At 54.8% G+C, this 56,833-nt stretch carries 54 protein-coding genes, 1 tRNA gene and 1 pseudogene (2 of these 56 only partly in view); 31 read left to right on the top strand and 25 right to left on the bottom strand.

Features of this window, described 5'->3' with window-relative positions:
• From V1603_RS11250 to V1603_RS11235, 4 genes are all read left to right on the top strand, one after another.
• Window positions 1–156: the 3' end of an MBOAT family O-acyltransferase gene (locus V1603_RS11250; protein ID WP_116340852.1), read on the top strand. Its footprint begins 963 nt before the window's first position; only the last 156 of its 1,119 coding nucleotides appear in the window; its start codon lies beyond the left edge, outside the window; its stop codon occupies window positions 154–156.
• Window positions 153–1,586 carry an AMP-binding protein gene (locus tag V1603_RS11245; protein WP_166710666.1) on the top strand — a complete coding sequence of 478 codons (1,434 nt, stop codon included), beginning with the start codon at window positions 153–155 and terminating at the stop codon, window positions 1,584–1,586. The genes V1603_RS11250 and V1603_RS11245 overlap by 4 nt, the downstream gene beginning before the upstream one ends.
• A 17-nt stretch (window positions 1,587–1,603) precedes the next feature.
• Window positions 1,604–1,822 (top strand): acyl carrier protein, encoded by a 219-nt coding sequence (locus V1603_RS11240; RefSeq protein ID WP_116340856.1) that lies wholly within the window; start codon window positions 1,604–1,606, stop codon window positions 1,820–1,822.
• A 224-nt stretch (window positions 1,823–2,046) separates the two neighbouring features.
• The gene (locus V1603_RS11235) at window positions 2,047–2,883 is read left to right on the top strand and encodes an alpha/beta fold hydrolase (RefSeq protein ID WP_116340858.1); all 837 of its coding nucleotides are present in this window, start codon (window positions 2,047–2,049) and stop codon (window positions 2,881–2,883) included.
• 66 nt (window positions 2,884–2,949) lie between these two features.
• Here the strand turns inward: V1603_RS11235 and V1603_RS11230 are convergent.
• A tRNA-Ser gene (locus V1603_RS11230) sits at window positions 2,950–3,037 on the bottom strand.
• Window positions 3,038–3,181: 144 nt separating this feature from the next.
• Entirely contained in the window at window positions 3,182–4,810 is a 1,629-nt protein-coding gene (locus tag V1603_RS11225; RefSeq protein WP_395313931.1) for an ABC transporter substrate-binding protein, read from the bottom strand.
• A gap of 269 nt (window positions 4,811–5,079) precedes the next feature.
• On the opposite strand from V1603_RS11225, the gene yccA reads away from it, so the two are divergent.
• Window positions 5,080–5,739: an FtsH protease modulator YccA gene (yccA, locus tag V1603_RS11220; RefSeq protein ID WP_013097244.1), complete on the top strand. Its 660-nt coding sequence runs from the start codon at window positions 5,080–5,082 to the stop codon at window positions 5,737–5,739.
• Between the two features lie 56 nt (window positions 5,740–5,795).
• On the opposite strand, the gene V1603_RS11215 is transcribed toward yccA, so the two are convergent.
• Together V1603_RS11215 and V1603_RS11210 are read right to left on the bottom strand one after the other, a co-directional pair.
• Window positions 5,796–6,272: a hypothetical protein gene (locus V1603_RS11215; protein ID WP_302220831.1), complete on the bottom strand. Its 477-nt coding sequence runs from the start codon at window positions 6,270–6,272 to the stop codon at window positions 5,796–5,798.
• A complete protein-coding gene (locus V1603_RS11210; protein WP_302220832.1) occupies window positions 6,269–7,030 on the bottom strand; it encodes a winged helix-turn-helix domain-containing protein in 762 nt (253 codons plus the stop codon). The genes V1603_RS11215 and V1603_RS11210 overlap by 4 nt, the downstream gene beginning before the upstream one ends.
• 307 nt (window positions 7,031–7,337) lie before the next feature.
• Here V1603_RS11210 and V1603_RS11205 point away from each other — a divergent pair, with 307 nt between their 5' ends.
• The 6 genes from V1603_RS11205 to tusE all read left to right on the top strand — a co-directional run bounded on the left by V1603_RS11205 (window position 7,338) and on the right by tusE (window position 13,573).
• Window positions 7,338–8,081 carry a fimbrial protein gene (locus V1603_RS11205; protein WP_395313930.1) on the top strand — a complete coding sequence of 248 codons (744 nt, stop codon included), beginning with the start codon at window positions 7,338–7,340 and terminating at the stop codon, window positions 8,079–8,081.
• A 75-nt stretch (window positions 8,082–8,156) separates the two neighbouring features.
• Complete coding sequence (locus tag V1603_RS11200; protein WP_116340867.1) at window positions 8,157–8,663, top strand: CS1 type fimbrial major subunit; 507 nt, start codon at window positions 8,157–8,159, stop codon at window positions 8,661–8,663.
• Window positions 8,664–8,735: 72 nt separating this feature from the next.
• On the top strand, window positions 8,736–11,453 hold the full coding sequence (locus tag V1603_RS11195; protein WP_316380069.1) for a TcfC E-set like domain-containing protein: 2,718 nt from the start codon (window positions 8,736–8,738) through the stop codon (window positions 11,451–11,453).
• A 1-nt stretch (window position 11,454) separates the two neighbouring features.
• Window positions 11,455–12,612, top strand: a complete 1,158-nt coding sequence (locus tag V1603_RS11190; RefSeq protein ID WP_395313929.1) for a CfaE/CblD family pilus tip adhesin — start codon at window positions 11,455–11,457, stop codon at window positions 12,610–12,612.
• Between the two features lie 10 nt (window positions 12,613–12,622).
• Complete coding sequence (locus tag V1603_RS11185; RefSeq protein ID WP_395313928.1) at window positions 12,623–13,174, top strand: LuxR C-terminal-related transcriptional regulator; 552 nt, start codon at window positions 12,623–12,625, stop codon at window positions 13,172–13,174.
• A gap of 69 nt (window positions 13,175–13,243) precedes the next feature.
• A complete protein-coding gene (tusE, locus tag V1603_RS11180) occupies window positions 13,244–13,573 on the top strand; it encodes a sulfurtransferase TusE (RefSeq protein ID WP_028012611.1) in 330 nt (109 codons plus the stop codon).
• Here tusE and yccX read toward each other — a convergent pair.
• The 3 genes from yccX to V1603_RS11165 are packed head-to-tail and all read right to left on the bottom strand — an operon-like array spanning window position 13,570 to window position 15,219.
• The gene (gene yccX, locus V1603_RS11175; RefSeq protein WP_163328641.1) at window positions 13,570–13,851 is read right to left on the bottom strand and encodes an acylphosphatase; all 282 of its coding nucleotides are present in this window, start codon (window positions 13,849–13,851) and stop codon (window positions 13,570–13,572) included. The genes tusE and yccX overlap by 4 nt on opposite strands.
• Before the next feature lie 11 nt (window positions 13,852–13,862).
• The gene (locus V1603_RS11170) at window positions 13,863–14,651 is read right to left on the bottom strand and encodes an AraC family transcriptional regulator (RefSeq protein WP_163328639.1); all 789 of its coding nucleotides are present in this window, start codon (window positions 14,649–14,651) and stop codon (window positions 13,863–13,865) included.
• A 10-nt stretch (window positions 14,652–14,661) separates the two neighbouring features.
• On the bottom strand, window positions 14,662–15,219 hold the full coding sequence (locus V1603_RS11165; protein WP_395313927.1) for a kinase inhibitor: 558 nt from the start codon (window positions 15,217–15,219) through the stop codon (window positions 14,662–14,664).
• 99 nt (window positions 15,220–15,318) lie between these two features.
• Between V1603_RS11165 and V1603_RS11160 the strand changes: the two genes are divergently transcribed.
• Window positions 15,319–15,717: a recombinase family protein gene (locus V1603_RS11160; RefSeq protein ID WP_395313976.1), complete on the top strand. Its 399-nt coding sequence runs from the start codon at window positions 15,319–15,321 to the stop codon at window positions 15,715–15,717.
• 129 nt (window positions 15,718–15,846) lie between these two features.
• Here V1603_RS11160 and V1603_RS11155 read toward each other — a convergent pair whose 3' ends face one another.
• The 4 genes from V1603_RS11155 to V1603_RS11140 form a co-directional block, all read right to left on the bottom strand.
• Window positions 15,847–18,051: a peptidase domain-containing ABC transporter gene (locus V1603_RS11155; protein WP_395313926.1), complete on the bottom strand. Its 2,205-nt coding sequence runs from the start codon at window positions 18,049–18,051 to the stop codon at window positions 15,847–15,849.
• The gene (locus V1603_RS11150) at window positions 18,051–19,304 is read right to left on the bottom strand and encodes an HlyD family efflux transporter periplasmic adaptor subunit (RefSeq protein ID WP_316380065.1); all 1,254 of its coding nucleotides are present in this window, start codon (window positions 19,302–19,304) and stop codon (window positions 18,051–18,053) included. Before V1603_RS11150 ends, V1603_RS11155 begins: the two co-directional genes overlap by 1 nt.
• Before the next feature lie 2 nt (window positions 19,305–19,306).
• The gene (locus V1603_RS11145) at window positions 19,307–19,957 is read right to left on the bottom strand and encodes a lysostaphin resistance A-like protein (protein ID WP_395313925.1); all 651 of its coding nucleotides are present in this window, start codon (window positions 19,955–19,957) and stop codon (window positions 19,307–19,309) included.
• 233 nt (window positions 19,958–20,190) lie between these two features.
• Window positions 20,191–20,580, bottom strand: coding sequence for a hypothetical protein (locus V1603_RS11140; protein ID WP_240326285.1), 390 nt, complete (start codon window positions 20,578–20,580; stop codon window positions 20,191–20,193).
• 145 nt (window positions 20,581–20,725) lie between these two features.
• Here V1603_RS11140 and V1603_RS11135 point away from each other — a divergent pair.
• Window positions 20,726–21,846, top strand: a pseudogene (locus V1603_RS11135) (IS3 family transposase).
• A gap of 9 nt (window positions 21,847–21,855) precedes the next feature.
• On the opposite strand, the gene V1603_RS11130 reads toward V1603_RS11135, so the two are convergent.
• Window positions 21,856–22,167, bottom strand: coding sequence for a recombinase family protein (locus tag V1603_RS11130; protein WP_240326286.1), 312 nt, complete (start codon window positions 22,165–22,167; stop codon window positions 21,856–21,858).
• An 11-nt stretch (window positions 22,168–22,178) separates the two neighbouring features.
• Here V1603_RS11130 and rlmI point away from each other — a divergent pair, with 11 nt between their 5' ends.
• Together rlmI and hspQ are read left to right on the top strand one after the other, a co-directional pair.
• Entirely contained in the window at window positions 22,179–23,408 is a 1,230-nt protein-coding gene (rlmI, locus tag V1603_RS11125; RefSeq protein WP_116340890.1) for a 23S rRNA (cytosine(1962)-C(5))-methyltransferase RlmI, read from the top strand.
• Between the two features lie 60 nt (window positions 23,409–23,468).
• On the top strand, window positions 23,469–23,786 hold the full coding sequence (gene hspQ, locus V1603_RS11120) for a heat shock protein HspQ (protein WP_008499919.1): 318 nt from the start codon (window positions 23,469–23,471) through the stop codon (window positions 23,784–23,786).
• A 36-nt stretch (window positions 23,787–23,822) separates the two neighbouring features.
• Here the strand turns inward: hspQ and V1603_RS11115 are convergent, their stop codons facing one another.
• Window positions 23,823–24,236 (bottom strand): CoA-binding protein, encoded by a 414-nt coding sequence (locus tag V1603_RS11115; protein WP_028012609.1) that lies wholly within the window; start codon window positions 24,234–24,236, stop codon window positions 23,823–23,825.
• Window positions 24,237–24,409: 173 nt separating this feature from the next.
• On the opposite strand from V1603_RS11115, the gene V1603_RS11110 reads away from it, so the two are divergent.
• Together V1603_RS11110 and mgsA are read left to right on the top strand one after the other, a co-directional pair.
• Window positions 24,410–25,072 carry a DUF2057 family protein gene (locus V1603_RS11110; protein WP_116340894.1) on the top strand — a complete coding sequence of 221 codons (663 nt, stop codon included), beginning with the start codon at window positions 24,410–24,412 and terminating at the stop codon, window positions 25,070–25,072.
• 80 nt (window positions 25,073–25,152) lie between these two features.
• Window positions 25,153–25,611 carry a methylglyoxal synthase gene (mgsA, locus tag V1603_RS11105; RefSeq protein ID WP_116340896.1) on the top strand — a complete coding sequence of 153 codons (459 nt, stop codon included), beginning with the start codon at window positions 25,153–25,155 and terminating at the stop codon, window positions 25,609–25,611.
• Between the two features lie 57 nt (window positions 25,612–25,668).
• Here the strand turns inward: mgsA and helD are convergent, their stop codons facing one another.
• Window positions 25,669–27,723 (bottom strand): DNA helicase IV, encoded by a 2,055-nt coding sequence (gene helD, locus V1603_RS11100; RefSeq protein WP_395313924.1) that lies wholly within the window; start codon window positions 27,721–27,723, stop codon window positions 25,669–25,671.
• A gap of 123 nt (window positions 27,724–27,846) precedes the next feature.
• Here helD and V1603_RS11095 point away from each other — a divergent pair, with 123 nt between their 5' ends.
• Both V1603_RS11095 and yccS read left to right on the top strand, forming a co-directional pair.
• Window positions 27,847–28,293, top strand: coding sequence for a YccF domain-containing protein (locus V1603_RS11095; RefSeq protein WP_302220859.1), 447 nt, complete (start codon window positions 27,847–27,849; stop codon window positions 28,291–28,293).
• 19 nt (window positions 28,294–28,312) lie between these two features.
• Window positions 28,313–30,475 (top strand): YccS family putative transporter, encoded by a 2,163-nt coding sequence (gene yccS, locus V1603_RS11090; RefSeq protein ID WP_395313923.1) that lies wholly within the window; start codon window positions 28,313–28,315, stop codon window positions 30,473–30,475.
• On the opposite strand, the gene V1603_RS11085 is transcribed toward yccS, so the two are convergent.
• Entirely contained in the window at window positions 30,432–31,058 is a 627-nt protein-coding gene (locus V1603_RS11085; protein WP_163328629.1) for a TfoX/Sxy family DNA transformation protein, read from the bottom strand. The genes yccS and V1603_RS11085 overlap by 44 nt on opposite strands.
• A gap of 217 nt (window positions 31,059–31,275) precedes the next feature.
• Here V1603_RS11085 and sulA point away from each other — a divergent pair, with 217 nt between their 5' ends.
• Together sulA and ompA are read left to right on the top strand one after the other, a co-directional pair.
• Window positions 31,276–31,785 (top strand): SOS-induced cell division inhibitor SulA, encoded by a 510-nt coding sequence (gene sulA, locus V1603_RS11080; RefSeq protein ID WP_116340904.1) that lies wholly within the window; start codon window positions 31,276–31,278, stop codon window positions 31,783–31,785.
• A 354-nt stretch (window positions 31,786–32,139) separates the two neighbouring features.
• Complete coding sequence (gene ompA / locus V1603_RS11075) at window positions 32,140–33,195, top strand: porin OmpA (protein ID WP_108780329.1); 1,056 nt, start codon at window positions 32,140–32,142, stop codon at window positions 33,193–33,195.
• A gap of 63 nt (window positions 33,196–33,258) precedes the next feature.
• Here ompA and matP read toward each other — a convergent pair whose 3' ends face one another.
• Complete coding sequence (gene matP / locus V1603_RS11070; protein WP_023332611.1) at window positions 33,259–33,711, bottom strand: macrodomain Ter protein MatP; 453 nt, start codon at window positions 33,709–33,711, stop codon at window positions 33,259–33,261.
• 186 nt (window positions 33,712–33,897) lie between these two features.
• On the opposite strand from matP, the gene V1603_RS11065 reads away from it, so the two are divergent.
• Entirely contained in the window at window positions 33,898–35,658 is a 1,761-nt protein-coding gene (locus V1603_RS11065; RefSeq protein ID WP_395313922.1) for an AAA family ATPase, read from the top strand.
• A gap of 68 nt (window positions 35,659–35,726) precedes the next feature.
• Window positions 35,727–36,245 (top strand): bifunctional 3-hydroxydecanoyl-ACP dehydratase/trans-2-decenoyl-ACP isomerase, encoded by a 519-nt coding sequence (gene fabA, locus V1603_RS11060; RefSeq protein ID WP_000227926.1) that lies wholly within the window; start codon window positions 35,727–35,729, stop codon window positions 36,243–36,245.
• 73 nt (window positions 36,246–36,318) lie between these two features.
• Here the strand turns inward: fabA and rmf are convergent, their stop codons facing one another.
• The 6 genes from rmf to rlmKL form a co-directional block, all read right to left on the bottom strand.
• Window positions 36,319–36,486 (bottom strand): ribosome modulation factor, encoded by a 168-nt coding sequence (rmf, locus tag V1603_RS11055; protein WP_013097261.1) that lies wholly within the window; start codon window positions 36,484–36,486, stop codon window positions 36,319–36,321.
• A gap of 256 nt (window positions 36,487–36,742) precedes the next feature.
• Window positions 36,743–37,309 carry a membrane integrity-associated transporter subunit PqiC gene (gene pqiC / locus V1603_RS11050; protein ID WP_116340906.1) on the bottom strand — a complete coding sequence of 189 codons (567 nt, stop codon included), beginning with the start codon at window positions 37,307–37,309 and terminating at the stop codon, window positions 36,743–36,745.
• Window positions 37,306–38,946, bottom strand: coding sequence for an intermembrane transport protein PqiB (gene pqiB / locus V1603_RS11045; protein WP_116340907.1), 1,641 nt, complete (start codon window positions 38,944–38,946; stop codon window positions 37,306–37,308). The genes pqiC and pqiB overlap by 4 nt, the downstream gene beginning before the upstream one ends.
• Window positions 38,947–38,950: 4 nt before the next feature.
• The gene (pqiA, locus tag V1603_RS11040) at window positions 38,951–40,204 is read right to left on the bottom strand and encodes a membrane integrity-associated transporter subunit PqiA (protein ID WP_395313921.1); all 1,254 of its coding nucleotides are present in this window, start codon (window positions 40,202–40,204) and stop codon (window positions 38,951–38,953) included.
• A 13-nt stretch (window positions 40,205–40,217) separates the two neighbouring features.
• Window positions 40,218–42,125, bottom strand: coding sequence for an ABC transporter ATP-binding protein (locus V1603_RS11035; protein ID WP_116340910.1), 1,908 nt, complete (start codon window positions 42,123–42,125; stop codon window positions 40,218–40,220).
• Between the two features lie 12 nt (window positions 42,126–42,137).
• Entirely contained in the window at window positions 42,138–44,246 is a 2,109-nt protein-coding gene (rlmKL, locus tag V1603_RS11030) for a bifunctional 23S rRNA (guanine(2069)-N(7))-methyltransferase RlmK/23S rRNA (guanine(2445)-N(2))-methyltransferase RlmL (protein WP_028012595.1), read from the bottom strand.
• Between the two features lie 98 nt (window positions 44,247–44,344).
• On the opposite strand from rlmKL, the gene V1603_RS11025 reads away from it, so the two are divergent.
• On the top strand, window positions 44,345–45,454 hold the full coding sequence (locus V1603_RS11025; protein ID WP_395313920.1) for a YcbX family protein: 1,110 nt from the start codon (window positions 44,345–44,347) through the stop codon (window positions 45,452–45,454).
• On the opposite strand, the gene zapC is transcribed toward V1603_RS11025, so the two are convergent.
• Both zapC and pyrD read right to left on the bottom strand, forming a co-directional pair.
• Window positions 45,451–45,993: a cell division protein ZapC gene (gene zapC / locus V1603_RS11020; protein WP_163328621.1), complete on the bottom strand. Its 543-nt coding sequence runs from the start codon at window positions 45,991–45,993 to the stop codon at window positions 45,451–45,453. The two genes, V1603_RS11025 and zapC, sit on opposite strands and share 4 nt — an antisense overlap.
• Window positions 45,994–46,158: 165 nt before the next feature.
• Window positions 46,159–47,169: a quinone-dependent dihydroorotate dehydrogenase gene (gene pyrD, locus V1603_RS11015; RefSeq protein ID WP_032638810.1), complete on the bottom strand. Its 1,011-nt coding sequence runs from the start codon at window positions 47,167–47,169 to the stop codon at window positions 46,159–46,161.
• 248 nt (window positions 47,170–47,417) lie between these two features.
• Here pyrD and ssuE point away from each other — a divergent pair, with 248 nt between their 5' ends.
• Genes ssuE through ssuB form a run of 5 tightly spaced genes read left to right on the top strand, consistent with a single transcriptional unit; the run spans window position 47,418 to window position 51,661 of the window.
• Window positions 47,418–47,993, top strand: coding sequence for an NADPH-dependent FMN reductase (gene ssuE / locus V1603_RS11010; protein ID WP_116340916.1), 576 nt, complete (start codon window positions 47,418–47,420; stop codon window positions 47,991–47,993).
• Window positions 47,986–48,948 (top strand): sulfonate ABC transporter substrate-binding protein, encoded by a 963-nt coding sequence (locus V1603_RS11005; RefSeq protein ID WP_163328619.1) that lies wholly within the window; start codon window positions 47,986–47,988, stop codon window positions 48,946–48,948. The genes ssuE and V1603_RS11005 overlap by 8 nt, the downstream gene beginning before the upstream one ends.
• Window positions 48,945–50,090 (top strand): FMNH2-dependent alkanesulfonate monooxygenase, encoded by a 1,146-nt coding sequence (gene ssuD / locus V1603_RS11000; RefSeq protein WP_395313919.1) that lies wholly within the window; start codon window positions 48,945–48,947, stop codon window positions 50,088–50,090. The genes V1603_RS11005 and ssuD overlap by 4 nt, the downstream gene beginning before the upstream one ends.
• Window positions 50,091–50,099: 9 nt before the next feature.
• The gene (gene ssuC, locus V1603_RS10995) at window positions 50,100–50,891 is read left to right on the top strand and encodes an aliphatic sulfonate ABC transporter permease SsuC (RefSeq protein WP_395313918.1); all 792 of its coding nucleotides are present in this window, start codon (window positions 50,100–50,102) and stop codon (window positions 50,889–50,891) included.
• Window positions 50,888–51,661, top strand: coding sequence for an aliphatic sulfonates ABC transporter ATP-binding protein (gene ssuB / locus V1603_RS10990; RefSeq protein WP_395313917.1), 774 nt, complete (start codon window positions 50,888–50,890; stop codon window positions 51,659–51,661). Before ssuC ends, ssuB begins: the two co-directional genes overlap by 4 nt.
• 88 nt (window positions 51,662–51,749) lie before the next feature.
• Here the strand turns inward: ssuB and pepN are convergent, their stop codons facing one another.
• The gene (gene pepN / locus V1603_RS10985) at window positions 51,750–54,362 is read right to left on the bottom strand and encodes an aminopeptidase N (protein WP_395313916.1); all 2,613 of its coding nucleotides are present in this window, start codon (window positions 54,360–54,362) and stop codon (window positions 51,750–51,752) included.
• 254 nt (window positions 54,363–54,616) lie between these two features.
• Between pepN and pncB the strand changes: the two genes are divergently transcribed.
• Both pncB and asnS read left to right on the top strand, forming a co-directional pair.
• Window positions 54,617–55,819, top strand: a complete 1,203-nt coding sequence (pncB, locus tag V1603_RS10980; protein ID WP_163328611.1) for a nicotinate phosphoribosyltransferase — start codon at window positions 54,617–54,619, stop codon at window positions 55,817–55,819.
• A 165-nt stretch (window positions 55,820–55,984) separates the two neighbouring features.
• On the top strand, window positions 55,985–56,833 hold the 5' portion of the coding sequence (asnS, locus tag V1603_RS10975) for an asparagine--tRNA ligase (protein ID WP_048960458.1). 552 nt of this gene lie beyond the right edge of the window; only the first 849 of its 1,401 coding nucleotides appear in the window; its start codon is at window positions 55,985–55,987; its stop codon lies off the right edge, out of view.

Raw genomic sequence — 56,833 nt, 5'->3', positions numbered from 1 at the left:
TCCGTCGCGCACAACATGCTGTTGTGGTCAGCCAAACGCAGCCCGGCGTTACAACGTGGCTTGCAGTATCCGGCCGTTGCGTTTTTAGGGCGAATTCTGACGCTGGGAAGCGCCGCGGGCTCCCTTTACATCTTTAGTGGAATGTCACCTCTATGAAAAATCACACCGATCTGCAGGAACTGCAGGATTTCTTGCGTGCGGCATTATACGATCCCGCCTCCCCGCAGCAGCTGGCCATCAGCGGCAGCGACGAGGCCTTAAGCTGGCTGCAGCTTTCCGCTGCCGTGACGGACTGGGCACAGCGCTATGAGCGTTGCCAGCCTGTTGCCGGTACGCCGGTCGTATTGTACGGACATCAGCAGGCCGAGTTCGCCGTGGCGATTTATAGCTGCCTGCTGCACAACATTCCGTACATTCCGGTGGACTGCATTTACCCGCAGGAGCGCCTGCGGGAGATCTGCCATCTGGCCAGCGCCCCTTACTATTACGACGTGGCGACGCGGCAGTTCCTCGCCACCGGCGAGGCGGGCAAGGTGCTGGAGGAGCAGGATCTGGCCTATATCATGTTTACCTCAGGCAGCACCGGCAAACCGAAAGGCGTGCAGATTGGTCGTGAAAGCGTATGGCACTTCATGAAGTGGGTCAGTCAGGACTTTTCGCTGCCGGAAAAACCGGTGCTGATGAACCACGCGGTGTTCAGCTTTGACCTCTCCCTGATCCCTTTACTGGCGAATCTGGCGATGGGGGGCCACATCGTGCTGAACGCTAAAGAGGATATCCAGAAAGAGAACTGGCTGGCGCGGCTGAAAAGCAACGCGGTTTCCGCCTGGGTTTCCACCCCCTCTTTTGCCTACCAGCAGCTGCTTTCCCCGCACTTTAACAGCGAGTATTTACCTGCACTCAGCGTCTTTATCTTTATTGGCGAAGTGCTCAATAAAGTGCTGGTTAAACAGCTGCGCCGCCGCTTCCCGCTGGCCAGAATCATCAACTCCTATGGCCCAACGGAAGCGACCATCGCAACGACCGTGGTTGAAATCACGGATGAGATCCTGAATAGCGACAGCGCCGTGCTGCCGGTGGGAGTCATGATGCCTGACAGCCGAATGGAAATTTCCGCCGAGGGCGAGCTGATTATCTGGGGCAAAAACGTCATGCGCGGCTACCTCGGCCTGCCGCAGGAGAACGCGGCAAAACTGCTGCATCGGGAAAATGACGCGTTCCGCGGCTACCGGACCGGCGATCTGGGCTATGAAGACGGGCTTATCTACTGCCAGGGCCGCAACGACAGCCAGGTCAAGCTGAATGGCTACCGCATTGAGATCAACGAGATCGAAAACCGCCTGCTAGCCATGTCCGGCATTAACGAAGCGGTGGTGATGCCGCTGATGAAACCCTGCGGCAGCGTGCTGCGCATCGCCGCGTTCTGCGTGACGGATATGGCACCGGATGCGATCAAAACCTCGCTGTCGAAGGTGGTTCCCCACTATATGGTGCCTTCACAAATTATCGTAAAAGACGCTTTGCCGCTGAATCCTAACGGCAAAATTGACCGCAAGCTGCTGGACGCTTACGCCCGCACACATTAATTATCCCAGGAAAAATGATGGAACAAGATATTCTCGCCCTGTTTGAAAAAGTGTTATCCCGCAAGGTGGGCTTTCACGATGAACTGATTGAATCCGACATTCTCGACTCCATTCTGGCGGTCGACATGGTGCTGGAGGTGCAGGACGTTTACGGCTGTACGATCCCGCCGACCGACGTGGCGACGGTGCTGAAAACCCCGGCAGATCTTGCCCGCTATATTGAAGAGAACCGTTAACGCCCGCTCCTCTGATGGCTCCGGGGATCTCACCGGGGCCCATCATTCGCTCTCCCCTTCTGGATATCTTTCACAGGAATGAAACCCACCGCTTTTACTATTTCTCCTACACTTTAGGGGTACTGTCGGTACGGGAAAAAAACAAGCCAACATCATCAGGACAATAATGGTTCGCTATGCGTTCAGCCAGCGATCGTTGTGTCTTTCACAGAGGAGTCTGCGGTATGGCATTCGTAACAACGAAAGACGGCGTCAACATTTACTACAAAGACTGGGGTCCGAAAGAGGCTCAGCCCATTGTTTTCCATCACGGCTGGCCGCTGAGTGCCGATGACTGGGATAACCAGATGCTCTTCTTCCTTGCAGAAGGCTATCGCGTTATCGCTATCGATCGTCGTGGTCACGGCCGTTCTGATCAGGTCAGTGAAGGGCACGATATGGATCATTATGCGGCCGACGCGTCAGCCGTGGTTGAAAGCCTGGACCTGCACAATGCCGTGCACGTCGGCCACTCGACCGGCGGTGGTCAGGTTGCCCGCTATGTTGCGAAGTACGGCCAACCGCAGGGGCGCGTCGCCAAAGCGGTGCTCGTCAGTTCCGTTCCTCCTCTGATGGTCAAAACGGACACTAACCCCGGCGGGACGCCCGTTGAGGTTTTCGACGGCTTCCGTAAAGCGCTGGCGGCTAATCGCGCCCAGTTTTACCTCGACGTCGCCAGCGGTCCTTTTTACGGTTTTAACCGGGAGGGAGCCGAGGTTTCACAGGGTACGATTCAGAACTGGTGGCGTCAGGGGATGATCGGAAGCGCCAAAGCCCACTATGAGGGGATCAAGGCGTTTTCAGAAACCGATCAGACAGAGGATTTGAAAACCATTACGGTTCCCGTTCTGGTGATGCAGGGCGACGACGATCAGGTTGTGCCTTATAAGAATGCCGCCCTTCTGCAGGATAAGCTGCTGGCGAACAGCGTGCTGAAAATCTATCCGGGCTTCCCGCACGGGATGCATACCACGCACGCGGATACCATCAACGCGGATATTCTGGCCTTTATTCGTTCCTAGACGTCAGGTTTACAGATAAGCGCAAAAGAAAAACCCCAGCTTAACGAGTAAGCTGGGGTTTATATCTGGCGGAAGCGCAGAGATTCGAACTCTGGAACCCTTTCGGGTCGCCGGTTTTCAAGACCGGTGCCTTCAACCGCTCGGCCACACTTCCTGAGTGAGGCGAACTATAAACACCTCACCGCATGCTGTAAAGAGCGGCTGCACTCGTTCGCTGTAAAAATAGCCAAAACGTGTTTAATCGGTTGAACTGACAACATATCGGCGATTTTATCAGCATAAAATCCAGCCCTCTCGCTTAGTGCTTTTTGATGTACATATCTTTTGTGAAGTAGTACCCCAGCTTATCCGGCGTAAAGCCACCGACCCACGGTTTGACCAGGTGCGTACGGACGTAGTGATAAACCGGAATGGCCGGCACATCACGGCTCAACAGGTCTTCCGCCTGCTGGTAGAACTTACCCCGCTCTGCCGGCGTTTTGGCTTTTGCGGCGTTGATCAAGGCTTGATCGTAGTCCGGGTTGCTGTACTGGCTGGTATTTTCACTGTCGCCGGTACGGAAGTTGTTCAGGAAGGTCGCCGCGTCGTCATAGTCGGCAATCCAGGCGTAACGTACCGCGTCAAAGTTGTGGGTGTGCATGGTATCCAGCATGGTTTTCCACTCCTGATTTTGCAGCTTCGCGTCTACGCCGAGGTTTTTCTTCCACATAGAGCTGGCCGCAATCGCGATGCGCTGGTGCGATTCAGAGGTGTTATAGAGCAGGTTGAATCTCAGAGGATGGCTTTCGTTATACCCGGCCTCGTTGAGCAGTTTTTTCGCCTCAGCAATGCGCTTGTCCAGCGGCCAGCTGGCGTAATCCGGATTCTGCAGCTTGACCCCGCCAATGTCCGGCTGGCTAATCAGCCACGCCGGGCGCTGTCCCTGCCCTAACACTTTTCCGGCAATGATGTCTTTATCCAGCGCCATATTTAGCGCCTTACGCACCCGCGCGTCGTTGAACGGCGGCCGGGTGGTGTTGAATTCGTAGTAATAGGTCGCCAACTGCGGGGAGACATCCAGTTGGCTGCCCAGGTTTTTCTTGAGCTGGGCAAACTGGTTAATCGGCACCGTGTACACAATATCAATTTCGCCCGCTTTGTAGCGGTTCACATCGGAGGCCTCCGAGGTGATGGGCAGGTAGGTCACCTTGTTGATGACGGTATGCGCGTTATCCCAGTAGCGCGGGTTACGCTCCGCCACAATGCGTTCGTTGACCACCCACTGAGACAGTTTATACGCGCCGCTGCTGACGAAATGCTCCGGTTTAGTCCACTTTTCGCCGAAACGGCCAATCAGCACTTTATCCACTGGCACCAGCGACGGGTGCGCCAGCATCGCCAGAAACGCCGCGTTGGGCTGGGTGAGCGTCACTTCCAGCGTGGTGTCGTTAATTGCTTTTACGCCCAGCGTGTCGGGGGATTTTTTCCCCTGAGCGATATCGGCCGCGTTGGCGATATGCATGTTGCCCGGATAGCTGGCATAGGGAGAAGCCGTTTTAGGGTCGATCAGACGCTGCCAGCTCCAGACCACATCCTCTGCGGTAATCGCCGTGCCGTCGCTCCAGGTGATGCCCGGACGCAAGTGGAACGTCCAGACGGTGTTGTCCTTGTTCTCCCATTTTTCTGCCAGCCGTGGTTGAATTTCCCCTGACGGGGAAACACTCACCAGACCTTCGAATAAATCGCTGATAATATTAAATTCGACATCGCTTTCGACTTTATGCGGGTCGAGCGAGGCCGGTTCGCTACCGTTGTTTCTGACCAATTCCTGTTTTTCGGCCAGCGCGGTTCCTGCCGGCACATTCGCCGCCCAGGTCGCCGTGCTGGCGCACAGGATCCCTGCGGTGAGTAAAGAGAGCGTAAAGCGCGTGCGTGTTTGTGGTTTCATTTCCTTCGCCTTATTGTCTGTTTTGTGACGATCCGGAAATAACTCTTAGCGGCCTTATGGTAATAAAGCAATATTTTTCAGTAACCTATAAGAGGTTGATCTGATTAATCTCGACAAACCGTTGTTCATACTGATGAAACGTATTTCTGCAGAAGAAATAACCAGCTCCGGCGCTAACCTGCTGAGTAAAGATGGGTAAAACCACTTTGAGACTGACGCGCCGTTTCCTATTCTTTCCGTTAATTACATCTGTCATAAGAGAGTGACTCATGGATCGTATAATTACTTCCTCACGCGACCGCACATCGCTACTCAGTACCCACAAGGTGCTGCGCAACACCTACTTCATGCTCAGCCTGACGCTGGCGTTTTCGGCGATTACCGCTACCGCCAGCACCGTGCTGATGCTGCCGTCTCCGGGGCTGATTCTGACCCTGGTGGGCATGTATGGCCTGATGTTCCTGACCTACAAAACCGCTGACAAACCGGTCGGTATTCTGTCCGCATTCGCCTTCACCGGCTTCCTGGGCTACATCCTGGGGCCGATCCTGAACGCGTACCTGTCTGCCGGCATGGGTGACGTGATTGGCATGGCGCTGGGCGGCACCGCGCTGGTGTTCTTCTGCTGCTCGGCCTACGTGCTGACCACGCGTAAGGACATGTCCTTCCTCGGCGGTATGCTGATGGCGGGTATCGTGGTGGTGCTGATTGGCATGGTGGCAAACATCTTCCTGCAGCTGCCTGCCCTGCATCTGGCAATCAGCGCGGTGTTTATCCTGCTGTCATCCGGCGCGATCCTGTACGAAACCAGCAACATCATTCACGGCGGTGAGACCAACTACATCCGCGCGACCGTGAGCCTGTATGTGTCGCTGTACAATATCTTCGTCAGCCTGCTGAGCATTCTGGGCTTCGCCAGCCGGGATTAAGCTGACCTGCTGAAACAAAAAGGAGAATGCCTCAGGCATTCTCCTTTTTTTATGCCCTAGTCACCGCGGCAAATATAGGTGGGATAGAGCCGGTCCTGTATCAGCCACACGGCGGGTTCGAGCTCGGAGATCGTGAGGTAATAGCGGGCTGTCGGCCTCGCAAAGCCTCCCCACTTTTCGTCCGGGGTATTGTCATTATGCCGACGCCAGGTTTTGGTGTAGCTCAACACGATAACGTTATCATCATCCCGTCGTGACCAGGTAAAATCCACATCCCTGTCAACGATCATGCCCCGGCCTTCAGCCATGGCAGCCCCTTTGTACGTTGTAAAGCCGGTACCGTCCCGATGAAAATAGAACTGAGCCACGGTATTGACCCGGACCTCATTCGCTTTTCCCTCGTTGCGCGTAAAGTTAAATTCCGTACTGCAGGCCAGCGCATCACGCTTATACAGGCCGCCCGAATAGATAAACAGCGCCAGCGCGCCGCCGACAAGCACACCGCCCGCGGCGAACATAAGTTTAGTTTTCATTTTTCTGCCCCGCTTTTATAGCGAATGGTTTTGCACAGGCTGGTTTTATTGACCGGGCATGCACCAATAAACACTTCATCCGCAGCTGCAAGGTTAAAGCGGGCGCTGAAATAATAGATATTGTACGCTTCGCCCGCGCACGCCACGTTATTCGCCTCCAGTAGCGCCGCCAGTTTCGAGAGCACCAGTAGCCGGCCATGATCGTTAATAAGCCAGATGCTGCAGCCCGCTATTTTTTGCGCGACGGGCTTTGGCGTCATCGGTAGAGCAATCTTCTGCTGCTGGCTAAACAGCAGGCCTAACCCCAGTGATGATGCTAACAATACCGCCGCCGCGGCGCCCCATTTCAGAGAAATACGCTGACGTTTTGCCTCTGGCGGCACCACAACAGAGTGCGGTTGCGGTTCAGCAGGGTGAACGGTTTGCGCAGGCTGGCAAATCACATCGGCAACAAAACGGAATCCATACCGGGGTATCGTCACAATAAAATTGTGATGTTCACCGAGGGACTGGAAGCCTTTCCGTAATTCACTGACCGCTTTGTTGAGGTTATTTCCAGACGGCGTAAAGCCATACTCCTCCCAGACGCGCGTAATTAATTCTTCCCGACTCAGATCGTGCCCTTTATGACGAATAAACTCCTGCAAAAGGCGAACGGCTGGCGCCGAGAGCGTTAATACAGACTCCGGTTGACCAACAAGACTAATTGCATGTGCTTCAGGATCAAATAACAACGAATTATTGCATATAAAAAACATATTTCACTCTCAGCTATTACCGCAGGCTTTTTTATCCCTGTGACATCGGCAAGAAAATCACTTCCTGAGCAGGTTGTTTTTTCATCAACAGGAATTTTCTCCCCATCCTGGGTAGCGGCATTTTCTTTTAACTATACAACTTTAAGCCCATCAAAGCAGGATAAATCACTGTATATCAGCGGTTAACTAATACAAATTTTCACAACCTGCTGTTCTGGTTAAAGTTTCTCTGCCCTGAAGCGATACGAAAGCAGACGGTGTCCTGGTGTTAAAAACCGTACAAGAACTCAGAGCAGGCAGGCTGAATGTGAAACAGAAACAAAAAGTGAATATGACAACCGCGTTTTATGTCGCCGCGCTGTCGCTGTCATTTTTCTCAGAAATGACAATGGCCAATATGAGCGTCTATCCAATGGAACTTAACGTGGATAGCACCGGCGCAGCGCAAATAAAAGTGGCATCGAAAACGGATGATATTCAGTTCATCCGGGTGAGGCAAAAGAAAATTCTTAACCCCGGAACGGCCCAGGAAAAAGAGATTGACGTTGCTTCGTGGAAGGAAGGCGGCGTCGTGGTGACGCCCGATAAATTTGCCCTGGCGGCAGGCGCAATGCGCGTGGTGCGCCTTGTTTCACTGACGCCGCCGGAAAAAGAGACCACCTGGCGAGTCTATTTTGAAGGGGTAAAACAGCCGGACAGCATTATTCCGGGCCAACCCGAAAGCACGGCAGCGACGGCAAGGCTAGGGGTCAATGTTATCTGGGGGGCGCTGGTACATCTGGCCCCTGCCACGGAGCGCGTTTCGCTGCATATCGATCCCGCACGGGGGACCGTCACTAATGCCGGCACCCTGCGCGTACCGCTCAGGGAGATAGGTATTTGTCAGTCAGACGACACCTGTAAATGGATTAAAGAAGACGCCACTATTTACCCGGATACCGAGCGGAAATTAAAAACGCTTAATCAGGTAAACGGAAAGAAATACAAATTCCGCTACTTCAACTGGGTGAAAAAAACCGCTGAAGAAGCTGACTTACCCGTCGTGCAATAACACGACGTCACTGTAAAAACCCTTGTGGTTTGTTTAAAGAGCCAGGGTGCTCATTTGTAAAATATGGAGATATCAATGCGTAAATTTATTAAACCTCTGATGATCGTTGCCGCGATGACCACATCTGCCAGCGCGCTGGCGATCCAGAAAGATATTACCGTCAACGCCAGCGTTGATTCACAGCTGGATATGACCCAGGCCGATAACACGCCGCTGCCAGCCAGCATCGACATGCAGTACCTGCCGGGTCGTGGCCTGGAAAGCTACCGCCTGAACACCAAGGTATGGTCCAACTCCGCTACCAGTAACGTCAAAGTACGCCTCGTTAGCGCAGCTAAGCTCACCAACACAGATGGGGATCAGATTGTACCGATGACGGTTCTTCTCGGTGATAAAACCCTCTCCACCACCGATGCCGAATTTACCGGAACCGAACTGTTCCCGGGCAGCGTCGAAAACGGTTCTGCGGTTCTGCCTCTGACCATTTCCCAGACTACCAAAGGCATTCTGAAAACCGGCCAGTACAGCGGCGTTGTGAGCCTGATGCTGACTCAGGCGACCACCACGGAAGGCGGTGCGTAACACCACAGCACCTAAGGAATAACGTCAGAGGGCGCCCGCCCTCTGACGTCAGGATGATGTCGAGGCTCGTTCATGGCGTTTCACAGAAATACCCTCCTTTTTGTTGCTTTATTACCCGCATCTGTCCACCTCGCCTGCGCTGAGATGGCCGTCCCGGCCGGATTCGAGGACCTGGCAAAAACGCAGCGCATGTGGACAGAAGTGAGCTTATACGGCGAGTCGCTTGGCCTTTTTGAAACCGATATCAATCTTGAAACGGTCAGTTTTGTCGCGCCTGAAACCGTGGTCGCGGCCATCAAACGTCAGTTTAACGACGATCCTGCCCTTATCGGCTCCGTTTCCGCGGCGCTGGCCGTTCCGCTTGCCCGTAACGGCAACCTGGCCTGCAGCAGCAACGGCTCCGCGACGGGATGTGATTATCTCGAAACCCGCCGTGCGGCCATCATCTATGACGAAAACAATGCCCGTATAAACCTGTTTTTTGATAAGCGCTTTTTGCCAAAGCCCTCGGTGGAAAACCAGTGGTATCAGCCCACGCAGGAGACCGAGAATGCGTTGATTCATCAGCAAAATATCAATTTTGTTGCCGACAGGGATTATCAGTCCGCCACCATTCAGGGCAACGGGGCACTGGCGCTGACCCGGGACGGCTATCTTAACCTCGACTGGACCTGGCTGGGACAACGCTCGCGTCACCAGCAGCAGCAGGAAATAACCGTTAACAATGTCTGGTTCCGCCAGGATTTATGGCGTGAATATTATGCACAGATAGGCGAGATGGATACGCGCGATCTGTTCAGCAACGCCGGGGGAAATATTAACCTCAGCCAACTGCCGCTGGGCAAAATTCGTGGCCTGCGCGCGGGCTCGACCCGGGCCTGGATCAACCCGGTTCAGCAATCGAAGGGCACGCCCGTTACGGTGCTGCTTTCGCACGATGCGCGCATCGACGCGCGCCGCGGCAAGGAGCTTCTGGCCAGCTTTTACCTCAATGCCGGGGCGCAAACCCTGGATACCCGCGCGTTTCCTGATGGAAGCTATACCGTGACGCTGTCAGTTTACGAAAATAACCGTCTGACGCGTACCGAGCAGGTTCCGTTTACCCGTACGGGCATTACGCCATTCGACCGCGTCGAGTGGTTTATGCAGACAGGAGAAACGGCCAATAACGATCCTAATGACGTACGCAGCCCGGTCGCGCAGGCGGGCGTACGCCTGCCCGTAACCCCGACGCTGGCGCTGACCAGCGGCGCAACCGTCCTGAAAAGACAACATTTTCTGGAAAATGCCCTCGACTGGAGCCGCGGCTTTAACGCGGGTCCGATCGACGGGGTGTTAAGCACGCGCTTTAGCCACCTCTACGGCAGCAGGGGTCAGCGCGGCAATATTCAGCAAATCAGCTATAACGACGGGTTTTCGCTGAGCTTCTACCGCAACGCGTTATCCGCTGAAAATTGTAATACCCGCAGCGCAGGTTTTGACGCCGTCAACGGCTGTTATCGTAGCCTCTCGGTCATGTTCTCCGTGCCTGTTGGCACGTGGTACGCCAACCTGGGGTATTCGGATAACCGCAACGAAGGGCGCTACGTTACGCGCCGGGAACTGCCTGACCATGACGATCGTCACGACGCTGGCCTGCCGTGGGAGCCGGTGTATGTGACCCACTCCCGCACGCAGGCCTGGCAGGGCGGGCTGAGTAATACCTTTAGCGCGCGCGGTCTGAACATCAACAGCAGCATTAACCTGTTTATGCGCAACGACCACTCTCGCGACGGGAAAGACAAAGGCGGCTATCTGAGCGTTAGCCTCTCACTTGCGCATAAGCGTCAGGGCGATGCGTCAGGCTATACCTCGCTTGGGGCAACCTGGCAGCACCAGCAGAATCAGAAAAACCAGCTGAGCTACAACGTGGCGCATAACTGGTATGCCGACGCGCGCGGCGAGAATGAATACGGCCTGAGCGCGTCGGGGATCAACAGCGATTCGCTCAACGCCTCGGCGTATACGCGCCAGGGCGGACGTTTTGGTAACGCCAGCCTGACGGTGAGCGACGCGTGGGATCGCCAGGATCGGCGCCATACGTTAAGCAGCAGCGGCAACTACAGCTCCACCCTCGCCCTGTCGCGCTCCGGGCTGTGGCTTGGCCGCTGGGGCGACGGACGCCCGGCTTCTGCCGTTGCGGTAAACGTGGCTACGCCTGAGGACTCCCGGGATTCACGCGTCGCCGTCTCGCTGGATAACGGCGGCAGCGCGGATATCCCGGCCAACAGCCGCGCCCTTTTTGCGGTGCCTGGTTATCAGCCAACAACGCTGACGGTTAATGAGTCGCTGAACGTCTCATCAGGTGCCAGCAGTGAAATCACGCAGGGTTCCGGGAGCCGAACGCTCTTTATGGTGCCGGGCAAAATGCTTCGCCGGGACGTGCAAACCACCACCCGCTACACCTGGCTCGGCCAGCTCACTGACGAACATCATTCACCGTTCGTTGGCGGCGTGCCGCTTAACGTGAACGGCTGGAACGATCTCGGCAATGGCGGTTTCAGCGCCCAGAGCGACGCCCTGCTCCGCAACCTTTATCTGGTGCGTCAGCAGCAGTTTTATCAGTGTGAGCTGAGCGTAAAAAGCATGCGCGACGTGGTGCGTTACGTCGGGTCGATCCCGTGTCGGGAACTCACCTTCTCCGCCCTGCCGGATTCGGTCCAGCACCAGGCGCAACTGATGCTCGCCGGACGTAACGTGCCGACGGGGCCTACGGCCATGAATGCAGAGCACCTCACCAAAGGGAAATGATGTGAACAACTACCTCTTTATTTTGCTTTTTTTGACCTTGTGGAGCTGCCAGACGCTGGCGGGAGTCCCTGCCGGAAGAAACTCCAGCGTAGGGATTAGCTACGATCGCGCGGTGCCGCCTGCGCGTTTTGATATCTGGGTCCATGAACCGAGCGGTTACGACACTATCGACCCGCAAAAGTGGGGACGCAACACCTTGACCTGCGAGTCCCGCACCGACCCGACGTACGGGGCGTGTATGACAGCACCGGTCTGGTTTCCCGCGAACCCGGCCGCCCCCTACGCCATTACGCTGCGTTTTACCAACGCGTCGACAAATAAGACTGCAGATGTGAAGGTCTATGGTGAAAAACATATGTTTTTCAATAATATAACTTTCACCTTTGCCAGCTTTGTCACCGGCGGAACCGACATTCTCTCGGCCTGGAAGCGGGAGCCCTATTTTGATTTTTACATCGTTAAAGGCGAACTGGACAAGCTCGCCCAGCCGGGTATCTGGACCGCAACGCTGAAGCAGAACCTGCGCGAATGGGGAAGCGCCGAGTGCGGGGGCAACTTTAACGATGCCAACGTCGGATGCCCAGGCTACCTCACCATTGCCCGCTGGCAGGCGACGATACGTATTGAGGTGGTCGATCCGGGTAACCAGCAGATTTATCTGCCGGCGTTCCCCCACTCAACCCCGATGGTTAACCTCAATCTGACCCATTTTCCGGGGCGGCCCGGCGGCAGCGAAATCCAGGGCGAGAGCGCGCTGGATATGTGCCTGTATGACGGCAAAAACAGTGCCAGCACGCGCGTCTATCTGCGCTTTGAGGATGACGGTTTAGCGGCAACGGGCCGTACTGAGGGGGCGTTTTCCGTCAGACGACGCGGTGGAAGCCAGACCGAAGCGCGGGATCGGCTCGATTATCAGGTTACGGTGATCAACCCGGTAACGGGCGCAGCAGAAACCGCGGCGAATGGCAAGACGCTGGTCTGGCAGGGCACTAATGACCCGCAATATCTGCGTCAGGTTGTACTGCCGGGTGGACGGGAGAGCGTACTTTGTGTCCCCTCCCCCATCGTTCTGAAAACGCCCGCGTTTGCTGCCAGCAGTAAAAATGCCGGGGATTACACCGGCACGCTGCGCGTTATCTATACGCCCAGTACCTTATAAAGAGGCCATCGTGAGTTACGCCATTCTCGACAATAATCGTTTTTATGCAGAAGGGTTGCGCTATGCCCTTCTGCGTCGTAACGCTCAGACGCAGGTTGAGAGCGGTACTGTAAAGTGGTGCCGTTCGCTGCTGGCCTGCGACACCCTTGTTGTTCGCTGCCGCTTTTCCGTCTCGGGGGCGCATCTGGCGCTGGTCGACATTCTGCTGCAGCTGGAGGCCAGGCGCTGGGAAGGAACGGTGTATCTGGTGTGCAATGAAAAAGGCTGGGCGCTGGCTACCCATCTGCGGAAGCGGTTTGCCACGCTGACCTTATATATCATTGACGACCGGATTGCCGTTGCGGATGCGGCATATCTGCTTGCCAGAGAGCCCCGCCGGGTGCGGACCCTGAATTGTTGCCTGACGGGCATGGAGTTCAACGTTCTCGACAGGCTGGTGAACGGACAATCGGTAAGGCATGTCGCGCATATGACACAGATGAGTGAAAAACAGGTCTCGACGTATAAATGCAACGCGCTGAAAAAGCTTAATGCCAACAATCTGCTCCAGCTTCTTCTGTAGGTCGAGGTTTCTCACTCCGCCCCTTATTTGCTAGACTAGGGGCGGTTTTTACTTTATCGACAGAGCACTATGTTCATTTTTGCAGGCCAGGAAATTGAGACCGATAGCGAAGGCTATCTGAAAGACACGACGCTATGGAGCGAGCCGCTGGCGGAGAAAATCGCCGAAAACGAAGGCATCGCCCTCTCCCCCGAACACTGGGAAGTGGTGCGTTTCGTGCGTGAATTCTATCTCGAATTCAACACCTCTCCGGCGATCCGCATGCTGGTCAAAGCCATGGCCAATAAGTTCGGTGAAGAGAAAGGCAACAGCCGCTATCTGTATCGTCTGTTCCCGAAAGGTCCAGCAAAACAGGCCACTAAAATTGCCGGCCTGCCAAAACCGGTGAAGTGCATTTAGTAGCGTATACCGAAGTTAACGTATTCCCGCCCGGGTTGATGCGGTTCCGTTAGCACCTTATCAACCCGGGCGCTGCGCGGCCCGCCCGCTTTCAGCCACGCCATCAGTTTTTCAACCTGCTCCGCGTCGCCGCAGGCGACCACCTCAACGCTGCCGTCGTCCATATTTCGCGCGTATCCCGTAAGCCCAAGCTGAACGGCCTCGCGCTGGGTGCTGTAGCGGAACCCGACGCCCTGAACGACGCCGTGAACCCAGGCAATGGTGCAGACTTTTGACATTTTTCTTCTCCTTAACGTAGCGTTTTCGGCAAACAACCATAGTGCTGCCGGAAACGGGCGGTGAAACGAGAGCTGGAAAGATACCCACATTGTAATGCGATTTCGCCAATCGGTAATCGGGTTGACTGTAGCTGCGACAAAGCAACGGCCATCCTCACCTCCTCGACAATCTGGCGAAAACTCTGCGACTCCTCGCGTAACCGCCTGCGCAGCGTCGGTACGCTTAATGCGAGACGGCTGGCGACGTCCTGCGCGGTCCAGGCTCTGGCGGGCGACAGCATAATGAACTGCCGCACCTGCTCGGTCAGGTTACTGCTCCGCTCAACAAGCAGCGGACCTGCCACGCCGTCATGCAGCAATGCCAGCAACAAACCGAAGGCCTGATGTTTTTGCAACGCCTCCGGTAACTCCTGACGCACGGCGTGCAGCAGGTTATCCCACATAAACGCCAGCCCTTCGCTCAGCGGAGCACAAAGCGAATGCAGCGTCGTGCGCGGCCAGGATTTCAGGTAATGTGCCTTAAACTCGGCGACGATCTCCGGGGACAACATCAGCAAATCCGAGTGAAACAGACCGTTTACAGGCTGATTGATAATCTCCATCGCCGTATTGGCCGGGATAATAATCAGCTCATCCCGGGTTGCCACCAGTCGGTTGTCGTCCTGCACAATCACCTTGCTGCCATGCGTGATATGACAAATGGCCGGAAAAAAGAGCTTAACCTGGTGCAGGCGATGCATTTTGCTGGCGGTCACTTCACCCGCCGTCAGGTGTTTATGTCGAAAATGGAACTCCTGCACCGGTTCATCCTTATCTGCTGTAGGTTGCGGTTAACTGCGCCTTTGCCAGAACGTGACTATTAAGCATAAAGCCGACCAGCGCACCGCTGGCATTTTTGTCGACAGGCAGTTTATCCACGTCCAGCGCCCAGACGGTAATCTGATAACGGTGAGGCTTATCTCCTGCGGGCGGACATGCGCCGCCGAATCCAGAATAACCGAAATCATTACGCCCCTGCACCGCACCGGCAGGTAATTTCTCGCCATTAGGGTTTCCGGCCCCAGCGGGCAGCGTCGTTGTCTTCGCGGGAATATTGGCTACGGTCCAGTGCCACCAGCCGCTGCCGGTGGGGGCATCCGGGTCATATACCGTAACGGCAAAACTTTGCGTACCGACGGGCGGACTTTTCCACGCCAGCTGCGGAGACTGATTACCGCCGTGGCAGCCGAATCCCTCGAATACCTGCGACTGCGCTAAATGGCGCTTGCCGGAAATATCCTGACTGGTGATGCTGAAAGGCGTTGCGGCTAAAACCTGAAAACTGATTGCCGCCAGAGCGGCTATTGCGATCACACTTCGCTTTTTCATGGGTGCTCCCTCTGCTGTACCGGAAGCCCCACTGTAATGCCGGCCGCAATATCGTAATGTGCTTAAGCGATTTGATTTTGTGCCGAAACGCTCAACGGCATCCGCAGAGGATTGCGCCTGGCTGAATGTGCTACTCTACGCGCCATTTCCCTGAAATCGACAGAACAGCAAATAATGGATTTGCCAACAAGCTGGCAGATGGTTGAAATGTACGGTAACGACGTTACCAGCGGCATTCTTCGGGCCGTCAATGCTATGATGATCGATATCCTTACGACAATGGCACGACAAGATTATGAAACCCGCCGTAAACGCCAGGCACAGGGGATCGAAAGAGCAAAACAGGCAGGCTTGTATACGGGAAAAGAAAAAGATATGGAAGCCCGTGATACAGTGCGTGAAATGCTGGCGCAGAATGTTAAACCAGCCCACATCATGAAAGCTGCAGATATCAGCCGTGCAACGTTCTACCGCATCAAGAAGGAGTTAGTAAACTAATTATATTTGAATTAGATCGGAAGAATGCTCTCGGATATGACCGCCCGCCCTGAGCAAGGTGCAGATATTGCATACTTTCTTTTGGTCATGCGAGTGTAAATATCCCGCTGAATATAGCATATTCCATAGTCAGGTCTCCTTAACCACATTATCATCATTGGCTTCATAAACTATATAATCGTTATCACCTGTGTACTGGCATTTTTGTTCTTCCAAATATCCATCTGCGAGATACAGAACCCGGTCGGCAGAGGCAATGGTTTCCGGGCGATGGGCAACCAGCAGGACAGGTAGCCCCAACTGGCGTAGTGTCTGGCTTATCTGTATTTCACTCTCAACATCAAGGTGGCTGGTCGCTTCGTCCAGTAACAAAAACCCCGGTTGTTTATACAACGCTCTTGCCAGCAAAATACGTTGCTTTTGCCCTCCGGAGAGTACACCACCGGTTTCACCGATTAATGTCTGATATCCCATCGGCATTGCCATGATATCAGTGTCAATTAGCGCCAGACGGGCACACTGGATCATTCTTTCCTGATTGCGGTCTTCGCTGAAGAAAATGATGTTATCTGCAATGGATCCTCTGAAAAGGTGATCATCCTGCAATACGGTACCAATCCGCCGTCGTACCTGAAAATAATCGGGGTGCGTTTGCGGTATGCCAAATGTTCTGATTGTCCCTTCATCAGGAATATGAATTCCCAAGATAAGTTTTACCAGCGTCGATTTTCCGCACCCAGATTTACCCGTAATGGCCACTACTTCACCTGGCTGAAGCACCAGTGAAATTCCGCGAAGTATCGGTTTGTTCCCGCCCTTGTGGCTGAATACGATGTGCTCGATAGATAACGGGGGATGAGCTTTCGGAGTCCCACTGACTACGGAGGTAATGACAGAAGTACTGACATCTTCATGAACGGACCGTTGCTGATGCCCTTCTGTTTGGGTTAGCACAATGTCAGCCAGACGCTCATTATAAACATCAAGCATTCGCCAGGAAAAAAACTTGTCAGTAAGGCTGCTAATACTCGAAGAAAAACGCATCTGATAAGACAAATAGGCAACCAACATACCGACAGTAAAAGTGCCATTCATCACCTCGCCAGCACCCTTCCACAAAATAACCGCCGATACCACACTGCCGGTCAAGGTGTGCGCAATGTCATAGCACATCAGCAGACGACTCTGGCGCAACTGCGTATTTCTCCGGGTGACGTTGAGATTCAGCCAGGCGGCTTCCCGAAATGCGGTCACACCGTTTATTCTCAGGCTTAGGATCCCGTTAAGGGTTTCAAGAAAATATCCTGATTCCCTGGCACCAGCATCCCAAGCGTCTTCTGCAGACTGTCGAAGAGACGGATACCAGAGCACTCTCAGCACGCCGTAGATGACGGCTGCCAGTACCGCTATCAGCGTCATTTCAGGACTGTATAACAACATCATACAGAGTGCAGTCACCACAAGCAGCACATCCAGAATGCCTTCAAGTACCTGCGTGGTCAGCGCCTGCTGGATGGTATCTACCGCATCAAAACGCGCGTTAATACTCCCCTTACTGCGTGCATCGTACCAGGAGAGAGGGAGACGGACCAGATGATGGAACACCCGGGCAGTCCACTGCATATTAAAATTAACAGACAGGGTGAGACTGGCCCACTGACGGGCCAGCGACAGCAGCATCTGGGTAAGTGACAGCAACAACAGGGCGATGATAATAACGGTCAACAGGCTTCGATCGGCGGCAACCAGGACCTCATCAATCACCAACTGGTTGAGAAGAGGACTTCCTAATGTCAGTATCTCCAGTGCCAGGGCAAAAACGATGATGCGTGACATTGCCGGCAGCAGGCCGGGTGTTTTTCCTGTCAGCTGGCGCAGACGAATTTTCTTTCTTTCATCCCTGGCGGTGAAATCGCTGGCTGGCATCAGCTCCAGCGCGACGCCGGTGAAGTGCTTCCCTGCGTCCGTCAGGGAAATTGTCACCTTCCCCTTATCGGGATCATGTATAACCAGCCTGCTACCGCGAACCTTATGAAGTACAACGAAATGATTCATGTTCCAGTGGAGAATACAGGGTAAAGAAAGAGACTTCAGGTCTTCCGGCTCCAGCCTGACGGCGCGGGAAGACAAATGGATACCGGCTGCACATTCAATCAGTCTCTGCAGGGTCATTCCCTGAGTACTGATACTGAAGCGTTCACGGAGCGTGGGTAGATCCGTCTGCAGACCGTGCCAGCTGGCCATCATTGCCAGACACGCCAGGCCACACTCCGCTGACTCTGTCTGGCGGATGAGGGGAAGCCGTCTTTTCCCTGTCCAGTTCAGTGATCCCATTACAGTTTTCCTTTCAGGCTCCAGAGCGGTTCTGTAAGCCACTCCCACAAATGACGCGTATCCAAGCTGACGTCCCCCTCAAGGGTCATACCGGGTCGAAGAGGTTCTTTTTTTCCATAAGCCAGAATAAAAGTATTCTCAGGTTCGACAATGACACGGTAGTGCCCTTCATTCTCCTTCCAGGTGACAGGGGATACGGAGATTAAATCTGACGGCGTCAGCGTTGTACGGCTTATCTCTCGAATAGTCCCGTACTGAACACCAAACTTCTGATAGGGGAAAGCGGCGAATCGGAGGGCAACACGTTGCCCCGGTTGGACGAAGCCAGCGTTCTGACTGGTGGCATAGAGTTCTATCTGCAGACGAGCATTGTCGGGGACAAGCGTCATGACAGGTTCAGATGCCCTGACCGACTGTCCCTGTCTGATCAGAACGGCGGCAACGGTTCCGGATACTGGAGCGTTCAGCGTAAAATGCTCCTGTCCGGCCAGTTCATCCTGCTGTTGTCTTATACCCTGCAACTGCCTGTCCAGTTCAGCTTTCCGGCTTTCGCCCTGTACGATGAGATGGGTAAGATCATCTTCAGCAGACTCCATTGCTGTGTGTAGTTGCAGAAGCCCCTGACGTTGATCCTCAACGTTTTGCTGTGCCGTGGAGACGTCAATCTGTTTCTGCTGGTATTCGATATCAGAAACGTAATGCGTGCCGGCAAGTTTTTTATAGCGTTCCATGACGGACACAGCCAGCGCAACCTGATGCTCGGCAAGCGACAAACGCTGCTCTGCACTGTTAATCTGAGGTTTCAGGGAGACAATTCGCTGTTGTATGGCTTGCTGCTGCTGACTGTTGTCACGCAATTCCAGAGCCTGTTGAGAAGACAGCATGGCATATTGAGTTCTCAAGGATATGCTCATGGCAGCCAGCGTACCTGTGCCCTGTTCGTTATAATGCTCGCCGCTGATATGGTAAACGGACTCACCTGCAATGACGTGCTGACCTTCTGAAACAGTCTGTCGCGTGACGTACCCTGCATATTGAGGTGTTATTTTCACCAGTCCGGATGAAGGCATAACGATGCCTGTAAGATGTGCCTTGCGAGTATAGCTACCAAAATAAACGAATAATGCGACGCTCAGAACCAAGAATATTGTAGTAACGGCGCATACTGACATGCCGAATGAAGCGGGTAAGACAATATCTCCGTACCCGGTATCATTATGATGATTTAATGCTTCCTCCCTGAATATACTCATAGTTATAAAACGTTCTGAATATTTAACAATATAACAAACCCATTCATGCCTGAGTGTATCAATATAGGATAGAAAAGAGATTTGCTTTTTATTTTAACCGCGAACAATAACATCGAAACAACAAACAGAATGATCTGATCCAGTATATCATAATACTGTCCATGCATTAAACAAAAAAACAAAGATGTTATTACACACGGAATAACCAGATTCTTCCGGTAAATTGAGCATGCAACTTCGAAGGCACATCCTCTGTAGATAATTTCTTCGTAATAGGGTACTACTATTGTCATCACTAAAACTGTGATCCAGTTTATCTGTGATGGTTCGTAATGGTATAAATAGTCTCTGTAGCAATAAACAGCAAGTTGTATAAAAATAATTATAAGAAATGTTGCAGCTGAAAATTTAACTGAGGCTGGGCTTGCAATTACTTTTATTCGACACCCAGGGATATTTTTCAGGCAAAACAAATAAACGAAAGTAGAAATTAGAATCTCTGTAATGAAAACAATAGTAAAAGCTGTGTCCAGCCCGACATAACGCAGCGTAAAGGCTGGGGATAGAGTTACAATGGTTGATATAATAACCACTACAAGAAAAACGATAGCGCTTTGTTTACTATATATAAACTGGCTCGTACGCTCATTCATTACAAGGGCGTCACTTTATGAAAGTTTTTATTTTTGCTAAAATCATATCAGTAAATTTAGCAGTGGAAAACAAGGTGATCAATGTAATTACTAACTTTGAAAACTCCTCAGGAAAGGAAAACCAAGATAGGTCAATAATGGAGGAGCCACTTAATAGCGCAAAACCCAGTAATAAACTTAAGATAAAAGACATTATTTTAATAACCATTGTAGCATCCTCCGTTGATACTTACTTATCGGCTACAGGTACCACCAAAGTTACCTCCTGAACAATTACTGGAACCAGCTTTGTTTCCCCCTCCGTTACCATTTCCACCACCGGAGAGACACTGGCCAACAACTGCTCCACCAATAGTTCCTCTGGCCATTCCAACAAGGCCACCTTTGATTGCACCACCTACCATCCCACTGAAGACAGCATCACCACATTTAGCTGTGCTTGGGTCACTGTAAATATGTGTCGGTGCATTCCGTCCCAGAGTGTTACGTGCTCCAGTTTGAGATTGTTTGTTGTAGTTGTGTTCATGGTCGCCAGAGTTTCCACCACCACTGACCAGTTCTATTTCACTTAAAGTTAATTCTCTGATATTTGACATAAAAATCCCTCTTTTCCATTTTAACATAAAGTGCTATTTCACTATCACACGACAGAAATGTATGGATAAAGTGAATTTATGTAAATAAATGTAAATGCAGCTAACCTACTCCCCGTTGATTAATATACCCCGATGTTAGTAATTTCTTCATAAGCCACATGAGGACATCCCCATGAAGAAGCGTGTTTCCGACGAACAGATCATCAGTATTCTTCGCGAAGCGGAAGCCGGAGTTTCTGCCTGTGAGCTCTGCCGTAAGCACGCCCTTTCCGACGCCACTTTCTACACCTGGCGCAAAAAGTTTGGTGGCATGGAAGTTCCTGAGGTGAAGCGGCTCAAATCTCTTGAAGAGGAGAACGCCCGCCTCAGGAAGCTACTCGCCGAAGCCATGCTGGATAAGGAGGCGCTTCAGGTGGCTCTGGGTCGAAAGTACTGACGCCAAGCCAGAAGCGGGAAGTCGTTGAGTTTATGTGTGATGCGACCGGTCTGTCGCAACGTCGTGCCTGCAGGCTTACAGGTTTGTCCCTTTCGACCTGCCGCTATGAGGCTCAGCGTCCGGCAGTTGATGCGCATTTATCAGGGCGCAACACTGAGCTGGCACTGGAGCGCAGGCGTTTTGGCTACCGCCGAATCTGGCAGCGGTTGCGTCGGGAGGGCCTTCACGTCAATCACAAGCGGGTATACCGTATTTACCACCTTAATGGACTGAGCGTAAAAGGCAGACGACGCCGTAAAGGGCTGGCAACCGAACGGTTTTCGCTTCTGCGCCCGGATGCGCCGAACCTAACTTGGTCGATGGATTTTGTTATGGACGCACTGGCTAACGGTCGGAGGATCAAGTGCCTGACCTGTGTAGATGATTTCACGAAGGAGTGTCTGACGATCACCGCTGCTTTCGGTATTTCAGGCGTTCAGGTCACGCGTATTCTTGACAGCATCGCGCTGTTTAGGGGCTATCCGGCGACAATAAGAACCGATCAGGGCCCGGAATTTACCTGCCGCGAGCTCGATCAATAGGCCTTTGAGCATGGTGTGGAACTACGGCTTATCCAGCCAGGTAAGCCAACGCAGAACGGATTTATTGGGAGTTTTAACGGACGCTTTCGCGATGAGTGTCTGAATGAACACGGGTTCAGCGATATTCTTCATTCCCTGAAAACGATTAATGACTGGCGGCAGGATTATAACGAGTGCCGTCCCCATTCATCGCTGGATTACCAGACACCAGCTGAATTCGCAACGGACTGGCGAAACAGGAAATATGAAGAAAAACCAACCGATATTACTAACTGAAGGTTGTATCTAAACCTGGGGGTAGATCAGTTGTGCTTTCAGAATTGTATTGCGACTTATCCGATCTAAACTTTCGACTGTAAGCCATGAATCGTTAGCGACTTCCCCCTCTTTAACTGCCTCGATAAATGCGCCTAAACTGCCCTTTTCAAGATGCTTAGATTTAAACGCAGACAATCCGGCATCGATGATTTCAACAAGCTCTAAACCGTTTTCATGTGCTACCCTACGCGCCGTTTCCAACTGTCGTTGCAATGATGAACCTTTTGCCTGTTTATCACTTGACCAACGTATATAACTATACAGTTTGCGTTTTTCCATGGGAGTACCTAATGAATACATCAGAAGAAAGCCAAAAAACAGATTTTACAAGGTTTTCCCGTTTAGTGTTAACCAAAGGGCGCGAGAAATCATTACTGCGCCGTCATCCCTGGGTCTTTTCCGGCGCGGTTGCCCGTATGGAAGGCAAAGCCAGCCTCGGTGAAACCATTGATATCGTTGACCACCAGGGGAAATGGTTAGCGCGAGGCGCCTACTCGCCAGCGTCCCAGATCCGTGCTCGCGTCTGGACCTTTGATAAAGACGAAACCATCGATATCGACTTCTTCGTACGCCGTCTTCAGCAGGCGCAGCAGTGGCGCGACTGGCTGGCAAAGCGCGACGGTCTGGACAGCTACCGCCTGATTGCCGGTGAATCCGACGGCCTGCCGGGCGTCACCATTGACCGCTTCGGTAACTTCCTCGTGCTGCAGCTCCTGAGCGCAGGAGCGGAATACCAGCGTGCCGCGCTGATTAGCGCGCTGCAAACCCTGTTCCCTGAATGCGCTATCTACGACCGCAGCGATGTGGCGGTGCGCAAAAAAGAGGGTATGGAGCTGACTCAGGGGCCGGTCACGGGTGAACTGCCGCCTGCCCTGCTGCCAATTGAAGAGCACGGCATGAAGCTGCTGGTGGATATTCAGGGCGGGCACAAAACGGGTTACTACCTTGACCAGCGCGACAGCCGTCTGGCTACGCGTCAGTATGTTGCCGACAAACGCGTGCTGAACTGCTTCTCCTACACCGGTGGTTTCGCCGTTTCGGCGCTGATGGGCGGCTGTGCTCAGGTGGTCAGCGTGGACACCTCTCAGGAAGCGCTGGACGTGGCAAAACAGAACGTCGAGCTAAACAAGTTGGATCTGAGCAAAGCTGAATTTGTTCGCGATGACGTCTTCAAGCTGCTGCGTAAATATCGCGACCAGGGCGAGAAGTTCGACGTCATCGTGATGGATCCGCCAAAGTTTGTGGAAAACAAAAGCCAGCTGATGGGCGCGTGCCGCGGGTATAAAGATATCAACATGCTGGCTATCCAGCTGCTGAATCCGGGCGGGGTTCTGCTCACCTTCTCCTGCTCCGGCCTGATGACCACCGATTTATTCCAAAAAATCATCGCCGATGCCGCAATAGATGCCGGGCGTGATGTACAATTTATAGAGCAGTTCCGTCAGGCAGCCGATCACCCCGTGATTGCTACCTACCCGGAAGGACTGTATCTGAAAGGGTTTGCCTGTCGCGTCATGTAACTTGAAAAGAGAAATATTGCCCGCACGTAATGTGTAAGTCGTATTTCCCGGGAGGTGACTATGATTGCCAGCAAATTCGGTATCGGCCAGCAGGTCCGCCACACTTTGCTAGGGTATTTGGGTGTGGTCGTGGATATCGACCCGGAGTATTCCCTTGATGAACCGTCAGCAGACGAGCTGGCGGTCAACGCAGAGCTTCGCGCTGCGCCCTGGTACCATGTGGTGATGGAAGGTGACGACGGACAACCCGTTCATACCTACCTTGCCGAAGCGCAGCTGAGTAGCGAGCTACAGGAAGAGCATCCGGAACAACCCACGATGGATGAACTTGCTCAGACTATCCGCAAACAGTTACAGGCTCCGCGCCTGCGGAACTAAGCGTGTAAAAAAAGCCCGATGACGGGCTTTTTTTTATTACTTCGCCAGACCCAGTCTGGGAATATCGATCGCCGGACAGCGATCCATGACAACCTTCAACCCCGCATCACGCGCCAGCACGGCGGCCTGCTCGTTAATTACACCTAACTGCATCCACAGCGTTTTCGCCCCTACGGCGATAGCGTCCTGCGCCACTTCCCATGCAGCCTCGGAATTACGGAAGACATCGACCATATCGATTTTTTCCGGCACGTCAGCGAGCGTGGCGTAACCCTGCTGACCCAGCAATGTTTTCCCCGCCACTTTTGGCGACACCGGGATAACGTGATAGCCCTGATCGAGAAGGTATTTCATCACCCGATAGCTTGGACGGTCGGGTTTATCGCTCGCGCCCACCAGCGCAATGGTACGCGTGGATGTCAGAATCTCGGCAATATCGTTCTCTTTCATGGTTTTTCTCCTGGCTTTTTTAAAAGTGTACGCCAAAGCGCACATCTCAACCATCCATCCCATACAGATGTATGAGGGCAAAACGGTGAAATATGTCTATATGTTAGTAAACGTGATTATCGAAAGATTTAGATACATTAATGCGGCGAAAGGATTTCTGACGGGAGCCTTCTATGAAAACCGGTATTGCCACTGCTCTGATTGCGTTAGTGATGCCGGTCTGCGTATTTGCCACCACGCTCCGGCTTTCTGGCGATATTGATCTCCTGGTACTGGACGGAAAAAAGGTCTCCAGCTCGTTATTGCGCGGTGCTGACAGCATTGAGTTAGATAACGGGCCGCATCAGCTGGTGTTCCGGGTCGAAAAATCGATCGGCCTGAACAACCATGAGCAACGGATGTACATCTCTCCGCCGCTGATTGTCAGCTTTAACACCCGGCAAATCAGTCAGGTGAACATTACCCTGCCTCGCCTTGAAACGGAGAAGGAATCAGCGGCCTTTGACGCCTCGCCGCGCGTTGAGCTGCTGGACGGGAATGCGATGCCGATTCCGGTGAAGCTGGATATTCTGGCGTTGACCCACTCCCCGAAAAGCCCGGACTACGAGGCCGCGACGCAGGTCTATAACAAAGCCGGTAAACGCGCCTCCCTTCCGCAGTTTGCTACCATGATGGCGGACGACAGTACGCTGTTATCCGGCGTCTCGGAACTGGACGTTATTCCGCCGCAGTCCCAGACGCTGACGGAACAGCGTCTTAAATTCTGGTTCCAGCAGGCCGATCCCGACACGCGGGCCCGCTTTTTACAGTGGGCAAAACAGCAACCTTCATCATAAGCCACATTTTTTACGCCTTTCTCTTGCAGGGTCAGGCGGTTCCCGTCATCGTGTAGTCAGTTAACCTGATGGAAATGATTATGGAACTGACAACACGCACGCTGCCTGAACGTAAACACATTGCGCTGGTGGCGCACGATCACTGTAAACAAATGCTGCTTAACTGGGTTCGCCGCCATCAGCCGTTGCTGCAAAAGCACGCCCTCTCGGCGACCGGTACCACCGGTAACCTGATCCAGCGCGAAACGGGCCTGGAGGTGAATGCGATGCTGAGCGGCCCGATGGGCGGCGATCAGCAGGTCGGCGCGCAAATTTCCGAAGGGAAAATTGATGTGCTGATCTTCTTCTGGGATCCCCTGAACGCGGTTCCGCACGATCCGGATGTCAAAGCGCTGCTGCGCCTGGCGACGGTGTGGAATATTCCGGTGGCGACGAACCTGTCGACGGCGGATTTCATCATTGAATCACCGCAGTTTAACTCGCCGGTGGAGATCCTTATTCCGGACTATCAGCGCTATCTGTCCGAAAGACTGAAGTAGCTTTTTTGCCGGGCGGCGCTACGCCTTACCCGGCATGGAAAATCTTGCCTGACGCCGTTACGGCTTTCTCGCCACCGGCACATCAATACTCTTCAGGATATCGACAAACACGGATGGCTCTTCTTTATTGAACAGCAGCCACACGCGATGCCGCGCGCGGGTGATGGCCACGTACAGCAAACGCCGCTCTTCGGCGTCCGGAAAGTCTTCCGGCACCGGCAGCAGGGCCTCTTCCATGACCGACTCGCGGGCCGGGGCCGGGAAACCGTCGCTGCCCTCTTTCAGCCCCACCACAATCACATAATCGGCCTGCTGCCCTTTGCTGGCGTGGATGGTCATAAATTCAAGCTGCAGTTTCGGCCAACGGGTGGCGGCTTTTTCCAGCGCCGCGGGTTTAAGGTGATGGTAGCGCGCCAGCACAAGGATTCGCTCATCGGGCTTCGCATAGCCGCTGAGCTTGTCCAGCAGAGGCTCCAGCTGATCATCCGCCAGCAGGGTTACCGCTTTTTTATCCCCCGGGCGCAGGCTATTGAGCGGCTTTGCCAGCTGATGCGGGTTCTGCTGGATAAAGCGGTTGGCGATCTCACCAATTCGTGAATTGAAGCGGTATGTCGTGTCCAGATCGCTGCGGTCACCCTCGCCAAAATAGTGGTGGAACGCGGTCGTCAGTGAAAGCTGCGCCCCGCTGAAGCGGTAGATGGCCTGCCAGTCATCCCCCACGGCAAACAGCGAGGTATGTTTATTTTGCGCCCGCAGCGCCGAGAGCAGTGCAGCACGCTGGGGTGAGATGTCCTGAAACTCATCCACCAGAATATGTTTCCATGGGCTGACGAAGCGCCCCTTCTCAAGAATGATGATAGCCTGATGGATCAAACCGGAGAAATCGACGGCATTTTCCTCTTTCAGCGCGGTTTTCCAGGCTTTCAGCAGCGGAGCCATCAGCTTGACCCGCTTCGAAAACAGATCGCGGATCGCCTCCGGCGCGCTTTCAATCATCTCTGCCTGTGAGCCGCCGTGCATTCGCATCAGGCTGACCCAGCGGTCAAGTCGCGAGCCGACCCGACGCGCCAGTTTTTCATCCTGCCAGAAACTGCCCTCCGGCACCTCCCAGTTGAGTTCCTCCTCCAGCCACTGGCGCCACCCTTTCGCCTGCGCCTTTTTCTCACTGCACTGCTGACGCCACGTTTTAATAAACAACGCCTGCCGCGCCTGCGCGTCGTTTTCCAGTTTACTGATGGCAGGCACTTTTTTGCTGCCCTGCTGAATGATATGCAGCGCGAGGGCATGGAAGGTTCTGGCCGTGATATCCCGGGTGTGCAGGCGTTCCTGGATACGTTCGTCCATCTCCTGTGCCGCCTTACGGCCAAAGGCCAGAAGCAGGATCTGATCGGCAACGGCCTCCCCGGTGGTGAGAAGCCAGCCCGCACGCGCCACCAGCACCGACGTTTTACCGCTTCCGGCCCCCGCCAGCACCAGCAGCGACTGCTCGCCGTTGACCACCGCGCGCGCCTGAGCAGGGTTGAGCGGTGAAGATTCCACCGTACTGAAAAAGTCGGCGTATTGGGTGAGCATGGAGTCCGTCCAGGCCTGATTATGCGCCAGCCGGCTTTTATCCATATCGTTCAGCCAGGCCTGACACTGACGCCAGGCGTCGCGACAGTTGTCGAACTCATCAAGACGCGTCACGGAGAGCGGCAGCGCCGAGAGCGCCTGCCGGATCTTTTGCTGTAGCCCGGCGGTCTGCTGACGTGTCAGCCACGTTTGTTGCGCGTTGCTATGGGCAATATCGTCCAGCACCTGCTGCAGTACCTGAGCGGCAATGACGCTCATGTCGTGACTCCACTGCTGCCAGAGCGCGTTCAGGTGATGATGAAAACGCTGGGTTTCCGCCCACTCGGTGCCGTGAAGACGCACGACTTTATCGTCAGGCAGAACAAACTCCAGCTCGCCCCATACCAGCCCGCGCTTGCAGTGGATAGCCAGAAGCTGATTAAACGGAATAAGGTATTCGTGGCGTTCTCCGGTGACTTTCACCCCGGCATTGAGCAGAACAACTCTGTCATAGGGGTGTTGCGCCAGGCGTTTGCCTAATGAAGTTGCTTTCAGTTCCATGTCCCGCCAAATCCACGAAGAGATAATTTACCTGACAGTTTAACTGCCAGTTTTAAGGTGCTCCAGCCTAAAAAAACGTTACAATCATTGGGCGTTAATTTTATCGAAAGGAAGTGAGGGTTTATGCGTACCGTTCTGAATGTGTTGAATTTTGTGCTGGGCGGTTTTGCCACCACCCTTTCCTGGCTTTTTGCCACGCTGGTGAGCATCGTCCTGATTTTCACGCTTCCCCTGACTCGTTCCTGCTGGGAAATCACGAAACTCTCGTTCATCCCCTACGGTAACGAAGCCATCCACGTAGACGAACTGAACCCGGAGAGCAAGAGCGCCCTGATGAATACGGGGGGAACTTTGCTGAACATTCTGTGGCTGATTTTCTTCGGCTGGTGGCTGTGCATCATGCATATTTTTGCCGGTATTGCGCAGTGCATCTCAATAATTGGTATTCCGGTCGGGCTCGCAAACTTTAAGATCGCCGCCATCGCCCTTTGGCCCGTCGGTCGCAGGGTGGTTCCGGTCGAAGTGGCTCAGGCGGCGCGTGAAGCGAACGCACGTCGTCGTTTTCAGTAAATAAGGACTGGCCGCGTTTATGCTAAGCCCACTGCTTCGCCGTTATACCTGGAACAGCGCCTGGCTCTACAACGTCAGGATTTTTATCGCGCTTTGCGGCACGGCTGCCCTGCCGTGGTGGCTGAATGATGTGAAACTCACCATCCCGCTCACGCTGGGGGTGGTGGCCGGGGCGCTGGCAGATCTGGACGATCGCCTGGCCGGCCGTTTGCGTAACCTGGTGATTACGCTCGTCTGTTTTTTTATCGCCTCCGCGTCCGTTGAGTTGCTCTTTCCCTGGCCCTGGCTGTTTGCCCTGGGCCTTACGCTTTCAACCAGCGGGTTTATTCTGCTGGGCGGTCTGGGGCAGCGCTATGCCACTATCGCCTTCGGTGCCTTGCTCATCGCCATCTATACCATGCTGGGCGTTTCCCTGTACGACCAGTGGTACCAGCAGCCTGTGCTGCTGCTGTTGGGCGCCATCTGGTATAACCTGCTGACGTTAACCGGGCATCTGATCTTCCCGGTTCGCCCTCTGCAGGATAATCTCGCCCGCAGCTTTGAGCAGTTAGCCCACTATCTGGAACTGAAATCCCGACTGTTCGACCCGGATATCGAGGAAGAAAGCCAGGCGCCGCTTTACGATCTGGCGCTGGCCAACGGCCAACTGGTCGCCACCCTAAACCAGACGAAAGCCTCGCTGCTTACCCGTCTGCGCGGGGATCGCGGCCAGCGCGGAACGCGAAGGACCTTACACTACTATTTTGCTGCTCAGGATATCCATGAACGCGCCAGCTCTTCGCACGTTCAGTACGCCGCTCTGCGCGAGAAGTTCCGCTACAGCGACGTGATGTTCCGCTTCCAGCGCCTGCTGTCCATGCAGTCTCAGGCATGCCAGCAGCTCGCACGATCCATTCTGCTGCGCACGCCCTATCAGCATGACTCACGCTTCGAACGGGTATTTAGCCATCTTGATGCGGCGCTCGACCGCGTGCAGGCCAGTGGAACGTCACAGGAACAGATCAAAGCGCTGGGTTTTCTGCTGAACAACCTGCGGGCGATTGATGCACAGCTGGCGACGATTGAGTCCGAGCAGGCGATGGCAATGCCGGGCAGTGAGGTAGACAACCAGCTCGCTGATGACAGTGTGCACGGCGTTAGCGATATGTGGCTGCGGCTGAGCCGCAATTTTACGCCGGAGTCGGCGCTGTTTCGCCACGCGGTGCGAATGTCCGTGGTCTTATGCGTTGGGTATGCTTTTATCCAGATAACCGGTTTGCACCACGGCTACTGGATCCTGCTGACCAGCCTGTTCGTCTGCCAGCCGAACTATAACGCCACCCGACACCGCCTGGCGCTGCGCATTATCGGCACGCTGGTCGGCGTCGCAATCGGCCTTCCGGTGCTCTATTTCGTGCCGTCTATTGAAGGACAGCTGATCCTGATCGTGATCACCGGCGTGTTGTTCTTCGCGTTTCGCAACGTACAGTACGCTCATGCCACCATGTTCATCACGCTGCTGGTTCTGCTCTGCTTTAACCTGCTGGGTGAAGGTTTCGAGGTCGCCCTGCCCCGTGTGATCGATACCCTGATTGGCTGCGCCATCGCCTGGGCCGCGGTCAGCTTTATCTGGCCGGACTGGCGTTTCCGTAACTTACCGCGCGTGTTAGACAAGGCCATGAACGCCAACTGTCGATATCTGGATGCCATCCTTGAGCAATACCATCAGGGTCGCGATAACCGTCTGGCTTACCGTATAGCCCGCCGCGATGCGCACAACAGCGATGCCGAGCTGGCCTCGGTCGTCTCCAACATGTCAACGGAGCCGCGCGCCACGGCGGAGATTCGTGAGACGGCTTTCCGGCTGCTCTGCCTGAACCATACCTTCACGAGCTATATTTCGACGCTGGGTGCCCACCGCGAGAAACTGACCAACCCGGGTATCCTCAGCCTGCTGGATGACGCGGTCTGTTATGTCGATGACGCTTTGCATCACCGGCCAGCCGATGAACCGCGCGTGAGACAAGCGCTGGATGAACTGACGCAACGTATAGCGCATCTGGAGCCCGGAAACGACAGCAAAGCGCCTCTGGTGTTACAGCAGATTGGCCTGCTCATCGCCCTGCTGCCTGAAATTTGCCGGCTGCAACAGCAAATCGCTACCTTGTGGAGTGATTTTCCTGTGGCTCAGGCAGCGCATTAAACCACTCCGTCAACTCCCGGCGAATGCCGGCCGGGAGTGCCGCCTCATGTAGCCCTTCAATAGCCCCTTCCAGCGCGAAAAGCACTTTGATACCAAGCGCTTTATTTTTCGCCCGCATTTTCAGCCAACTTTCCCTGGCACCAAGCGCCCGCAGCGTTTCTTCGTTGGTAATGCCCGCTTCAAGGAGCAACACTTCCAGCTGAAAGGTCAGGTTTGGCAGATCTTTAAGTCGATTGCGCTGATGGCGCTGATAACGCTCTTTTCTCGCCGCATTGAGCGCGAACGAAGAGAGCTGAAGCAGACGCTCCCTGTCCTGCCATAACCCGTCATCCACCCGGTAATAGTTGAGAAGCACCGGGCGACCCCGCTTCATCAGGGTCAAAAAAGACGCAGCATTTTTTACACAGTATTTGGCGCTTTCTTCACATGCGCGGAGGTAAAGCTCGCCATCTGACACCATGGCAAAAACCGCGTCATCCACCGCCAGGGTATAGCCGCCGAACAGCGCACGATGATGAATTTCACCCAGCGGTGAGAGGTATTCCTGGGATTTATAAATCCGTTCATAAGATATCTTTTTCATGATATTTCCCTTCAAAATCATAAAGTAACAACGAAGTTTCTTACTAGCGGATCCGTTAGCAGGAAAATAGGCAACTTAGCGTCGTTGAGCAAGATGATTTTTCGAAGGGCATCAATATTGAATGAATTTTGCGAGTCGCTTTCCGAAAATGAGGTTGATCTTTATGCATACAGGGGTTACTGTATATTCATACAGTAACTACAGGGCTGGAATGAAAATGTACACTTCAGGCTATGCAAATCGCTCAACTTCTCTCACCTCTACCGCGGGCAATGTCGCGCAAAACGCCGTTGGTGGTGCTTCGACGGGGCTTATTAGTGAAGTGGTTTATCGTGAAGACCAGCCCCTGTTGACCCAACTCCTGCTGCTGCCGCTATTACAGCAGCTTGGTCAGCAATCTCGCTGGCAACTCTGGCTGACGCCACAGCAGAAACTGAGCCGTGAATGGGTGCAGTCCGCAGGCCTGCCCCTGGCAAAGGTGATGCAGATCAACCAACTTTCACCGTGTGATACCGTCGAGTCGATGATTCGAGCGTTGCGTACCGGAAATTACAGCGTGGTGATCGGGTGGTTACCGGAAGAATTGACGGAAGAGGAACATTTTCGTCTGACCGAAGCGGCTGAAGAAGGGAATGCGATCGGGTTTATCATGCGCCCGGTTCGTCCAGATTCTTATCGCAGAGGACAACTTTCTGGGCTAAAAATTCACTCAAATTTGTATCATTGAGTGAAATTAAGATTTTTCCTGGAATTTTTTTTGACCGCAAGATGCGGTTTTAGTTCCCGGCCTCAAAATTACGGCAAGGCTTGTCTGGTGCGGTTCTCCTTAATTTTATTGCACAAAATTCGTTCTAAAAATGTTAAATAATAGGTATACGGAACTTTTTTTTTCATATGCCTGACAGACTTCACACTTGTAAGTTTTCAGCTACGTTGTAGACTTTACATCGCCAGGGGTGCTCGGCCTAAGCCGAAGATATCGGTAGATTTATATTTGACCACGCCCCCCGGTGAAGGATTTAACCGTGATTCTCTCTTGAGACCTTCATGGCGAATTTTGGATGATAACGAGGCGCAAAAAATGAAAAAGACAGCTATCGCGATTGCAGTGGCACTGGCTGGCTTCGCTACCGTAGCGCAGGCCGCTCCGAAAGATAATACCTGGTATGCAGGTGGTAAACTGGGCTGGTCTCAGTTCCATGACACTGGCTGGTACAACAGCAGCCTGAACAACGATGGCCCTACTCACGAGAGCCAGCTTGGTGCAGGTGCGTTCGGTGGCTATCAGGTTAACCCGTATGTTGGCTTTGAAATGGGTTACGACTGGTTAGGTCGTATGCCATACAAAGGCGACACCATCAATGGCGCTTTCAAAGCTCAGGGCGTTCAGCTGACCGCTAAACTGGGTTACCCAGTAACTGACGATCTGGACGTGTACACCCGTCTGGGCGGCATGGTATGGCGTGCAGACTCCAGCAACAACATCGCTGGCGACGACCATGACACTGGCGTTTCCCCAGTATTCGCTGGTGGCGTTGAGTGGGCTATGACCCGTGACATCGCTACCCGTCTGGAATACCAGTGGGTTAACAACATCGGTGACGGTGCTACCGTTGGCGTTCGTCCAGACAACGGCATGCTGAGCGTAGGTGTTTCCTACCGTTTCGGCCAGCAGGAAGATGCAGCACCAGTTGTTGCTCCAGCGCCGGCTCCAGCTCCAGAAGTACAGACCAAGCACTTCACTCTGAAGTCTGACGTTCTGTTCAACTTCAACAAAGCGACCCTGAAACCAGAAGGTCAGCAGGCACTGGATCAGCTGTACACCCAGCTGAGCAACCTGGATCCTAAAGACGGTTCTGTAGTGGTTCTGGGCTTCACCGACCGCATCGGTTCTGACGCTTACAACCAGAAACTGTCTGAGAAACGTGCTCAGTCTGTTGTTGATTACCTGATCTCTAAAGGTATCCCAGCTAACAAGATCTCCCCACGTGGTATGGGCGAATCTAACCCAGTTACTGGCAACACCTGTGACAACGTTAAAGCTCGCGCTGCACTGATCGACTGCCTGGCACCAGATCGTCGCGTAGAGATCGAAGTTAAAGGCGTTAAAGACGTTGTAACTCAGCCAGCGGCATAAGTTATCGTCTTATAAAAAAACCCCGCCATGCGGGGTTTTTTATTGTCTGAAGAAAACAAAAATCTACTTTTTGCCCAACAACGCCTGAAGGTCGTTTTTCAGCGACGACATCTGGTTAGCGTACTTCTCTTTATGTTCGGCATCCTCAATCAACTGCACGATGGTTTCCGACAGGGTCTTACCACGCCGTTGCGCCAGCCCAGCCAGACGCTGCCAGACCACGAATTCAAGATCGATGGACTTTTTCCGGGTATGCTGATGCTCAGCATTAAAATGCCGTTTACGTCGCGCGCGGATAGTTTGCTTCATCCGGTTTAGCAACGCAGGATTAATGTGCTTCTCAATCCAGCCATTAACCTGTACCGGTTCATTTTCGAGGGTCAGCAAAATATCCACGGCTTCTTGCGCAGCGCTGGCTTCGATGTAGCAGGTGATCAGCTCCCCTTCACGGTGCTTTTTGACCAGGTACTTCCATTTCCAGCCGCTTTCGAGATTTTCCAGTTGTTGATATTTCATTGCGATCTCAGTGTTACCACGTAACTCTGTTCAGAATATCAGTTTTTTAGCAATCTGCTGAAAAGAAATCATATCCTGTGAGTGAATGCGGCCAATCCGCCTGCTGAAATACCCGATCCTGCTTGGGTAGAGCCCCCCGCTTACGGTATACTCCACGCTTTTACATCTGACTAAAAAACATCAACTTTGACCATTACGAAACTAGCATGGCGTGACCTTGTTCCGGATGCCGAGAGCTATCAGGAACTGTTTGCACAGCCCGATCTCGCAAAAGAACACGAATTCATCCTTAGCGATACGCAACCACGCTTACATTATGCGCTGGAGCAGGCGTTAAGTCCGTGGGCGACATCGCCCTTCATGCTGCTGAAAGCCCCGGAAGAAGCGGAATATCTGACGCTGCTTGGGGATGCCATGCGCCAGCTGCAGCCGGACACCAACGCGGTCTTTGGCGGCCAGTATCGTATCGCGGGGAATAATATTACCTTCGAACCGGCGGGCCAGGCCGACGGTCGTTTTGCTGCTAAAGGCGAGGTGATAACCGCTAATTGGGTCGAGGCTGAACAGCTCTTTGGCTGTCTGCGCCAGTTTAACGGCGAGCTTTCCCTGCAGCCGGGGCTGGTGCATCGCGCAAACGGCGGCGTGCTCATCATCTCACTGCGCACCCTGCTCTCGCAGCCGCTGCTGTGGATGCGCCTGAAAACCATTGTGACCCAACAGCGCTTTGACTGGGTCGGTTACGATGAGTCTCGTCCGCTTCCTGTCTCCGTGCCGTCAATGCCGCTGTCGCTGACCGTCGTGCTGACGGGCGACCGCGAATCGCTGGCGGACTTCCAGGAAATGGAGCCGGAACTGGCCGAGCAGGCAGTTTACAGCGAATATGAAGACAACATCCAGATTGCCGATGCTGACGACATGGCGCAGTGGTGTCAGTGGGTGATGGCCGTGGCGGAACGTTTCGCATTGCCAACGCCTGCCGCCGACGCGTGGCCGGGTTTGATCCGTGAAGCCGTTCGCTATACCGGTGACCAGGAGACCCTGCCGCTCTGCCCGCTCTGGATCGGCAAGCAGTTGCGTGAGGTGGGTACCATCGGCGGTAACGGCGCGTTTACTGGCGAACAGCTCACCCAGATGCTGGCGCAGCGGGAGTGGCGCGAAGGCTACCTTGCTGATCGCATGCAGGATGAAATTCTGCTGGAACAAATTCTGGTCGAGACCGAAGGCGAACGCGTCGGTCAGATTAACGCCCTGTCGGTGATTGAATTTCCCGGCCATCCGCGCGCGTTCGGTGAACCGTCCCGTATCAGCTGCGTTGTGCATATTGGCGATGGCGAGTTTACTGATATTGAACGCAAAGCCGAGCTGGGCGGAAACATTCACGCCAAAGGCATGATGATCATGCAGGCGTTTTTGATGTCCGAGCTGCAGCTCGAGCAGCAAATCCCCTTCTCCGCCTCGCTGACGTTCGAACAGTCCTACAGCGAAGTGGATGGCGATAGCGCCTCTATGGCAGAGCTGTGCGCCTTAATCAGCGCCCTGGCGGACGTGCCGATCAACCAGAATATTGCCATCACCGGTTCGGTCGATCAGTTTGGTCGTGCTCAGCCCGTTGGCGGTCTGAACGAAAAAATTGAAGGCTTCTTCTCTATTTGTCAGCAGCGTGGTTTAAACGGCAAACAGGGGGTGATTATTCCCGCGCCCAACGTACGCCATCTCAGCCTGAGCCAGGATATTCTGGACGCGGTTGAACAGGAACAATTCGCCATCTGGGCAATCGAAGGGATTGAGGATGCACTACCCTTACTGACAAACCTGGTATGGGATGGCGAGGGGCAGACGACCCTGATGCAGACTATCCAGGAGCGCATTGCTCAGGCGACACAGCAGGATGCTCGTCATCGTTATCCATGGCCGTTACGCTGGCTGGGTTGGTTCAGTTCGAACTGATCGGACTTGTTCAGCGTACACGTGTTAGCTATCCTGCGTCCTTCACTAAAATAAGGCTTACTGAGAACATGGTAGATAAACGCGAATCCTATACAAAAGAAGACCTTCTTGCCTCTGGTCGCGGAGAACTGTTTGGCGCGAAAGGCCCACAGTTACCGGCCCCGAACATGCTGATGATGGACCGTGTCGTGAAAATGACCGAAACCGGCGGCAACTTCGATAAGGGTTACGTAGAAGCAGAACTCGATATCAACCCGGACCTGTGGTTCTTCGGTTGCCACTTTATTGGCGATCCGGTAATGCCTGGCTGCCTGGGCCTGGATGCCATGTGGCAGCTGGTTGGCTTCTATCTGGGCTGGCTGGGTGGTGAAGGTAAAGGCCGCGCGCTGGGCGTGGGCGAAGTGAAATTCACCGGTCAGGTTCTGCCTACGGCGAAGAAAGTGACTTATCGTATTCACTTCAAGCGCATCGTTAACCGTCGCCTGATTATGGGCCTGGCAGATGGCGAAGTGCTGGTAGACGGTCGTCTGATCTATACCGCTAACGACCTGAAAGTGGGTCTGTTCCAGGATACCTCTGCTTTCTGATAACGGCTTTTAGCCCCATCCAGAAAGGCGAAACCTCCGCAGTGCGGAGGTTTCTTTTTTTAAAGAGACGTTATCAGGCTATAAGTGCCCTATCGCCGATGGCTTCTCGCCAGCCTCCCAGCCATTGTGACCTTTGGTTTATCGTCTGATAAGGACACATTTCTTTCGAACGTCCAGCGATGCCGGCCTGATAACCACGTTGATGAGCCCGTTCCAGGCGATCTCGTTTCTGTCTCTTCATGCCTCGTTTCCCTCATTCTTTTGTCTGGTGGAAAGAAAACAGTGTCTGCGCCAGATGCGCAGGCACAGATAACGAATACCCCGAATTAGTCCCAGCGTCAATGTTCAAAATTCATACGGGTGTCATATTTGTGAGCTAGCCAGAAGATCATTTGTACAAAAATTGTGACGCGGCACAAGTAACAACCTGACGCCAAAACGAAAAAAAAACCGCAATCAGCACCAGGCCGATTGCGGTTTTTGACGATGAATTTTACTTATGGCAGCCGGGAAATTTCCCTGGCGATACTGGCTGATTCCTGCGCCCAGCCCTGGGCCAGCACTTTCACCATTTCATCATAGCCATCCTTCTGCTGCTTCAGCTCCAGATGGAAAGGACGCTTAATCAGCTGTCCCTGATGATTCAACAGCCACTCGCCGCTGATGACAACGGCACCGTCATAACGACCATGGAAGCCCGTTACCGTGACGTTCAGCGTGTCCTGATCGCTTCCCAGAGGCTGGGAGGCAACAACCCAGCCCGGAAGCTGACTGCCAAGATTCGCCACCAGCGTATTGCGTAGCTGCTGATCCAGCGGACTGGCCCACAGGTTGTTGTTGGCGATAACGTACTGCACATCGCTGGTCTGATAGACCACTCCGTTGCCGGCCAGGTAATCTGGCACGGCGACCTGCTCAACCCACAGCAGACGGTTGCCCTGCGAGGCGCTACTTTGCGTAACCGCCTGCGTCCCCATCGGTAGCTGGTAGTAGCTTTTCGTTTCGCTCCCGGAGCTACAGGCCGTGAGTACCATAGCTCCTGCAATCGCTAGCCATTTTTTCATTGTTTCGCCCTCTTCGGCTCAGGATCCTTTTTATCTTTCGCTTCGAACACCAGCGCATTGCTCTTCTCGTTGAGCGTTTTCAGAACCGGCTGCAGTTCGCGCAAGACCTGATCGAGACGCTGCATATCTGCGACCATCTTGTTGTATGCCGCCGAGCCGGGCTGGAAGCCCTGCATACTGCGGTTCAGCTCACGCAGCGTTTTCTGCATATCCTGCGGCAGCTGCTGCATGCTCTGGCTGGCGGTGATCTTATTGATGTTATCCAGCGTGGCCTGCAGGCGTTGCATTGTCGCCTGGCTTTGATGCAATGAACCTGTCGCTGCTTCAATCATTGGGTTCAATGGCAGATTGTTGATCTTATCCAGCGTCTCCATCAGACGCTGCTGGATCTGCGCCAGACCGCTGCTCACCGTTGGGATGATCTTATAGCCACCGAATTCGCGAATACCGGTAATCGGCGGTGCTTTCGGGTAGAAGTCCATATCCACATACAGCGCACCGGTCACCAGGTTACCCGTCTTCAACGATCCACGCAGACCGCGTTCCATCAGCTGGCTGATGTGGGTGGCAATATCCTGATTCTCGCCAATCTGGTTGATCAGGCGTTCGGGTTCAATACGAATCAGCACCGGTATGCGGTAATCATCATCCAGTACCTGCTGCAGGCCAGGCACAAAGAACGGAACTTGTCCAACCGTACCAAGGCGAATACCGCGGAACTCAACAGGCGCTCCCGGCTGCAGACCGCGGACGGAATCTTTGAAGAACATCAGGAAGTCAACGTGATCGGTGTAGAGCGCATCCTGAATGCTTTTTTGATCGTCGAACAGGCGGAAAGCAGTGTTCTCCGCAACCGGCTGCCCCAGGTCGAGCCCTTCCGGTACGTCAAAGCTCACGCCGCCGCCAAACAGCGTTGTCAGCGATCCCATTTCAACGCGCATGCCCGCCGAGGTCAGATCCACCGCGATGCCGCTGTCTTTCCAGAAACGGACGTTGCTGGTGACCAGACGATCGTTAGGCGCATTGATGAACAGCTGATAGCTGATAGCTCTTTTCTGAGGATCGAACGTGCTTTTCTCCACCGACCCCACGCGATAGCCGCGGAACAGTACCGGGTCACCCGCCGTGAGTTGGCCCGCTTTTTTACTGTCGAGGATCACGCGGATACCTTTTGCATCAGGCGGTGCCAGCGGCGGTGAATCCAGAAGCTGGTACTGCGCCGGCTGGTTGCCTTTTGCACCTGGCTGCAGCTCGATGTAGGCACCCGAAAGCAGCGTCCCTAAGCCGCTGATCCCTTCACGCCCCACCTGCGGTTTAACTACCCAGAAAACAGAATCGCCGTGCAGCAGTTTTTCCATGCCGGCATTAAGGCGCGCCTTAATCTCCACATGGGTTAAATCGTCGGTCAGGGTTGCGCTTTCCACCACGCCCACATCCACGCTACGGCTTTTGATGGTCGTTTTACCGCCCTCAATCCCCTCGGCATTGGTGGTAATCAGCGTCACTTCCGGCCCCTGATGGCTGTAATGATAAAACAGGATCCAGGCACCGATCAGCGCAGTCACAATGGGAAAAATCCACACCGGCGACCAGTTTTTGACCTTCTGCACTTTCGCCTCTCCACTCTTATTTTCCATGCTCTTACTCTTCCTCATGGCTTGATTCAGGCTCACGATCCCACGATAAACGAGGGTCGAAGGTCATGGCCGCAAACATGGTCATAATCACGACCAGTGCAAACATTAAAGCCCCCATCGCGGGATAAATACTCATCAAACCGCCCATCCGCACCAGCGCAGAGAGAACGGCAATTACAAACACGTCGATCATTGACCAACGACCGACAAATTCGACCACTTCGTAAATCAGGTGCATGCGTTCGCTGTCGCGCTTTCCGTGGCCTTTTGCATCCCAGCAGAGCCAGGCAATCGCGATCATTTTCAAGGTGGGCACCATGATACTGGCGATGAAAATCACGCCGGCGACAGGATAGGATCCTTCGCCCCACAGCAGTATGACTCCGGCGAGGATCGTCGAGGGCATTTTGTCGCCGAGCAAATCGGTGATCATAATCGGCAGAATATTGGCGGGCAGATACAGCATGACGGAGGTCACCAGCAGCGCCATCGTCCACTGCAGGCTGTTTTTACGCCGAACATGGCCCTTCGTTTCGCAGCGCGGACAAACCTCGAGATCGGCAGGCAGCACGGCGGTACAGCACGGACAAGAACGGAGCCCCTGACGAATACCCGGCACGCCCACCTTCACCGTCTGCGCGAGCGTCGGTGCCGGGGCGATATCATCCCAGGCCCAGCGCCTGTCCACGCACTGGAAAGCGCGCAGCTGCAGAATGCAATACAGACACCAGGGAATAAAGCTGCTGCCAATCCCCACATCGCCGTACGCCATCAGCTTCACGAAACTGACCAGTATCCCCGCCAGAAAAATCTCAGCCATCCCCCAGCTTTTGAGCTGAAAAAGGATACGCGCGAGCCAGATTTTCAGTGATGCCGGCATTCTGACGCGGTTGACCAGCAACAGGATGACGACCAGGCAAAACGCCGGGACTATCTGGACAAACAGCAGAAAAAAGGTGCCGAGGCTGGCGTAATCTTCCGAGAACATCACGCCCGGGATTTCAAGCAGATTCACCTGACTTGTCATCCCACCGACCTTCATATAGATGAAGGGGAAGAGATTGGAGAGCAGCAGCATGAACAGTGCTGCCAGCGCGTAGGCAGTGGGACGCTGCCGCGGCGCGTCCCACTCGGTTGTCAACGTCGCGCCACAGCGTGGACACAGGGCTTTATGTCCGTGACCAAGCTCTGGCAACGCCACGAGCATATCGCATTGCGAGCATAATATATGCCTGTCGGCATGGTGCTGGTCACACATATTTAATCCCTGTTTATGCGCCGTTTTTCAGAGACTCAAGGTACTCCCAGCGCTCAAATGCTTCTTCCAGGGCTTTTTCAGCCGCGGACATTTCAGCCAGTACTTTCTGAGTATAGTCATGCGATTGGGTGAAGAATGACGCATCAGCCACCTGCGCTTGCAGCTCCTCAAGCGCGGCCTCCAGCTCTTCGAGACGCTGAGGTAGCCCCTCCAGTTCGCGCTGCAGGTTATAGCTTAGTTTAGCCGAGGTTTTCTTGACAGTTTCTGCTTTTGTTACAGCAGGTTCAGAACTTGTTCTGGACTTCGACTGTTTCTGCGCCAGAGACTGCGACTGCTGGCCTTTTGCATCGTGATAACCGCCGACGTATTGGCCAATTCGCCCTTCACCTTCGAAGATCCAGCACTCGGTCACGGTGTTATCCACGAACTGACGATCGTGGCTAACCAGCATCACGGTTCCCTGATAACCGTCGATCAGCTCTTCCAGTAATTCCAGCGTTTCGACATCCAGATCGTTCGTCGGTTCATCGAGGATCAGCAGGTTGCTTGGCTTCAGGAACAGACGAGCCAGCAGAAGACGGTTACGCTCCCCGCCGGAGAGCGCGCGCACCGGCGTCATCGCACGTTTCGGGTGGAACAGGAAGTCCTGCAGGTAGCCCAGCACGTGGCGCGGCTTACCGTTTACCATCACTTCCTGCTTACCTTCAGCGAGGTTATCCATTACCGTGCGATCCGGATCCAGCTCCGCGCGGTGCTGGTCGAAGTAGGCCACTTCCAGCTTCGTGCCACAGTGAATGCGGCCGCTGTCAGCCTGCAGTTGGCCCAGCATTAGCTTAAGCAGCGTGGTTTTACCGCAGCCGTTCGGACCAATCAGTGCAATTTTATCGCCGCGCTGAACCTGCGCGGAGAAATCTTTCACCAGCACCTTGCCGTCTACCTGGTAGTTGACGTTTTCCATTTCGAAGACGATCTTGCCAGAGCGGGACGCCTCTTCCACCTGCATTTTGGCGCTGCCCATCACTTCACGGCGTTCGCTGCGCTCACGGCGCATGGCCTTCAGCGCGCGCACGCGGCCCTCGTTACGGGTGCGACGGGCCTTGATGCCCTGGCGGATCCACACCTCTTCCTGCGCCAGCTTGCGGTCGAACTCGGCGTTCTGCAATTCTTCCACGCGCAGGTTTTCTTCTTTCTCCAGCAGATAGGTGTCGTAATCGCCTGGATAGGTGACCAGCTTGCCGCGGTCGAGGTCGACAATGCGCGTCGCCATATTGCGAATAAACGAACGGTCGTGCGAGATAAAGATGATGGTGCCACTGAAGGTTTTCAGGAACCCTTCCAGCCAGTCAATCGCTTCGATATCCAGGTGGTTGGTCGGTTCGTCCAGCAGCAGCACCTTCGGCCCGCTGACCAGCGCGCGGCCCAGAGCCGCTTTACGCAGCCAGCCGCCGGAGAGCGCCGAAAGTTCCATATCCGCTTCGAGACCGAGCTGCGCCAGCACTTCATTAATGCGGTTTTCCAGCTGCCACAGGCCGTGGTGATCGAGCATCTCCTGCACTTTCGCCAGTTCGTTGAGGTTCTTGTCGCTCGGGTCGGTCATCACCAGATGCGAAATCTCGTGATAGCGCTTCAGGTATTCGGCCTGCTCAGAGATGCCTTCCGCCACGAAATCGTACACGCTGCCGGTCACATGGCGCGGCGGGTCCTGCTGGAGGCGGGAGACAATCAGATCCTGCTCGTACACGATGCGGCCGTCATCCAGCCCCTGCTCGCGGTTGAGAATTTTCATCAGCGTGGATTTACCCGCGCCGTTACGGCCCACCAGACAGACGCGCTCGTTATCTTCGATATGCAGCTCTGCATTATCGAGAAGCGGCGAGTCGCTGAAAGAGAGCCACGCGCCGTGCATACTAATTAATGACATTTATTTTTCCTTTCAGACCGCGGTAATCAACCAGCAGTTATGAATTTGACGGTTGCGGGCGAAGTCCTGAGACAGCGTTTTTTGGCTGATTTCTTGTGCTTTCAGGCCCAGGGCTGCTAAGCCGTCATGATCCATACGGAAGCCGCGTTTGTTGTTCGAGAACATAATGGTGCCGCCTTTGCGCAGCAGGCGCTTCAGGTCGGTCATCAGGCGCAGGTGATCGCGTTGAACGTCAAAGCTATCCTCCATGCGCTTGGAGTTGGAGAAGGTCGGCGGATCGATAAAGATCAGGTCGAACTGCTCGTCGGTATCGCGCAGCCAGCCCAGCACGTCGGCCTGCATCAGGCGATGCTGGCGTCCGGTCAGGCCATTGAGACGCAGGTTGCGCTCGGCCCACTCCAGATAGGTGCGGGACATATCCACCGTAGTGGTGCTGCGCGCGCCGCCGAGACCGGCGTGCACGCTGGCGCTCCCGGTATAGGAGAACAGGTTGAGGAAATCTTTCCCTTTGCTCATCTGGCCGAGCATGCGGCGGGCGATACGGTGGTCGAGGAACAGGCCAGTATCAAGATAGTCGGTCAGGTTCACCCACAGGCGGGCGTTGTATTCGCCCACTTCGATAAAGTCGCCCTTTTCGCCCATTTTCTGGTACTGGTTTTTACCCTTCTGACGCTCGCGGGTTTTCAGCACCAGCTTGTTCGGTGCAATCCCCAGCACGGCGATAGTTGCCGCAATAACGTCCAGCATACGCTGACGCGCTTTTTGCGCATCAATGGTTTTCGGCGGAGCATATTCCTGAATCACCACCCAGTCCGCGTAGCGGTCAACCGCCACGTTGTACTCCGGCAGGTCGGCATCGTACAGGCGGTAACACTCGATCCCTTCCTGCTTAGCCCACTTCTCAAACTTCTTCAGATTCTTGCGCAGACGGTTGGCGTAATCTTCCGCCACGCCGGTAGGCTTGCTGTCCGCCGCTTTCTCCGCCAGATGGTAGTTTTTCTGCACGCAGTCCAGCGGGCCGTTTTTCGCTTTAAACTGGCGATCGGCACGCAGCTGCAGGCAGCTCAGCAGCTCCGGCGAGGCGCTGAACAGAGACAGGTTCCAGCCGCCGAAGTAGTCCTTCATATTACGTCCCAGCAGGCTGTGCAGGGCAATCAGCGCCGGCTCGCTGTCCAGACGCTCGCCGTATGGCGGGTTGCTGATCACGGTACCGTACGGGCCTTTCGGCAGCGGGTTGGTCAGGTTCGCCACGTCTTTCACCTCGAAGGTCACCAGTTCGCCGATACCGGCGCGACGGGCGTTGCTGCGCGCGCGTTCAATCACGCGCGGATCGCTGTCCGAACCGTAGAAATGCGAGGTGTACTCCGCCAGGCCTTTACGCGCGCGAGTCTGCGCGTCGTCTTTAACCTCTTTCCAGAGCGCTTCGTCGTGCTGTGCCCAGCCTTTGAAGCCCCAGTGGCCGCGGTGCAGCCCCGGCGCACGGTCGGTGGCCAGCATGGCCGCTTCAATCAGCAGCGTACCGGAACCGCACATCGGATCGAGCAGCGGCGTGCCCGGCTGCCAGCCGGAGCGCATCACGATGGCGGCGGCCAGGGTTTCTTTGATCGGCGCCATACCGGTGCGATCGCGGTAACCGCGCAGGTGCAGGCCTGCGCCGCTTAGATCGAGAGAAATACTCGCCGTGTCGCCGTTCAGCCAGACGTTGATGCGCAGGTCCGGGTTTTCGCGATCGACGTTCGGACGTTCCTTATTTTTACGCGTGAAGCAGTCCACAATGGCGTCTTTGACGCGCAGGGCGCCGTACTGGCTGTTGCGGATCTCATCGTTCACGCCGTTGAAATGCACCGCGAAGGTGGCGTTCGGCGTGAAGATCTCTGTCCAGTCGATCATCTGTACGCCGGTGTAGAGATCCAGGTCGCTATAGACCTTGCACTCCTTCATCGGCAGCATGATGCGCGACGCCAGACGGCTCCACATCAGGCTCTGGTAAATAAGCCGCGTGTCGCCCTCAAAATGGACACCACCCTGAACCACCTGGCACTCTTGCGCGCCCAGGGCTTCCAGTTCAGTTTTTAACAGCTCTTCCAGCCCACGGGCCGTACTGGCAAACAGAGAATTCATATCGTCACTTTTACTCTTAGAAAATTGTCGCGCATTATAGCTAATATGGCGTGTATGTCATAAAGTTGAAGGCTTATTTTCATTTGCGGGAGTGTGCAGTGGCGACGTTATCCAGGCTTTTTATTCATCCGGTGAAATCCATGCGCGGCATCGGCGTCTCTCACGCGCTGGCCGACATGAGCGGATTCGCCTTCGATCGTATTTTTATGGTCACCGAGCCTGACGGCACGTTCATTACCGCACGCCAGTTCCCGCAGATGGTTCGCTTTACCCCTTCCCCGCTTCATGACGGTTTGCATCTGACCGCACCGGACGGTTCCAGCACGGTGATTCGCTTTGCTGATTTTGCGGCTGTCGACGCGCCAACGGAAGTATGGGGCAACCATTTTACCGCGCGCATTGCCCCGGATGAGATTAACCGCTGGCTGAGCGGTTTCTTCTCCCGCGACGTGCAGCTGCGCTGGGTTGGTCCGGAACTGACGCGTCGCGTGAAGCGCCACGAGGCCGTACCGCTCTCCTTCGCCGATGGCTTCCCGTTCCTGCTGACCAACGAGGCGTCGCTGCGTGACTTACAAAACCGCTGCAAAGCCAGCGTGCAGATGGAGCAGTTCCGCCCGAACCTGGTGGTAACAGGGGCCGACGCATGGGAAGAAGACACCTGGAAAACGATCCGCATAGGCAGCGTTATTTTCGACGTGGTGAAGCCCTGCAGTCGCTGCATCTTCACGACGGTAAGTCCTGAAAAAGGCCAGAAGCACCCTTCCGGCGAGCCGCTGAAAACCCTGCAATCGTTCCGTACCGCGCAGGATAACGGCGATGTCGATTTCGGCCAGAACCTGATCCCCCGCTCCAGCGGCGTGATTCGCGTAGGCGATGAGGTTGAAATTCTCGCCCGCGGGCCGGCCAGAGTGTATGGCGCAGGCCAGCAAGAAGAAATGGTCGAGGCCGAGACAAACGTCGCCTCTGCGGTGGATATTCACTGGCAGGGCAAGATTATTCGTGGCAACAATCAGCAGGTGCTGCTGGAGCAACTGGAGCAAGCCGGTATTCGCGTACCGTATTCCTGCCGCGCGGGAATCTGCGGATGCTGCCGCATCAAGCTGCTGGAGGGTGAAGTGAGTGCGCTGAAGAAATCTGCAATTGGAAATGACGGCACAATTCTGTGCTGTAGCTGCGTACCGAAAACGTCGGTACAGCTGGAAGCTTAAACCGCCTGTTCGAGGCTGAAGGAATCTACGCGCAGCTGTGGCTTCAGCCTGTCATTCATGACTTTGATCGCATCACCTAACTGCATAACCCGCCCGGCAATCGTCACGCCGGGCTGCGCCAGCAGACAGAGTGCGGCATTTTCGCCTGGCTCAACGACTAATAAACTCACCTCTTCGGCGGTATCGCTCAGGTTAACGCTGGCCGCATCGCCCGTTGCTGGCGTCCAGTCCATGCCGTGAGGCAGGAAATGCCAGCTTTTCGGCATTTGCGGTTTCAGGAAACGGATAGCCACCAGCGCATTTAATACCAGTTCGGCACGCTGCTCTTTAGAGAGCATCAAATCGCGGCATTTTTCTTCAAAGGAGAAATAAAGCGCTGCATCATCAACGCAAAAGCCCGACGGGGAAAACGCGTCCGGGGTTAACATTCGGCGGGCAAAACGAGAACGAAACAGCATGCCATTGGCTAAATCGAGCATCATACGATCATGCTCGTCGCAAAAATACCAGCGCCAGTTATCGTCAGGTTTAATTCGCATGTGTCTCTCCCGTCCCCAAACGTCCTATACTAAAAATGTCCTGTTCGCCGCTTCGTTTATAACATTAGTAATAAAAGACTATAATGTCTAAATAAGCAACAGTGACGGAATATAAAACAACCAGGGCTGGAAATAAAGCCCTGGTTGTCTGATTAAGAGAAAAGATTAGATATGAGTAACGATTTCTTTAATCAGCGGCGGTCCTTTAAAAATAAAGCCGGAATAGATTTGCACCAGTGATGCACCGGCCGCCATCTTCTCGCGCGCAGCAATCACCGAGTCGATACCGCCGACGCCAATAATCGGTAAACGGCCTTTTAATTCCGCAGACAAAGCGCGAATAATTTCGGTGCTTTTTAATTGTACCGGACGTCCACTTAACCCACCCGCTTCGTCACAGTTTTTCATTCCCTGAACGAGCGAACGATCGAGCGTGGTATTCGTTGCAATCACACCGTCAATATTATGGCGAACCAAACTGTCGGCAACCTGGATCAATTCTTCGGCAGAAAGATCCGGGGCGATCTTAACCGCGACCGGAACATATTTATGGTGGATCGTCTGGAGTTCATTTTGCTTATTTTTAATGGCACTCAGAAGATCGTCCAGCGCTTCGCCATATTGTAAGGAACGCAGCCCCGGGGTATTGGGTGAAGAAATATTCACCGCAATATAACCGGCATAGGCGTAGACTTTTTCCATACAAATCAGATAGTCATCTTTACCCTGCTCTACCGGCGTGTCTTTATTTTTGCCGATATTGATGCCTAATATCCCGTCAAAATGGGCTTTTTTTACGTTCTCAACAAGGTGATCAACACCGAGGTTATTAAAGCCCATGCGGTTGATCAGCCCTTCGGCTTCAACCAGGCGGAACAGGCGCGGCTTGTCATTTCCCGGCTGTGGGCGCGGCGTGACGGTACCGATTTCGATAGAGCCAAAGCCCATCGCGCCCAGGGCATCAATGCACTCGCCATTTTTGTCCAGACCCGCCGCCAGACCCAGCGGGTTTTTAAAGGTCAGACCCATGCACTGCACAGGTTTTTCCGGCACATTCTGACGCACCAGAGCAGCCAAAGGCGTTCCGGTAATACGACGTAATTGCTGGAATGTAAATTCATGAGCGCGCTCGGGGTCGAGCTGGAAAAGGGCTTTACGAACGAAGGGGTAGTACATGAACTCTCCTGGATTCCCGGTGTGCAAACCGGGAGGGGATTATGGGCGATCCCGCTCAGAAAGGGAATTGACCTGCGGCAAAAAATCGGCGTAAAACGCAATCGTTTACCTCCCTGTCTATTTCTTATGCGCTTTTTCGCATTTTAATTGCGGATAAATCATTTAGTGGAATAACCGCGCGATGTCACACTCCTGAAAATTGTTATGAATGTTAGATAAAAGCAAACAATTAGTTATAAGGAGGAGATATGCGCGTCATTACCCTGGCCGGAAGTCCACGATTCCCTTCGCGCTCCAGCGCCCTGCTGGAATATGCTCGTGAAAAGCTCAACGCCCTCGACGTGGAAGTGTGCCACTGGAATCTGCATAACTTCGAACCTGAAGATTTGCTGTATGCCCGCTTCGACAGCCCCGCGCTGAAAACCCTCATTGAGCAGCTCAAGGAAGCGGACGGCCTCATCGTTGCGACCCCGATTTATAAAGCCTCGTTTTCGGGCGCGCTGAAAACCCTGCTCGATCTTCTCCCCGAGCGCGCACTGGACGGCAAAGTGGTTCTGCCGCTGGCAACGGGCGGTACGGTTGCCCATTTACTGGCGGTGGATTATGCCCTGAAGCCGGTGCTGAACGCCCTGAAGGCTCAGGAGATCCTCCACGGGGTTTTCGCGGATGATTCACAGGTCATTGACTACCAGCATAAGCCGCACTTTACGCCGAATCTGCAAACCCGCCTTGATGCTGCGCTGGAAACCTTCTGGCACGCGCTGCATCGCCGGGATATCCAGGTTCCTTCTTTTAATCCGCCGCAGGGAGTCGCACATGTTTAAAACCTTAACCTACCTCGGACTGGCTGGCCTGATGGCGTTTACCGCGCTGGCGCAGGCTGCAGAAACCGCACCGGACAGCTTACGCATTGGCTATCAGAAAGGCAGCGTCAGCATGGTGCTGGCAAAAAGCCACCAGCTGCTGGAAAAACGCTTCCCGGACACCAAATTTTCCTGGGTAGAGTTCCCGGCAGGGCCACAGATGCTTGAAGCGCTGAACGTCGGCAGTATCGATCTGGGCAGCACGGGCGATATTCCGCCTATTTTTGCTCAGGCTGCCGGGGCAGACCTGGTATATGTCGGCGTAGAACCCGCTAAACCGAAAGCCGAAGTCATTCTGGTACCTGAAAACAGTGAGATTAAAAGCGTCGCAGACCTTAAAGGGCATAAGGTCGCTTTCCAGAAAGGTTCCAGCTCGCACAACCTGCTGCTGCGCGCCTTACAGGAAGCCGGGCTCAAGTTCACGGACATTCAGCCCGTTTACCTGACGCCTGCCGACGCGCGCGCCGCGTTCCAGCAGAAGAACGTTGATGCCTGGGCTATCTGGGATCCGTACTACTCCGCAGCCTTACTGCAAGGGGGCGTTCGGGTTCTGAAGGACGGCACTACGCTGAAACAGACCGGCTCGTTCTACCTCGCCGCGCGCCCTTACGCGGAAAAGAACGGCGCATTTATTCAGGGCGTACTGGATACCTTTACCCAGGCCGATGCGCTGACCCAGACCCAGCGTCAGGCGAGCATTGCCCTGCTGGCGAAGACCATGGGCTTGCCTGAACCGGTGATCGCGAGCTATCTCAACCACCGTCCGCCCACCACCATTGCGCCCGTGGATGCACACGTCGCCGCGCTTCAGCAACAAACCGCTGACCTCTTCTATCAAAACCGCCTGGTGCCAAAACAGGTCGATATCCGCGAACGCATCTGGCAGCCCGCAGGCAAAGAAGGAGCTAAATCATGAGTCTGAATCTTTTCTGGTTTTTACCCACCCACGGCGATGGCCACTATCTTGGCACAGAAGAGGGCTCGCGCCCCGTTGACCATGCCTACCTGCAGCAGATTGCGCAGGCGGCGGATCGAATCGGTTTTACCGGCGTGCTGATCCCGACCGGACGCTCGTGCGAGGATGCCTGGCTGGTGGCTGCGTCGATGATCCCGGTCACTCAGCGCCTTAAATTCCTGGTTGCATTGCGCCCGAGCGTCGTTTCACCCACCGTGGCGGCGCGTCAGGCGGCAACGCTGGACAGACTCTCCAACGGCCGCGCCCTGTTTAACCTGGTGACGGGCAGCGATCCGCAGGAGCTGGCGGGCGACGGCGTGTTCCTCGACCATACCGAGCGCTATGAAGCCTCCGCCGAGTTTACCCACGTCTGGCGGCGCCTGCTGGAAGGAGAGACCGTCACCTTCGAAGGCAAGCATATTCACGTTCGCGACGCAAAGCTTTACTTCCCGCCGGTGCAGCAGCCACGTCCTCCGCTCTATTTTGGCGGATCGTCGGATGTGGCTCAGGATCTGGCCGCCGAGCAGGTCGATCTCTATCTGACCTGGGGCGAGCCGCCGGAGCTGGTAAAAGAGAAAATTGCCCAGGTCCGGGCCAAAGCCACCGCTCATGGCCGCAGGGTACGCTTTGGGATTCGCCTGCACGTGATTGTGCGTGAAACCAATGAAGAAGCCTGGCAGGCGGCAGACCGTCTGATCTCCCATCTGGACGATGAGACCATCGCAAAGGCGCAGGCTGCGTTTGCCAAAACCGATTCCGTCGGGCAGCACCGCATGGCCTCTCTGCACAACGGCAAGCGCGAGAATCTGGAAATCAGCCCGAACCTGTGGGCGGGCGTCGGTCTGGTACGCGGTGGCGCGGGCACGGCGCTGGTCGGCGACGGGCCAACCGTGGCCGCGCGGATTAATGAATACGCTGACCTGGGCATCGACAGCTTTATTCTCTCCGGCTATCCGCACCTGGAAGAGGCCTACAAGGTGGGCGAGCTGTTATTCCCACATCTGGACGTCGCCATTCCAGAAATTCCGCAGCCGCAGCGGCTTCAGCTGCAGGGCGAAGCCGTGGCAAACGAGTTTATTCCACGTAAAGCCGCACAAAGCTAAGGAGTGACCATGTCTGCCACTTCACAAAAATGGCTGCTGCGCGCCGCACCGTGGTTTTTGCCCGTCGGCATCGTGGCTCTCTGGCAGCTCGCGTCGTCCACCGGCTGGCTGTCGAGCCGCATTCTGCCCTCTCCCGAGGGCGTTATCGAAGCGTTCTGGTCGCTGAGCGTGAGCGGTGAGCTGTGGCAGCATCTGGCGATCAGCTCCTGGCGCGCGGTGATTGGGTTTTCCATCGGCGGCAGCATTGGTCTGGTGCTGGGGTTGATCAGCGGCCTTTCCCACTGGGGCGAGCGGCTGCTGGATACCTCCATTCAGATGCTGCGCAACGTGCCGCATCTGGCGCTGATCCCGCTGGTGATTTTATGGTTTGGGATTGATGAAAGTGCCAAGATCTTCCTCGTAGCGCTGGGCACGCTGTTCCCGATATACATCAACACCTGGCACGGCATCCGCAATATCGATCGCGGTCTGGTGGAGATGGCACGAAGCTACGGCTTGTCGGGTTTTTCTCTCTTTACTCACGTGATCCTGCCGGGCGCCCTGCCCTCCATCATGGTCGGGGTGCGCTTTGCGCTCGGCCTGATGTGGCTGACCCTGATTGTGGCGGAAACTATTTCCGCCAACTCCGGCATCGGGTATCTGGCGATGAATGCCCGCGAATTCCTGCAAACGGACGTGGTAGTGGTTGCCATTATTCTTTATGCCCTGCTCGGCAAACTCGCTGACGTTAGCGCCCAGTGGCTGGAGCGCAGCTGGCTGCGCTGGAACCCGGCCTACACCCTTCAGGAGGCGAAAGCATGAATACTGCACGACTAAATCAGGGCACGCCGCTGCTGCTGAACGGCGTAACCAAACGCTACGGCGAAAACACCATTCTCAACGGGCTGGATCTGCATATTTCCGCCGGGCAATTTGTGGCCGTTGTCGGGCGAAGCGGCGGTGGGAAGAGTACGCTGCTACGTCTTCTGGCCGGACTGGAAGCCCCCAACGGCGGCGACATTCTGGCGGGAACAACGCCGCTGGCCAATATTCAGGACGATACCCGCATGATGTTTCAGGACGCGCGCCTGCTGCCGTGGAAAACGGTGATTGATAACGTCGGGCTGGGGCTCAAAGGAAACTGGCGGGAGGAAGCCCGTCGGGCGTTGGCCGCCGTCGGGCTGGAAAACCGCGCAGGTGAATGGCCTGCGGCCCTCTCGGGAGGACAAAAGCAGCGCGTGGCGCTGGCGCGGGCATTGATTCACCGTCCCGGCCTGCTGCTGCTTGACGAGCCGCTCGGTGCGCTGGACGCCCTGACGCGGATCGAAATGCAGGATTTGATTGAATCGCTCTGGCAGGCGCACGGATTTACGGTGCTGCTGGTGACGCATGACGTGAGCGAAGCCGTGGCGATGGCTGACCGGGTGCTGTTAATAGAGGATGGGAAAATAGGTCTTGATCTGACAGTGGATCTTCCGCGGCCTCGTCGCGTGGGCTCAGCAAGACTGGCGGCGGAGCTGGAAGCGGAGGTGTTGGATCGGGTGATGAAGCGCGGGGGTACGGAGTTAGAACGAGCTAAGGCTAATGCCTGATGCCCTCGCCCCGGCCCTCTCCCACGGGGAGAGGGAGAAAACCATATGTAGGCCCGGTAAGCGTAGCGCCACCGGGCACTTTTTCGTATTACGCTAAGGCCTTAGCAATCTTCTCGTACAGATCGCCAGACAGGTTCTCCAGCCCTTTCAGCTGCTCAAGCGCGGCTCGCATCTTCGCCTGACGCTTCGCGTCGTAGCGTTTCAGACGAATTAGCGGCTCAATCAGGCGGGACGCCACCTGCGGGTTACGGCTGTTCAGCTCGGTCAGCATTTCTACCATAAACTGATAGCCGCTGCCGTCTTCGGCGTGGAACGTGGCCGGGTTGCTGCTGGCAAATGCACCAATCAGCGAGCGCACACGGTTCGGGTTGCTCATGGTGAACGAACGGTGCTTCAGCAGGCTGCGGACCTTGCTGAGGGCATCCGCCGCCGGGCTGGTCGCCTGCAGGATGAACCACTTGTCCATCACCAGGCCATCCTGGTGCCACCTGTCGTCGTACTCCTGCATCAGCGCATCACGGCACGGCAGTTCGGCGGCAACGCTTGCCGACAGCGCGGCCAGCGCATCCGTCATGTTATCCGCTTCGTGATACTGCTTGCTCACCAGCGTGTTCGCCAGCTCTGCCTCGCCAAACGCAAGATAGCGCAGGCAGGTATTGCGCAGAGAACGTTTACCAATGTCCGCATGTTCCACGCGATACGCGTCAAGCTTGTTGGCGTTGTAGAGCGCCAGGAACTCATCCGCCAGTTCGGTCGCCAGCGTGCGGGTCAGCGCTTCACGCACGGCCACGATGGCAATCGGGTCAATGATGTCAAACAGCTCCGCAATTTCCGTCGCAGACGGCAGGGTCAGAATTTCAGCCGCCAGCGCCGGATCAATCTTCTCATCCAGCAGGATGGCGCGGAACGCGTCTGCCACATGCACCGGCAGCGTCAGCGGCTGGCCCTGCTGGTAGCGGTTCACGTTGAGCTTGATGTAGGTTGCCAGCAGGCTTTGCGCGGCGTCCCAGCGGGAGAAATCGTTGCGCGCGTGACGCATCAGGAACGTCAGCTGCTGGTCGCTCCACTTGTACTCCAGCTTCACCGGCGCGGAGAATTCGCACAGCAGCGCAGGCACCGGCTGGAAGTAGACGTTGTCGAAGATAAAGGTCTGCTCTGCCTGAGTCACGTTCAGCACGTGGTGCACCGGGTGGCCGCCCTTCTGCAGCGGGATGACGTTGCCTTCATTGTCGTACAGCTCAATGCTGAACGGAATGTGCAGCGGATATTTCTCTTCCTGCTCGGCGGTTGGCGGCGTGCGCTGGCTGATGGTCAGAGTGTACTGCTCGGTTTCCGGATTGTAGTCGTCCTTAACGGTGACAATTGGGGTCCCGGCCTGGCTGTACCAGCGGCGGAAGTGAGAGAGATCAACATTGGACGCATCTTCCATCGCCTGCACAAAGTCATCGCAGGTGGCCGCGCTGCCGTCGTGGCGCTCGAAATAGAGCTGCATCCCTTTCTGGAAGTTCTCCTCACCCAGCAGGGTGTGGATCATGCGGATAATTTCAGCGCCCTTCTCGTACACCGTCAGGGTGTAGAAGTTGTTCATCTCGATGACTTTGTCCGGACGGATTGGGTGCGCCATTGGGCTGGCATCTTCCGCAAACTGCAGGCCGCGCATGGTACGCACGTTGTTGATGCGGTTGACCGCCCGCGAGCCGAGATCGGAGCTGAACTCCTGGTCACGGAAGACGGTCAGGCCCTCTTTCAGGCTCAGCTGGAACCAGTCGCGGCAGGTGACGCGGTTACCGGTCCAGTTGTGGAAATATTCGTGGCCGATCACGCGCTCGATATCGAGGTAGTCTTTATCGGTGGCGGTATCCGTACGTGCCAGCACGTACTTGGAGTTAAAGACGTTAAGGCCTTTGTTCTCCATTGCGCCCATGTTGAAGAAGTCGACGGCGACGATCATATAGATGTCGAGGTCATATTCGAGACCAAAGCGCTCTTCGTCCCACTTCATGGAGTTGATGAGCGAGGTCATCGCCCACGGCGCGCGGTCGAGGTTGCCGCGGTCAACGAACAGTTCCAGCGCCACTTCACGGCCAGAGCGGGTTTTAAAGGTATCACGCAGCACGTCGAAATCACCGGCCACCAGCGCAAACAGGTAGCATGGTTTCGGGAATGGATCCTGCCACTGCACCCAGTGACGGCCATTTTCCAGCTCACCCTCACCGACGCGGTTGCCGTTGGAGAGCAGGAACGGGTAGAGCGTTTTATCGGCAATGATTTTCGTCGTAAAACGCGCCAGCACATCCGGGCGGTCCAGATACCAGGTAATGTGGCGGAAACCTTCTGCTTCACACTGGGTACACAGGGCCACGCCTGACTGGTAAAGCCCTTCCAGCGCCGTGTTGGCGGCAGGGCTGATTTCATTCACGATGCGCAGCGTAAAGCGTTCCGGCAGGTTGTCGATGACCAGCTGGTTGCCTTCTTCTTTATAGTCTGACCAGGGTTCATCATTAATATGCAGGGAGACCAGCGTCAGATCTTCGCCATCCAGACGCAGCGGTACGGCTGTCGCGCTGTGGCGCGTCACCTGGCTTATCGCTGTCACAACGGTTTTTGCGGCATCCAGGTCAAAAGTCAGATCGATATCGCTAATCAGGTATTCCGGCGCGCGGTAGTCGTGGCGGTATTTGGCTTGTGGCTGTTGTGTCATAGAAAACCTTATGCATCGTTTGTCGAGTAACGTTTCAATATATTCCTGTTGCGCAAAACGCGCTATGCAGAATGTTCATCTTTTCAGGCAGAAACACCTTTTTCGCTACATTTGTATAACACGGGGCACGAAATGCGCTCGACCATAAAGTGTGCTTATGTTGTGATCGGGGTTCAATAAATCACTAAACAAGGTATACTCCGGAGTTGTTTATTGTACTAAACGCTCCCGTGAGAGGATGCTACAGCGCACCTATGACTCAATTCGCTTCTCCGGTTCTGCATACGTTGCTGGATACCGACGCGTATAAACTGCATATGCAGCAAGCCGTTTTCCACCATTACTATGACGTTCACGTCGCGGCGGAATTCCGCTGCCGTGGTGACGACTTGCTCGGTATCTACGCAGACTCCATTCGTGAACAGGTCGATGCGATGCAGCATCTGACGCTGCAGGACGATGAATACCAGTGGCTTTCTGGCCTGCCTTTCTTCAAAGCGGACTATCTGAACTGGCTGCGCGACTTCCGCTATAAGCCTGAACAGGTCACCGTGACCAACGAAAACGGCAAGCTGGATATTCGTCTTGAAGGTCCGTGGCGGGAAGTGATCATGTGGGAAGTGCCGCTTCTCGCCGTTATCAGCGAGCTGGCCCACCGCTACCGTTCGCCTGAAACCGGCGTCGAACAGGCGGTCGCCTCGCTGGAAAACAAACTTGCAGCATTCTCTACCCTGACCGAAGGGCTGGATATGTCCCGCTTCCGCCTGATGGATTTCGGCACCCGTCGCCGCTTCTCTCGCGAGGTTCAGCAGGCTATCGTTGAACGTCTGCAGCAGGAGCCATGGTTCGTAGGCACCAGTAACTACGATCTGGCGCGTCGCCTCAACCTGACGCCAATGGGCACCCAGGCACACGAGTGGTTCCAGGCACATCAGCAAATTAGCCCTGACCTGGCTAACAGCCAGCGTGCGGCGCTGGCCGCCTGGCTTGAAGAGTACCCGAATCAACTCGGGATCGCCCTGACCGACTGCATTACGATGGATGCCTTCCTGCGCGACTTTGGTCCCGAGTTCGCTGAACGTTACCAGGGGTTACGCCACGACTCAGGGGATCCGGTTGAATGGGGCGAAAAGGCGATTGCCCATTATCAAAAACTCGGTATTGACCCGATGAGCAAGGTGCTGGTCTTCTCCGATAATCTCGACCTGGCGAAAGCCGTAGAACTGTATCGTCATTTCAATGCCAGAATTAATCTGGGCTTCGGGATCGGTACCCGGTTGACCTGCGACATTCCTCAGGTAAAACCTCTGAATATCGTTATAAAGCTGGTGGAATGTAACGGCAAGCCGGTGGCAAAGCTCTCCGACAGCCCGGGTAAAACCATCTGCCATGACAAAGCGTTTGTCCGCGCATTGCGCAAAGCGTTCGATCTCCCTCAGATCAAAAAAGCCAGTTAAGCGCTTACGGGAGCCTTCAGGGCTCCCTTCCCTTATTTATTTCTCAATTCTTCTCTTTTGACTGCGAAATTTACTTGTCTGATAGCGGATGGCAGGTAACATAGATATCCCCCCATAAGGGTGGACAAGTGTTTATTTTTTCCGACTATTAACAGAGAGAATATTATGAGCGTTGTGCCTGTAGCCGACGTACTCCAGGGCCGTGTCGCCGTTGACCAGGAGGTCACCGTGCGCGGATGGGTGCGTACTCGCCGAGATTCTAAAGCTGGCATCTCCTTCCTTGCCGTCTATGACGGTTCCTGCTTTGATCCTGTACAGGCCGTCATTAATAATTCTCTGCCCAATTACAATGATGACGTTCTGCGCCTGACGACGGGCTGTTCCGTTATCGTCACCGGTGTGGTTGTGGCATCCCCGGGTCAGGGCCAGAGCTTCGAGATCCAGGCCTCTGCCATTGAAGTGACCGGCTGGGTTGAAGATCCGGACACCTATCCGATGGCGGCAAAACGTCACAGCATCGAATACCTGCGTGAAGTGGCGCACCTGCGTCCGCGTACCAACCTGATTGGTGCGGTAGCCCGCGTGCGTCATACGCTGGCCCAGGCGCTGCATCGCTTCTTCGATGAGCAGGGTTATTTCTGGGTGTCTACCCCGCTGATCACCGCATCCGATACGGAAGGTGCAGGCGAAATGTTCCGCGTCTCGACGCTGGACATGGAAAACCTGCCGCGCACGCCGGAAGGTAAAGTGGACTATGACAAAGACTTCTTTGGTAAAGAAGCCTTCCTGACGGTATCCGGCCAGCTCAACGGCGAAACCTACGCCTGTGCGCTGTCTAAGATCTACACCTTCGGCCCAACCTTCCGCGCCGAAAACTCCAACACCAGCCGCCACCTGGCGGAGTTCTGGATGCTGGAACCGGAAGTGGCGTTTGCCGATCTGAATGACGTTGCAGGTCTCGCAGAAGCGATGCTGAAGTACGTCTTCAAAGCGGTTCTGGAAGAGCGTCCTGAC

Origin of the sequence: Enterobacter sp. ECC-219 (assembly GCF_043966805.1) — a bacterium.
Classification (GTDB): Bacteria; Pseudomonadota; Gammaproteobacteria; order Enterobacterales; family Enterobacteriaceae; genus Enterobacter; species Enterobacter cloacae_N.
Note: the sequence above shows the minus strand (reverse complement) of the source record. Positions and strands in the feature narration are given on the sequence as shown.

Excerpts from the sequence above, each read along its gene's own strand:
- V1603_RS11245 (WP_166710666.1), top strand. The coding sequence starts at position 153 with ATGAAAAATCACACCGATCTGCAGGAACTGCAGGATTTCTTGCGTGCG.
- V1603_RS11240 (WP_116340856.1), top strand. The coding sequence starts at position 1,604 with ATGGAACAAGATATTCTCGCCCTGTTTGAAAAAGTGTTATCCCGCAAG.
- V1603_RS11235 (WP_116340858.1), top strand. The coding sequence starts at position 2,047 with ATGGCATTCGTAACAACGAAAGACGGCGTCAACATTTACTACAAAGAC.
- V1603_RS11225 (WP_395313931.1), bottom strand. The coding sequence starts at position 4,810 with ATGAAACCACAAACACGCACGCGCTTTACGCTCTCTTTACTCACCGCA.
- yccA (WP_013097244.1), top strand. The coding sequence starts at position 5,080 with ATGGATCGTATAATTACTTCCTCACGCGACCGCACATCGCTACTCAGT.
- V1603_RS11215 (WP_302220831.1), bottom strand. The coding sequence starts at position 6,272 with ATGAAAACTAAACTTATGTTCGCCGCGGGCGGTGTGCTTGTCGGCGGC.
- V1603_RS11210 (WP_302220832.1), bottom strand. The coding sequence starts at position 7,030 with ATGTTTTTTATATGCAATAATTCGTTGTTATTTGATCCTGAAGCACAT.
- V1603_RS11200 (WP_116340867.1), top strand. The coding sequence starts at position 8,157 with ATGCGTAAATTTATTAAACCTCTGATGATCGTTGCCGCGATGACCACA.
- V1603_RS11195 (WP_316380069.1), top strand. The coding sequence starts at position 8,736 with ATGGCGTTTCACAGAAATACCCTCCTTTTTGTTGCTTTATTACCCGCA.
- tusE (WP_028012611.1), top strand. The coding sequence starts at position 13,244 with ATGTTCATTTTTGCAGGCCAGGAAATTGAGACCGATAGCGAAGGCTAT.
- yccX (WP_163328641.1), bottom strand. The coding sequence starts at position 13,851 with ATGTCAAAAGTCTGCACCATTGCCTGGGTTCACGGCGTCGTTCAGGGC.
- V1603_RS11165 (WP_395313927.1), bottom strand. The coding sequence starts at position 15,219 with ATGAAAAAGCGAAGTGTGATCGCAATAGCCGCTCTGGCGGCAATCAGT.
- V1603_RS11155 (WP_395313926.1), bottom strand. The coding sequence starts at position 18,051 with ATGGGATCACTGAACTGGACAGGGAAAAGACGGCTTCCCCTCATCCGC.
- V1603_RS11150 (WP_316380065.1), bottom strand. The coding sequence starts at position 19,304 with ATGAGTATATTCAGGGAGGAAGCATTAAATCATCATAATGATACCGGG.
- V1603_RS11145 (WP_395313925.1), bottom strand. The coding sequence starts at position 19,957 with ATGAATGAGCGTACGAGCCAGTTTATATATAGTAAACAAAGCGCTATC.
- V1603_RS11140 (WP_240326285.1), bottom strand. The coding sequence starts at position 20,580 with ATGTTAAAATGGAAAAGAGGGATTTTTATGTCAAATATCAGAGAATTA.
- V1603_RS11130 (WP_240326286.1), bottom strand. The coding sequence starts at position 22,167 with ATGGAAAAACGCAAACTGTATAGTTATATACGTTGGTCAAGTGATAAA.
- rlmI (WP_116340890.1), top strand. The coding sequence starts at position 22,179 with ATGAATACATCAGAAGAAAGCCAAAAAACAGATTTTACAAGGTTTTCC.
- hspQ (WP_008499919.1), top strand. The coding sequence starts at position 23,469 with ATGATTGCCAGCAAATTCGGTATCGGCCAGCAGGTCCGCCACACTTTG.
- V1603_RS11115 (WP_028012609.1), bottom strand. The coding sequence starts at position 24,236 with ATGAAAGAGAACGATATTGCCGAGATTCTGACATCCACGCGTACCATT.
- V1603_RS11110 (WP_116340894.1), top strand. The coding sequence starts at position 24,410 with ATGAAAACCGGTATTGCCACTGCTCTGATTGCGTTAGTGATGCCGGTC.
- mgsA (WP_116340896.1), top strand. The coding sequence starts at position 25,153 with ATGGAACTGACAACACGCACGCTGCCTGAACGTAAACACATTGCGCTG.
- helD (WP_395313924.1), bottom strand. The coding sequence starts at position 27,723 with ATGGAACTGAAAGCAACTTCATTAGGCAAACGCCTGGCGCAACACCCC.
- V1603_RS11095 (WP_302220859.1), top strand. The coding sequence starts at position 27,847 with ATGCGTACCGTTCTGAATGTGTTGAATTTTGTGCTGGGCGGTTTTGCC.
- yccS (WP_395313923.1), top strand. The coding sequence starts at position 28,313 with ATGCTAAGCCCACTGCTTCGCCGTTATACCTGGAACAGCGCCTGGCTC.
- V1603_RS11085 (WP_163328629.1), bottom strand. The coding sequence starts at position 31,058 with ATGAAAAAGATATCTTATGAACGGATTTATAAATCCCAGGAATACCTC.
- sulA (WP_116340904.1), top strand. The coding sequence starts at position 31,276 with ATGTACACTTCAGGCTATGCAAATCGCTCAACTTCTCTCACCTCTACC.
- ompA (WP_108780329.1), top strand. The coding sequence starts at position 32,140 with ATGAAAAAGACAGCTATCGCGATTGCAGTGGCACTGGCTGGCTTCGCT.
- matP (WP_023332611.1), bottom strand. The coding sequence starts at position 33,711 with ATGAAATATCAACAACTGGAAAATCTCGAAAGCGGCTGGAAATGGAAG.
- fabA (WP_000227926.1), top strand. The coding sequence starts at position 35,727 with ATGGTAGATAAACGCGAATCCTATACAAAAGAAGACCTTCTTGCCTCT.
- rmf (WP_013097261.1), bottom strand. The coding sequence starts at position 36,486 with ATGAAGAGACAGAAACGAGATCGCCTGGAACGGGCTCATCAACGTGGT.
- pqiC (WP_116340906.1), bottom strand. The coding sequence starts at position 37,309 with ATGAAAAAATGGCTAGCGATTGCAGGAGCTATGGTACTCACGGCCTGT.
- pqiB (WP_116340907.1), bottom strand. The coding sequence starts at position 38,946 with ATGGAAAATAAGAGTGGAGAGGCGAAAGTGCAGAAGGTCAAAAACTGG.
- pqiA (WP_395313921.1), bottom strand. The coding sequence starts at position 40,204 with ATGTGTGACCAGCACCATGCCGACAGGCATATATTATGCTCGCAATGC.
- V1603_RS11035 (WP_116340910.1), bottom strand. The coding sequence starts at position 42,125 with ATGTCATTAATTAGTATGCACGGCGCGTGGCTCTCTTTCAGCGACTCG.
- rlmKL (WP_028012595.1), bottom strand. The coding sequence starts at position 44,246 with ATGAATTCTCTGTTTGCCAGTACGGCCCGTGGGCTGGAAGAGCTGTTA.
- zapC (WP_163328621.1), bottom strand. The coding sequence starts at position 45,993 with ATGCGAATTAAACCTGACGATAACTGGCGCTGGTATTTTTGCGACGAG.
- pyrD (WP_032638810.1), bottom strand. The coding sequence starts at position 47,169 with ATGTACTACCCCTTCGTTCGTAAAGCCCTTTTCCAGCTCGACCCCGAG.
- ssuE (WP_116340916.1), top strand. The coding sequence starts at position 47,418 with ATGCGCGTCATTACCCTGGCCGGAAGTCCACGATTCCCTTCGCGCTCC.
- V1603_RS11005 (WP_163328619.1), top strand. The coding sequence starts at position 47,986 with ATGTTTAAAACCTTAACCTACCTCGGACTGGCTGGCCTGATGGCGTTT.
- ssuD (WP_395313919.1), top strand. The coding sequence starts at position 48,945 with ATGAGTCTGAATCTTTTCTGGTTTTTACCCACCCACGGCGATGGCCAC.
- ssuC (WP_395313918.1), top strand. The coding sequence starts at position 50,100 with ATGTCTGCCACTTCACAAAAATGGCTGCTGCGCGCCGCACCGTGGTTT.
- ssuB (WP_395313917.1), top strand. The coding sequence starts at position 50,888 with ATGAATACTGCACGACTAAATCAGGGCACGCCGCTGCTGCTGAACGGC.
- pepN (WP_395313916.1), bottom strand. The coding sequence starts at position 54,362 with ATGACACAACAGCCACAAGCCAAATACCGCCACGACTACCGCGCGCCG.
- pncB (WP_163328611.1), top strand. The coding sequence starts at position 54,617 with ATGACTCAATTCGCTTCTCCGGTTCTGCATACGTTGCTGGATACCGAC.